This is a genomic window from Escherichia sp. E10V10 (assembly GCF_004211985.1).
Lineage (GTDB): Bacteria > Pseudomonadota > Gammaproteobacteria > Enterobacterales > Enterobacteriaceae > Escherichia.
The window spans coordinates 57,672-114,869 of sequence record NZ_RHJO01000001.1 but is presented as its reverse complement, the minus strand read 5'-3'; the positions used below and the strand labels follow the sequence as shown (position 1 = coordinate 114,869).

Here is a 57,198-nt window from a genome sequence, read left to right as displayed (position 1 = left end):
GTGGCTAAACAAACTGTTAACCGTTGGATCAGAGAAAAAGGCTGGAGAACGGAAAGATTTCCCGGCGTGAAAGGAGGTCGTGCCAGACTTATTCTGGTCGATTCGCAGGTTTGCGAGTTTATTCAGAACACGCCTGCGTTCCATAACACACCAATGTTGATGGAAGCTGAAGAGAGAATTGCTGAATACGCTCCTGGAGCACGCGCCCCGGCGTATCGACAAATCATCAACGCGATAGATAATATGACAGACATTGAGCAGGAAAAAGTCGCGCAATTTTTGTCACGTGAAGGAATTCGCAATTTCCTCGCCCGTCTCGATATTGACGAATCAGCATAAATAAAAAACGGCAGGATATTATCTCCTGCCGTTTATCTTTTTACACGCTAATTACTGCTGGTTTTCGCGTTCAGCAATAAAGGCCAGCGCTTTGTTGATACGCTCAATGCTACGTGTCTTACCGATCGCGTGAACGGTAACATCCAGTGCCGGGGACTGCCCTGCACCGGTTACGGCTACTCGCAGCGGCATCCCAACTTTACCCATTCCCACTTCCAGTTCATCCGCCGTTGCCTGAATTGCGTGGTGAACATTTTCCGCCGTCCAGTCAGTGATAGCAGACAGTTTATCGCGCACTACTTCCAGCGGCTGACGCGCTACCGGACGCAGATGTTTTTTCGCAGCATCGGCATCAAACTCAGCAAAATCTTCGTAGAAATAGCGGCAGCTTTGCGCCATCTCTTTGAGCGTCTTGCAGCGTTCACCGAGCAGTTTCACCAGCTCAGCAAGCTGCGGGCCGTTACGAGTATCAATATTTTCCTGCTCAATGTGCCACTGTAAGTGAGTAGCCACATACTCCGGCGGCAGCGCGTTAATATAGTGATGGTTCAACCACAGCAGTTTGTCAGTGTTGAACGCACTGGCAGATTTGCTGACGGCATTCAGGGTGAAGTACTTGATCATCTCTTCACGAGTGAAGATTTCCTGATCGCCGTGGGACCAGCCCAGACGCACCAGATAGTTCAGCAGTGCTTCTGGCAGATAGCCGTCGTCGCGGTACTGCATTACGCTGACTGCACCGTGACGTTTGGACAATTTTTTACCGTCATCACCGTTGATCATAGAAACGTGCGCGTAAACCGGCACCGGCGCTTTCAGGGCCTTAAGAATGTTGATCTGGCGTGGCGTGTTGTTGATATGGTCTTCACCACGGATGACGTGAGTAATTTCCATATCCCAGTCGTCGACAACCACACAGAAGTTATAGGTCGGAGAACCATCGGTACGGCGGATAATCAGATCATCCAGCTCCTGGTTGCTGAACTCGATCGGACCACGGATCTGATCGTCAAAAACAACGGAACCTTCCTGTGGGTTAGCAAAACGTACAACGCACGGTTCATCATCAGCGTGATGCTCATGGCTGTGGCGGCAACGGCCGTCATAACGCGGTTTCTCGCCTTTTGCCATCTGCTCTTCACGCAGCGCTTCGAGGCGCTCTTTAGAGCAGTAGCATTTATAGGCAGTACCCTCTTCCAGCATCTGATCGATAACCGCGTTATAACGATCGAAACGTTTGGTCTGGAAGTACGGACCTTCATCCCACTCCAGACTCAGCCAGTTCATGCCATCCATAATGGCTTCGATAGCTTCCGGCGTGGAACGCTCAAGATCGGTGTCTTCAATACGCAGCACGAACTCACCGCCGTGGTTACGTGCAAAAAGCCAGGAGTAAAGAGCAGTACGCGCGCCGCCAACGTGCAGATAGCCTGTTGGGCTTGGCGCGAAGCGAGTTTTGATTTTCATGAAATGGCCTTACGTTTAGAAAGATGCCGACAACCGGCAAATCCTGGAAAAATTGAGTGGGCGATATTCTATCACTCCCGCCTGATTCCTCAATGTAGTTCGGGTTGCTACCTTACGCATTATTGTTTTCGTTGACAAATTGCGCAACACGGTCTGTTTTGCGATCACCTTGCTTAAATTTACGACGAACGAACAATTTCTTTAGAAAATGCGTTGACTCATTTCCAACTCTCCCTATAATGCGACTCCACACAGCGGGGGTGATTAGCTCAGCTGGGAGAGCACCTCCCTTACAAGGAGGGGGTCGGCGGTTCGATCCCGTCATCACCCACCAACTACTTTATGTAGTCTCCGCCGTGTAGCAAGAAATTGAGAAGTGGGTGATTAGCTCAGCTGGGAGAGCACCTCCCTTACAAGGAGGGGGTCGGCGGTTCGATCCCGTCATCACCCACCACTTTCTCGCCAGCTAAATTTCTTGTAACAATGTGAAGTACCGAAGTGGGTGATTAGCTCAGCTGGGAGAGCACCTCCCTTACAAGGAGGGGGTCGGCGGTTCGATCCCGTCATCACCCACCACTTCGGGTCGTTAGCTCAGTTGGTAGAGCAGTTGACTTTTAATCAATTGGTCGCAGGTTCGAATCCTGCACGACCCACCAATGTAAAAAAGCGCCCTAAAGGCGCTTTTTTGCCATCTGCGATATTCCTTCACGCGATCAAAGCATTAACCAACCTCTCCAGCGCAGGCGTCGCGTGTTGCTGTTCATAGACAATATACAGATCTGCCGGAATACGTTCTTCCAGTGGACGAAATACCACACCGGGCCAACTCATCTGGGCATAGCTATCTGCCATTAATGTCACGCCCAATCCCATACTGATCATCGCCAGCACAGTTTGCGGCTCTACGGCCTCCCGGACGATCATCGGTGAAAAACCTGCCTGCTGACAAACGCGCTGTAAAAACGCCCAGTCAGAATGGACGGAAGGCAGCGTTACAAAGTATTCATTGCGTAATGCAGTTAGCGGGATAGCATCTCGCGATGCCAGATGATGGTCTTGCGGAATAGCAACCAGAAAAGAGGATTCATGTAAGCGTAAGCTGGTAAACCCCGTGGTTGGTTCAATCGCCATCCGCCAGATACCCGCATCCAGTTCCCGCCGCTCCAGCAACGCCATTTGCATGCCTGGTGATTTTTCACGAAATGAGACATGAACATTGGGGCATTCTTTCAGAAAGCACCGCATCGCCGGACGCATTCGCCCCCACATTGCTGTTCCCACCACGCCCAACTCAATCCGCCCTGCCTCACCGCGACCAATCTGCTCAACCCGTGCCATCGCCTGACTGGCATTCGCCAGTAACCGTCGTGATTCTTCCAGTAAAATTTTTCCCGCATGAGTGAGCGCCACACTGCGCGAATGACGAACGAACAGCAACGTGCCCAGTTGTTGTTCCAGATCTTTAATATGAATACTTAATGGCGGCTGCGACATATTGAGCCGCGCAGCCGCCCGCCCAAAGTGAAGTTCTTCTGCAACTGCAAGAAAATAGCGCAATAACTTGAGATCAATACGATGCGTACTTTCCATGATTATTGCGCTCCATAAGTTTGGTAAGGCTCCAAATCTAGCACATTGCAATAAAGGTCAACCCCGTTTACATCAGTGAGCTAATGATTTTTGTGCCATTTTTTCAGGTTCATGCTTATAACGGAAAAACAGGGCAAAGATCACTGCCAGGGCCAGCGCATACGCAGCAAATACCAACCAGATAGTTTGCCAGTCTTTCACACCATCAACCGTGAAATAGTCAACCGCCATACCACTCAGAAGAGAGCCGATCCACGCCCCAACGCCGTTGACCATCGTCATAAATAAGCCCTGAGCGCTGGCGCGAATACTGGAATCCACTTCCTGTTCGACAAACACTGAACCTGAGATATTAAAAAAGTCGAACGCACAGCCATACACAATCATCGATAACAACAATAATACAAAGCCACCTGGCGATGGGTCGCCAAAGGCAAAGAAGCCAAAGCGTAATGTCCACGCGACCATACTCATCAACATGACGGTTTTTATGCCAAAACGCTTCAGGAAGAAGGGAATAGTAAGAATGAAGCCGACTTCCGCCATTTGCGAAACAGAGAGCAGGATGGAAGGATATTTCACCACGAAGCTATCAGCAAATTCAGGGTTACGAGCAAAATCATGCAGGAACGGGTTACCAAAAACGTTAGTAATTTGTAGTACCGCACCTAATAACATGGCAAATAAAAAGAAAATCGCCATACGCGGATTTTTAAATAACACAAACGCATCCAGACCTAATTTACTGGAAAGCGTAGTGCTGATTTTATGCTCCGCCACTGGAATTTTCGGTAGCGTTAATGCATAGACCGCTAACACTAAAGATGCGCCAGAAGCAATATACAGTTGCACACTACTTAACTCCAGATGCAATAAACTCACCAGCCACATGGCGACAATAAATCCCACAGTGCCATAAACACGGATTGGCGGAAAACAGGTTACCGGATCTAATCCGGCCTGGGCCAGACACGAATAAGAAACACTATTGGATAATGCAATAGTGGGCATGAACGCCATTGCGTTAAGCAACATTATCCAGAACATCATATTCGGTTCAGTCACGGAGGCGGCATAAAAAAGTACCCCGGCGCAAATAAAGTGGCACAGCATATAGGTACGTTCAGCTCGTAACCATTTATCTGCAATAATACCCATAATGGCTGGCATGATAATAGCCGCAATGCCTTTAGAGCTGTATGCCATACCAACATCAGCCCCGGTAAAATGTAAGGTGTTTATCATGTAAGATCCGAGGGTAACTAACCAACTCCCCCAGATAAAATATTGCAGAAAAGACATAATCTTTAAACGCGTTGCGATATTCATTTTTGGTTTCCTTATCGCAGTGAGATGGCCCCATCCGCGAGGCCATTTTTTATTGCTTTCAGGCGATTTTGCGTAAGAATCCGCAAATCAGATTGATAAAGTTTTGCCGGGATAATTCCGCTGCAGCCAGCGTTTGGGCATGTGACAATTTCACATCGCTTAAACCTTCCGCCATATTAGTTATTGCAGACACAGCAACGACTTTCATTTCGCTATGACGTGCGGTAATCACTTCAGGCACTACAGACATACCCACAACGTCACCGCCAATCATCTGCATCATGCGAATTTCTGCCGCCGTTTCGAAGTTAGGCCCTGGATAAGAAACAAAAACGCCCTCTGTGAGCGGAAAACCTTCTTCCTGCGCGACGGACTGCAATACGGCCCGATAATCAGCATCATAAGCGTTCGCTAATGAGAAAAAGCGCTCGCCGAAGCGATCATCATTAAGGCCTGTCATCGGTGTGCCTGGCATCGTGTTGATGTGATCTTTCAGCGCAACCAAACTGCCCGCCCTCACTTCCGGGCGAAGCGAGCCTGCAGCATTAGTGCAGAACAACAACTCACAGCCCAGCAACTTGAACGTGCGAATCGCATCAGTCATGACTGTCATTCCACGGCCCTCATAAAAATGGCCACGACCTTTCATGCAAGCTACAGGCACACCAGAGAGCATGCCGAGGACCAACTCTCCTGCGTGACCATGTACGGTGCTCACCGGAAATCCCGGCAAATCGCTATAAGAAATAGCGACCGCGCCTTCAATCTGTTCAGCCAACGCACCCAGCCCCGAACCAAGAATAAACGCAACGCGTGGGGTAAAGTTTGGTTTGTGGCGACGAATGATATCTGCGCAATACCACGGGTTTTGTGAAAAATGAGATTGGGTCATGGAAAGTCCTTGTAATAAACATTATTCGTTAAATATGTGTCACTTCTTCTTATAACGAGAAAAAGTCGTGACTGACCAATACATTTGCCAGAGATATTCAATATATTTTTTAAATCGATCATACCGTCCCCCGGCAGAGAGATATAACGACGGTATAATTTATTTTGGTAGTTAATTTAAAAAGTTGATTATCAGGCAATCACTCACCTGATAATCAAAAAGAATAAACTATTACATTTCTTTGTTGTCAATCAATGCTTCAAGCTCGGCAAATGAATGTGCCACCGTTGATGACCAGGTTATCATTAAATTTAGATAATCGGTCGTCAGTGCAGACTGATACTTTTGTTGCTTACTACAATAAATAATCGATTGCTGCCCTAATGCATAGGCAATGCCATTCATAATACCGGTGTCAACATTCGGCTCAAAGGTATCAGAATAAAAAATGGCTTGTCTGGATTTTCTTAAATTATCAATATCAGTCGCAATATCATTCATGTTGTCACCAACGATAAATGTTTTACCCACACTAACGATCGCGTCTTTGATATTCTCCAGTAAGCCCCGAGATGGTTCTGTATACATAAAGTTAGGATCAAGATAATAATCATACTCAATGGGCAGTGGAGTAACGGGTATAGCTGGAGTAATCGTCGTGCCGAAGTCGGCAATTAAATTTTGCTGAAATATTTGCAATGCACGATTGATGATGTCTGATGTTTGTTCACGATAGTTGCTGATACTGGCATCAGAATCTGACACTGATACAACTTTTGCTACATAATTTATCAGCTTACTTATAGGGTAAAACTCTGAAGAATTACCTGCCGCCCATAAGAGAAAGTCGGTCGTAACCAGATGTACCGGCATTCCTGAAGCCCATGCATAGCCCACTTCCCACGCACAACCGGAATCATAGGTTCCGCCATCGAAATAACCGATAACCCCAACGCTGTTGTCCATATTCGCGACATCGTTAACAAAAATCTCCTCTTCACTGGAGGCACCGGCATCATCACGATAAGGAAGAAAAGTATGGATCAGGGGCGGTAACAGACCATCGTCAATCCATTGATCGATGATGTCATTTAAATTTAAAGCATCTAATCGCCAGGGTGCACAATAGACCCGACATTGGTTATACAATTGATTTGCCATAACATCCTCCTTTACGAATCCTGTAAAACATTATTAATTTTGATAAATACCGTATCAGGCGTAATGACTGGACGTCGTCGTGGCACCGTTGTGTTTATATTTAAACAACACCATAAATGCGAGAGCAAGAACCAGTGAATACCCAGCAAATACCAGCCAAATGGTTGCCCATTGCGGGTTACCATCCGTTGTTAAATAATCGACGACTTTGCCACTAATGAAACCGCCCAGAATACAACCAAAACCATTGGCCATCATCAGGAATACGCCCTGAGCACTATTACGGATCGAGGGATCAACTTCTTGTTCAACAAATACCGAGCCAGATATATTGAAGAAGTCAAAGGCACAGCCATAAACAATCATCGAAAGAATTAACAGAATAGTACCGCCGAATGAAGGATCGCCATAAGCGAATAAACCAAAGCGCAGCATCCAGGCAATCATGCTCATCAGCATGACATTTTTAATACCATATTTTTTCAGAAAAAAGGGAATAGCAAGAATGAAACAAACTTCGGATATCTGAGAAATCGATAACAAAATAGAAGCATGGGTGACAACAAAACTATTGGCAAACTCTGGAACACTCTCGAAGCTGTGGAGAAAAGTATTTCCAAACATTCCGGTAATCTGTAATTCTGCCCCAAGCAGCATGGCAAAGATAAAGAAAATAGCCATTTTGCTATTTTTGAACAGTGCAAATGCACGCAGCCCGAGAACGTCTATTATTCCTTGGGCCTGGTTAGATTTAGCCACCGGTACAACGGGTAATGTCAACGTAAACAGACTTAATCCTAATGAAGCCGCCGCTCCGATATACAATTGCATATGACTTAATTCAAACCCAGCCAGACTTACTGCCCACATCGCAACAATAAATCCGATCGTTCCCCAGATGCGTATTGGTGGAAACTCAGTCACAATATCCATACCCGCATTTTGTATACGGTAATAGGAAATCGTATTACTCAAGCCAAGCGTTGGCATATAAACGAGAGAGTTAAGTAAAATGACAATGAACATTGCCGAAGGTGTTGTAACAGATGCCGCGATAAATAATGTTACCGCGCCAAAAAAGTGACAAGCGGCATAAATCCATTTAGCGCTAATCCATTTATCTGCCACAATGCCAAATAGTGTTGACGTTATCACCGCTGCAATACCCAATGTACTGTAGACTGCACCAATATCTTCTCCTTTGAAGCGCAGCGTAATAAACATATAAGAACCAAATGTGTTTAGCCAACTTCCCCACAAAAAGAATTGCAGAAATGAAAGAACTTTTAACTGTAGTTTTAGATTCACCGTCGTCCCCTTCGATTTGAGCCTCCCCTTTAAATATCCTGAAACACATCAAATTTACCAATATCTTTTATTGTAATGATCAATTGCGATTTGATATCGATTCTGAAAACATTAAGAAAGCCACCCTAATATTGCGTAATGATCATGAGTTTTTAGATAAACCACTAACCCAGTAACAGCAACACTAAACAATCACATCAAAAATATATGAAGCAATCACATTCATGATATTTATTGTTCGCGTGAAATATACAATTAAAAGGCAGTTCCTGTTATTAAACCTGAGTCTGCCCTCATAGTTTTACCGCACCGTTAATAATAAAGTGAGTGAAACGCTCTCTCCGGGTGACATTCTTTATTCAATAAAATACCCGTTCTAAACCAGCGCTGATCATGCTAAAACTGCTATGTACATCAGTAGTAATAACCTTCTGTGATTTTTTCGGCTGTCACATAGTTCCCTCAGTTAACGGCCCCTATTTGCCAACCAGGCGAAGCTCCCCTCTGACTTCCCATTACCACGCACAAATTGATAAGCAATTCAGTTTTATTTATCAATCAGAACAACGCACAATGAAAGCATCGGTCATCTGGAGTCTTTATGAAACTTTTTCGTATCCTCGATCCTTTCACTTTAACCCTGATCACGGTGGTATTGCTGGCTTCTTTCTTTCCGGCCAGAGGCGGTTTTGTCCCCTTCTTTGAAAATCTGACCACGGCAGCTATTGCCCTGTTGTTCTTTATGCACGGCGCTAAGCTGTCGCGTGAGGCGATAATTGCTGGCGGTAGTCACTGGCGATTGCATTTGTGGGTAATGTGCAGCACCTTCGTACTGTTTCCGATTCTGGGCGTACTGTTTGCCTGGTGGAAACCGGTAAATGTCGATCCGATGCTCTATTCCGGTTTTCTCTATTTGTGCATTCTCCCGGCTACCGTGCAGTCTGCAATTGCCTTTACTTCAATGGCGGGCGGTAATGTCGCGGCAGCAGTTTGTTCTGCGTCGGCATCCAGCCTGCTGGGGATTTTCCTTTCGCCGTTGCTGGTCGGTCTGGTAATGAATATCCACGGTGCAGAAGGCAGTCTGGAACAGGTCGGTAAGATTATGTTGCAACTACTGCTGCCGTTCGTGCTGGGACATCTTTCTCGCCCGTGGATTGGTAACTGGGTAGCACGCAATAAAAAGTGGATAGCAAAAACCGACCAGACATCCATTCTTTTGGTCGTTTATACGGCATTCAGCGAAGCCGTCGTTAACGGCATCTGGCACAAAGTCGGTTGGGGTTCGCTGCTGTTTATTGTGGTAGTTAGCTGCGTATTGCTGGCTATTGTGATTGTGATTAACGTCTTTATGGCGCGTCGACTGGGTTTCAATAAGGCGGATGAAATCACTATCGTCTTCTGTGGCTCGAAAAAGAGTCTGGCGAATGGTATTCCGATGGCGAACATTCTGTTCCCCACATCGGTGATCGGTATGATGGTACTGCCGTTGATGATTTTCCATCAGATCCAACTGATGGTTTGCGCGGTACTGGCGCGTCGTTATAAGCGCCAGACCGAGCAACTGCAGGCGCAGCAGGAAAGCAGCGCCGGAAAAGTTTAAAGCGGACGTTTCAGGGGCTGGACCAGTTGCGTCAGCCCCTCGGTTTTAATCAGCAACGTGATTTGCATTAACTCACCAAGTTTGCCTGCCGGAAACTCATCTTTGCGGGCAAACCACAGTAGATACTCTTCCGGCAGGTCAATTAAGCGACGCCCTTTGTACTTGCCAAACGGCATCACCGTATTGGCAATTTCAATCAGCTGCTCTTTCTCCACCTCAGCTCCCCAGCAAACGCAGCATTTCAGCTTCGTCGATAACTTCAATACCCAGTTCCTGCGCCTTCGCCAGTTTAGAGCCTGCAGCTTCTCCGGCAATCACCAGATCGGTTTTCTTCGACACGCTGCCCGCCACTTTCGCGCCCAGTTCGACCAGTCGAGCTTTAGCGTCATCACGCGACATCTGACTTAAGCTACCGGTGAGCACCACAGTTTTACCGGCAAACGGGCTGTCGATCTCTTCCGCGTTAATCACCACCGGCGCAGGCCAGTGAACGCCTTCCGCCAACAGCTCGCTGATGACATTGCGGTTGCTTTCTTCGGCAAAGAAGTTGTGAACATGAGATGCCACCACGATCCCGACGTCTGGCACTTTTTGCAGCTCTTCAATCGAGGCTGATTCCAGCGCTTCCAGCGTGCCAAAATATGCCGCCAGACCGGCTGCGGTAGCCTCACCGACTTCACGGATGCCAAGGGCATAGAGGAAGCGGGCAAAGGTGGTTTCTTTCGCTTTTTCCAGCGCGTTAACCACATTTTGTGCCGATTTAGGCCCCATTCGCTCCAGTCCGGTAAGTTTGCCTGCGGTGAGTTTGAACAGGTCCGCCGGAGTGTGAACGTATTCTTTTTCAACCAGCTGGTCGATAATTTTGTCACCCATGCCATCAACGTCCATCGCACGACGGGAAACAAAGTGTTTCAGCGATTCTTTACGTTGAGCACCGCAAATCAGGCCACCAGTACAGCGAGCAACCGCTTCACCTTCCACACGTTCCACGTCAGAACCACATACCGGGCAATGCGTCGGGAATACAACCTCACGGGTATCTTCCGGGCGTTCAGAAAGCACGACGTTAACCACTTGTGGGATCACGTCACCTGCGCGGCGAATCACCACTTTATCGCCAATGCGTAAACCGAGACGTTCAATTTCGTCGGCATTATGCAGTGTGGCGTTGCTCACCAGCACGCCTGCAACATGGACAGGTTCCAGACGCGCAACGGGCGTAATCGCACCTGTACGCCCAACCTGAAACTCTACATCACGCACAAAAGTCATTTGTTCCTGCGCAGGGAATTTAAACGCAACAGCCCAGCGCGGGGCGCGGGAAACAAAGCCAAGTTGCTCCTGCTGCGCCAGCGAGTTGACCTTAATGACTACACCGTCAATATCAAAGCCCAGCGTCGGGCGGTCTTCTTCCACTTTGTGGTAAAACGCCAACACATCTTCTGCTGATTCGCAAAGCGTTACCCGATCGCTGACTGGTAATCCCCACGCTTTAAACTGCATTAAGCGGCCCAGATGAGTGTCCGGCAATTCGCCACCTTCCAGTACGCCAACGCCATAGCAGAAGAAAGTAAGCGGTCGCTTCGCAGTGATACGCGGATCAAGCTGGCGCAGAGAACCTGCCGCCGCATTACGTGGGTTAGCAAACACTTTTCCGCCCGTGCGTCGCGCCTCTTCGTTAATCTTCTCAAAACCCGCCTGCGGCAGGAACACTTCACCACGCACTTCCAGACGTGCTGGAATATTCTCACCATGCAGTTTCAGCGGAATAGCGCGAATGGTACGCACGTTAGACGTGATGTCTTCCCCGGTGGTGCCATCGCCACGGGTCGCCGCGCTTACCAGTACACCATTCTCATACAGAATGCTGACGGCAAGCCCATCGAGCTTTAACTCGCAGCACCAGGTCACTTTTTCGTTGCTTTTCAGACGATCCTGTACGCGTTTGTTGAAAGCGAGAAAACTCTCTTCATCAAATACGTTATCCAGGGACAGCATTGGCACTTCATGACGGATCTGGCTAAAGGCTGCCAGCGGCGCAGCACCTACACGTTGGGTAGGTGAATCAGGGGTAATCAGCTCTGGATGCTTGGCTTCCAACTCACGCAACTCGCGCATCAGCCTGTCGTATTCAGCGTCGGGAATTTCCGGCGCATCCATCACATGATAAAGATATTCATGGTGGCGAAGCGTCGTTCGCAGTTCTGTCAGTTGTTGTTCGATTGATTCCATATCGCACCATCAATGCTAAAAACCCCCGACAAGCGGGGGTTCGAAAAGAAGTTAATTTGCCCTAAGTGTATCAGGCGTTGGCGTCTTTGACTTCGCGGATGATGTCCTGATACTCGCGCAGTTTCTGCGGAGTCATCATACGGCGCTGATCGTCAAGCACTACGCCGCCTACTTCATCGGCAATATGCTGCGCGGATTGCAGCATCAGCTTGAAGTTTTGCAGTTCATCACCGTAAGACGGCACCTGCATGAAGATAGTGACACCCGGCGTTGTGAAATCCTTCATTTCAGGATCAAAGGTTCCCGGTTTCACCATATTCGCCAGGCTGAATAACGCCGGGCCGCTGCCATCCGGGCTAAGATGGCGATGATAAATATTCATATCGCCAAAGATAAAGCCCGCCTGTTGAATGCTATTAAGAAGCAGTTCGCCGTTCAGCTCGCTACCGTGATGCGCAGCGACGTTCATGATGATCACCGCTTCTTTGCGCTTCGGCTTATCCATCACAGGCGCTGGTTCAGCTACAGGTTCAGGCTGCGATGCCGCTACAGGTTCCGCGGTCTGGAAAGTAGGCTGCGGAGCTGGAGGCACCTGCGAAGCAACCGGCTGTTCAGGCTGCGGCGGGTAAGCCGGCTGCTGTACTGGCTGCGGTTGTTGCACTGGCTGCGGTTGCTGAACAGGCTGCGCTGAATGCGGAGCATGTTGCGGCGGTACCTGCGCTTCAGGCGGCGGCTGAACCGGTTGACGCGGTTGCGCAGACGCATAAGGCGGTTGGTACTGGTGTTGCGGCGACGGACGAGCAGCCTCATGCTCCTGGGCGTTAGCCGGGGCATGATTTACGCGGTGAACACGAACCTCACCAACGCCCTCATCATCTTCGACATCCTCGTCATAAGAATCGTCGTCACGTTTTGACTTCATTCGTTTTAGTGGCCGATCGCGAAACATAGAAGATCGTTCTTTACGGCTGGTCCAGAAACCATGTACCAGTAAAGCGATTATGGCGATCGCGCCAACAATGATTAATATCAGACGCAAATCCTGCATCATTATATTCTCTGTTGTTCTAACACCTTGCCACCACGGCAAACATTTACTCACTAAGAGTATTTGTCGATTACCTCAAGTGCAAGTGCACTATTAACTTTCACAGCACAAAGATAGATGAAATCGTGCTTTTTGCTGGTTTTTCGAACATATCCTAACTGTCCATTGCGCAAATACCCGGTAAAATACGCAGAACTTTCCTGGGATTGGTCAAAAGGAGCATATCCTGATTATGGTTTCAACATTCACATCTGCCTCACGCAGCGGTTTTTACTATTTTGCGCAAGGCTGGAAGCTCGTCTCGCAACCTGGGATTCGCCGTTTTGTCATCTTACCGCTGTTGATCAATATCTTGTTGATGGGAGGCGCGTTCTGGTGGCTCTTTAGCCAGCTGGATGTTTGGATCCCGTCGTTAATGAGTCACGTACCTGACTGGCTGCAATGGTTGAGCTATTTGCTGTGGCCTGTAGCGGTTATCTCCGTGCTACTGGTTTTTGGCTATTTTTTCTCCACCATCGCCAACTGGATTGCCGCACCATTTAACGGTTTGTTGGCTGAACAACTGGAAGCAAGACTGACTGGCGCTACGCCACCGGATACCGGCATTTTCGGCATCATGAAAGATGTGCCGCGGATTATGAAACGTGAATGGCAAAAGTTTGCCTGGTATCTGCCGCGCGCGATTGTATTGCTGATCCTTTACTTCATCCCTGGCATTGGGCAAACCGTCGCACCGGTGCTGTGGTTCCTGTTCAGTGCCTGGATGTTAGCCATCCAGTACTGCGACTATCCGTTCGATAACCACAAAGTGCCATTCAAAGAGATGCGCACTGCCCTGCGCACGCGCAAAATCACTAATATGCAGTTTGGTGCTTTAACCAGCTTGTTCACGATGATCCCGGTACTCAACCTGTTCATCATGCCGGTGGCCGTTTGTGGCGCTACGGCGATGTGGGTCGATTGCTACCGCGCTAAACATGCATTATGGCGGTAACAATTTACCGATTATTTTGTAAACATTATGTGTGGGACAGGGGTGGCTTATGCCGCCCCTTATTCCATCTTGCGAGCCATTATTTCCCTTCTGCATATAGATATGCTAAATCCTTACTTCCGCATATTCTCTGAGCGGGTATGCTACCTGTTGTATCCCAATTTCATACAGTTAAGGACAGGCCATGAGTAAGATTTTTGAAGATAACTCGCTGACTATCGGTCACACACCGCTGGTTCGCCTGAATCGCATCGGTAACGGACGTATTCTGGCGAAGGTGGAATCCCGAAACCCCAGCTTCAGCGTTAAGTGCCGTATCGGTGCCAATATGATTTGGGATGCCGAAAAGCGCGGCGTACTGAAGCCGGGCGTTGAGTTGGTGGAGCCAACCAGCGGCAATACCGGGATTGCACTGGCGTATGTGGCTGCCGCTCGCGGTTATAAACTCACCCTGACCATGCCGGAAACCATGAGTATTGAACGCCGCAAACTGCTGAAAGCGTTAGGTGCAAACCTGGTGCTGACCGAAGGTGCTAAAGGCATGAAAGGCGCAATTCAAAAAGCAGAGGAAATTGTTGCCAGCAACCCAGAAAAATATCTGCTGCTGCAACAATTCAGCAACCCGGCGAATCCGGAAATTCATGAAAAAACCACCGGCCCGGAGATCTGGGAAGATACTGACGGTCAGGTCGATGTGTTTATTGCTGGTGTCGGCACTGGCGGTACGCTGACCGGCGTCAGCCGCTACATTAAAGGCACCAAAGGCAAGACTGACCTCATCTCTGTCGCCGTTGAACCAACCGACTCTCCCGTTATCGCCCAGGCGCTGGCAGGTGAAGAAATCAAACCCGGGCCGCATAAAATCCAGGGCATCGGTGCTGGCTTTATCCCGGCTAACCTTGATCTCAAACTGGTCGACAAAGTTATTGGCATCACCAATGAAGAAGCCATCTCTACTGCGCGTCGCCTGATGGAAGAAGAAGGCATTCTTGCCGGGATCTCTTCCGGCGCGGCTGTTGCTGCGGCGTTGAAACTACAAGAAGATGAAAGCTTTACCAATAAGAATATTGTGGTTATTCTACCATCATCGGGTGAGCGTTATTTAAGCACTGCACTGTTTGCCGATCTCTTTACCGAGAAAGAACTGCAACAGTAATGCCAGCTTGTTAAAAATGCGTAAAAAAGCACCTTTTCAGGTGCTTTTTTGTGGCCTGCTTCAAACTTTCACCCCTCCTGGCATTGATTCAACTTGTCGGAACTGGTATTTAACCTGACTAATTATTTTGATGCGCGAAATTAATCGTTACAGGAAAAGCCTTAGCTGAATCGATTTTATGATTTGGTTCAAGTCTTCCTTTAGCGGCATAATGTTTAATGATGAACGAAACGTCAGCGGCCAACATCCGCCAGCAATGGACTGTATAGAGCACTTCGTGCGTCGCGTCTGTTAAAACTGGCGCTAACAATACAGGCTAAAGTCGAACCGCCAGGCTAGACTTTAGTTCCACAACACTAAACCTATAAGTTGGGGAAATACAATGTTCCAGCAAGAAGTTACCATTACCGCTCCGAACGGTCTGCACACCCGCCCTGCTGCCCAGTTTGTAAAAGAAGCTAAGGGCTTCACTTCTGAAATTACTGTGACTTCTAACGGCAAAAGCGCCAGCGCCAAAAGCCTGTTCAAACTGCAGACTCTGGGCCTGACTCAAGGCACTGTTGTGACTATCTCTGCAGAAGGCGAAGACGAGCAAAAAGCGGTTGAACATCTGGTTAAACTGATGGCGGAACTCGAGTAATTTTCCGGGTTCTTTTAAAAATCAGTCACAAGTAAGGTAGGGTTATGATTTCAGGCATTTTAGCATCCCCGGGTATCGCTTTCGGTAAAGCTCTGCTTTTGAAAGAAGACGAAATCGTCATTGACCGGAAAAAAATTTCTGCCGACCAGGTTGATCAGGAAGTTGAACGTTTTCTGAGCGGTCGTGCCAAGGCATCTGCCCAGCTGGAAACGATCAAAACGAAAGCTGGTGAAACGTTCGGTGAAGAAAAAGAAGCCATCTTCGAAGGGCATATTATGTTGCTCGAAGATGAGGAGCTGGAGCAGGAAATCATAGCCCTGATTAAAGATAAGCACATGACCGCTGATGCAGCTGCTCATGAAGTTATCGAAGGTCAGGCTTCTGCCCTGGAAGAACTGGATGACGAATACCTGAAAGAGCGTGCGGCTGACGTACGTGATATCGGTAAGCGCCTGCTGCGCAACATCCTTGGGCTGAAGATCATCGACCTGAGCGCCATTCAGGATGAAGTAATCCTGGTTGCCGCTGACCTGACGCCGTCTGAAACCGCACAGCTAAACCTGAAGAAGGTGCTGGGTTTCATCACCGACGCGGGTGGCCGGACTTCCCACACCTCTATCATGGCGCGTTCTCTGGAACTGCCAGCCATCGTGGGTACCGGTAGCGTCACCTCTCAGGTGAAAAACGACGACTATCTGATTCTGGATGCCGTAAACAATCAGGTTTACGTCAATCCAACCAATGAAGTTATTGATAAACTGCGCGCCGTTCAGGAGCAAGTTGCTTCTGAAAAAGCAGAGCTTGCTAAACTGAAAGATCTGCCAGCAATTACGCTGGACGGTCACCAGGTCGAAGTGTGCGCTAACATCGGTACTGTTCGTGACGTTGAAGGTGCAGAGCGTAACGGCGCTGAAGGCGTTGGTCTGTATCGTACCGAATTCCTGTTCATGGACCGTGACGCGCTGCCAACCGAAGAAGAACAGTTTGCTGCTTACAAAGCGGTGGCTGAAGCGTGTGGCTCACAGGCAGTTATTGTTCGTACCATGGACATTGGCGGCGATAAAGAGCTGCCGTATATGAACTTCCCGAAAGAAGAGAACCCGTTCCTCGGCTGGCGTGCTATCCGTATCGCGATGGATCGTAAAGAGATCCTGCGCGATCAGCTTCGCGCTATCCTGCGTGCCTCTGCTTTCGGTAAATTGCGCATCATGTTCCCGATGATCATCTCTGTTGAAGAAGTGCGAGCACTGCGCAAAGAGATCGAAATCTACAAACAGGAACTGCGCGACGAAGGTAAAGCGTTTGACGAGTCAATTGAAATTGGCGTGATGGTGGAAACACCGGCTGCCGCGACAATTGCGCGTCATTTAGCCAAAGAAGTTGATTTCTTTAGTATCGGCACCAATGATTTAACGCAGTACACTCTGGCAGTTGACCGTGGTAATGATATGATTTCACACCTTTACCAGCCAATGTCACCGTCCGTGCTGAACTTGATCAAGCAAGTTATTGATGCTTCTCATGCTGAAGGCAAATGGACAGGTATGTGTGGTGAGCTTGCTGGCGATGAACGTGCTACACTTCTGTTGCTGGGGATGGGTCTGGACGAATTCTCTATGAGCGCCATTTCTATCCCGCGCATTAAGAAGATTATCCGTAACACGAACTTCGAAGATGCGAAGGTGTTAGCAGAGCAGGCTCTTGCTCAACCGACAACGGACGAGTTAATGACGCTGGTTAACAAGTTCATTGAAGAAAAAACAATCTGCTAATCCACGAGATGCGGCCCAATTTACTGCTTAGGAGAAGATCATGGGTTTGTTCGATAAACTGAAATCTCTGGTTTCCGACGACAAGAAGGATACTGGAACTATTGAGATCATTGCTCCGCTCTCTGGCGAGATCGTCAATATCGAAGACGTGCCGGATGTCGTTTTTGCGGAAAAAATCGTTGGTGATGGTATTGCTATCAAACCAACTGGTAACAAAATGGTCGCTCCGGTTGACGGCACCATTGGTAAAATCTTTGAAACCAACCACGCGTTCTCCATCGAATCTGATAGCGGCGTTGAGTTGTTCGTTCACTTCGGTATCGACACTGTTGAACTGAAAGGCGAAGGCTTCAAGCGTATTGCTGAAGAAGGTCAGCGCGTGAAAGTTGGCGATACTGTGATTGAATTCGATCTCCCGCTGCTGGAAGAGAAAGCCAAGTCTACCCTGACTCCGGTTGTTATCTCCAACATGGACGAAATCAAAGAACTGATCAAACTGTCCGGTAGCGTGACTGTGGGTGAAACCCCGGTTATTCGCATCAAGAAGTAATTCTTGCCGCAGTGAAAAATGGCGCCAATCGGCGCCATTTTTTATGCTTCCGCCAACGGCGGCAAAATCAATTCATCGCTCTCATGTTGCTGGGTGTAGCGCATCACCTCCAGCACGCGTAAGCCTGCGCTATGTACCGCGTCAGTTAATTCCTTACCTTTCAACAAGCCACTGATGAGCTGGGCGCAAAACAGATCGCCTGTACCTTTCAGATCGGTTTTTACCCGAGAATGGGAAATGACATTCACGCTGTCGGCACTGACCACCACCACCTGCATCTCCTGATTTTCTTCATTACCGGAGGCGCTGGTAATAACCACCCATTTTAATGTGTCTGAAAGCAAACTTTTTGCTGCGGCAATGGCGCTGTCGAGATCGCGGCAGTTTTTACCGGTCAGGATTTCCAGCTCAAAGATATTTGGCGTAATTCCCTGCGCCAGTGGCAACAAATATTGCCGATACGCCTCCGGAAGATCAGGTTTGACGTAGATACCGCTATCAATATCGCCAATCACCGGATCGACCATAATCAATAAGTCAGGATGGTTTTCGCGTAATACAGTCAGCCACTCGGCAAGTATTTTGATTTGCGACGCGGTTCCCATATAACCGGTGGTGACAGCGCGCAGCTGGCGCAGCGCATCGCGCTCCTGTAGTGCACGTAAATAACCGCTAAACCATTCGTCCGGAATCGCACCACCGTAGAACGTATCATAATGTGGCGTATTGCTTAGCAACACGGTCGGCACGGCAAAGACATTCAGGCCGTTCTGTTTAATAGCAGGCACGGCAATGCTGTTGCCTACGCTGCCATACACCACCTGCGACTGCACAGCGACAATATCCGCCTGCAACGCTCTGCTCTTATCGTTAAACAACAACAAACTACTCATTTAATTTTTCTCCTTGCCGATGATCCTCATCGCATCCCAACCGAAACTTTACCTGATTTTGGCAGTCAAATCGGCTATCACAAAACAAGGATATGGTAATTCAGTGAAGAAAATCATTTGTCTGGTCATTACGCTGTTGATGACTCTCCCCGCTTACGCGAAGTTAACTGCCCACGAAGAAGCCCGCATCAACGCCATGCCGGAGGGATTAGCACAGAAAAAGGATTTGATATTTGTGCGCAACGGTGATGAACATACCTGCGATGAAGCAGTTTCGCATCTGAAGTTGAAGCTCGGCAACACGCGCAACCGCATTGATACCGCCGAGCAGTTTATTGATAAGGTGGCTTCGTCGTCATCGATTACCGGTAAGCCTTACATCGTGAAGATGCCCGGTAAGAGCGATGAAAATGCGCAACCTTTTTTACATGCGCTGATTGCGCAGACGGATAAAACAGTGCCTGCGCAATAATCTTAAATCCCCGCCCCCTGGCTAAAATGCTCTTCCCCGAATACCCCGGTAGAAAGGTAACGATCGCCGCGATCGCAGATGATCGCCACCACTACCGCGCCGGGGTTAGCTCTTGCCACGCGTATCGCGCCAGCAACCGCACCGCCTGAACTCACCCCGCAGAAAATCCCTTCCCGCACCGCCAGTTCGCGCATGGTGTTTTCCGCATCGCGCTGATGAATATCCAGTACCTCATCCACCAGCGATGCGTTAAAGATGCCTGGCAGATATTCCGCAGGCCAGCGGCGGATGCCGGGAATGCTGCTGCCCTCTTCCGGTTGCAGGCCAACAATGGTCACCGGTTTGGATTGCTCGCGCATAAAGCGTGAAACGCCGGTGATAGTGCCGGTCGTCCCCATGCTGGAGACAAAATGAGTGATGCGCCCGCCGGTTTGCTGCCAGATTTCCGGCCCGGTGGTGGTGTAATGGGCGTAGGGATTATCAGGATTATTGAACTGATCGAGCAGCTTGCCTTCACCACGATTCGCCATTTCAAGCGCCAGATCGCGCGCACCTTCCATGCCCTGCTCTTTGGTGACAAGAATCAGTTCCGCACCATAAGCACGCATCGCCGCACGGCGTTCCTGGCTCATGTTGTCCGGCATCAGCAATTTCATGCGATAGCCTTTTAGCGCGGCAATCATCGCCAGCGCAATGCCAGTATTGCCACTGGTGGCTTCAATCAGCACGTCGCCCGGTTTAATTTCCCCGCGCTTTTCCGCCTCGGCGATCATCGATAGCGCCGCACGATCTTTCACCGAGCCTGCCGGGTTATTGCCTTCCAGTTTTAACCACACTTCACTGCCGTTATCCGGCCCCATTCGCTGCAACTTCACCAGAGGCGTATTGCCAATTGTTTGTTCTAATGTACTCACGATCTCTGTCCATACGTGGTGTTGCCTGATGCGACGCTTGCGCGTCTTATCAGGCCTACAGGTTACAAACCTTGCCATTAAAAAGCCCGGATCGCGGGAAGCGCCTCCGGGCGTTTAACATTCACTCAACCTATCAGGCGCTTTGTGCGAGAGCAAGTTCCTCATCGCGGGTTTCAATACGCTCGTCACCGTTATACAGCCGCGCATGTTGCAGCCCGACGAACAAACGATCGCCGCGCACTGGCGCATCATCGCCACGCATTACCACGGTGAGCGGATCTTCATACCACCCCAGCGGCTGCACAACTAATTGGGTGTAGTGGCCTTTCGGGCTGGCTTCCAGCACCTGGACCGGCAGTGGCGATTCAAGGCTGGTGCGGCGGCTGATATCCACTTCCCACGGGCGCAGGAAGAGATCCACCGGCCCCTGATACGCAGGCGTATACCCCAGCGGCCAGCGATGTGCACCAACGTGGAACTGCCCGCCGCGAATGGTTCCCTGCAGGCGGTTTACTTCGCCCATAAATTCGAGCACAAAACGGGTCGCCGGTTCGCGCCATACCTGATCCGGTTTATCGGCCTGTTCGATATTGCCCTGACTCATCACCACCACGCGGTTGGCGACTTCCATCGCTTCTTCCTGGTCGTGGGTAACGAACACGCTGGTGAATTTCAGTTCTTCATGCAGTTGACGCAGCCAGCGACGCAGCTCTTTACGCACCTGCGCATCCAGCGCGCCAAACGGTTCATCGAGCAGCAGAATTTGCGGTTCCACAGCCAGCGCGCGCGCCAGTGCCACACGCTGTTTCTGCCCGCCGGAAAGCTGCGCCGGATAACGATCCGCCAGATGGGCAAGCTGCACCATCTCCAGCAATTTTGTCACTTTCGCTTTGATAGCTGCGGCATTCGGGCGCTCGCGACGCGGCAGCACCGTCAGGCCAAAGGCGATATTGTCGAACACCGTCATATGGCGGAACAGCGCGTAATGCTGAAACACGAAACCGACTTTACGATCGCGCGCGTGCAGGCGGCTGACGTCGGTGCCATGGAAGCGAATATGCCCACTGGTTTGATGCTCCAGCCCGGCAATAATGCGCAGCAGCGTGGTTTTTCCGGAACCGGACGGCCCCAGCAACGCGACCATCTGACCAGAAGGAATATCCAGTGAGATATCGTTCAGCACCTGGGTGCGACCAAAAGACTTCTTAATATTGGCAATCTCAATGCTCATGATGTTCCTCCTGCTGCGCGCGTTTTTCCTGATTTTCCAGGCGCCACTGCAACATACTCTTTAAAAACAGGGTGATAATCGCCATCAGCGTCAACAGCGCAGCAGCGGTAAAGGAGCCGACGGTGTTGTAGTCCTGCTCCAACAATTCAATCTGTAACGGCAGCGAAAGTGTTTCGCCGCGAATCGAACCGGAAACCACCGATACCGCGCCAAACTCGCCAATCGCGCGGGCGTTGGTCAACACCACGCCATAAAGCAGCGCCCAGCGAATATTCGGCAATGTGACGCGGCGGAACATTTGCCAGCCAGACGCGCCAAGCAAAATCGCCGCTTCGTCTTCCTGGCTGCCCTGGCTTAACATCACCGGCACCAGTTCGCGCACCACAAACGGACAGGTGACGAAGATGGTGACCAGCACCATTCCCGGCCAGGAGAACATAATTTGCAGGTTATGCTCGTCGAGCCAACCGCCCAGCGGGCCGTTAGAGCCGTAGAACAGCAGATACACCAGGCCTGCGACCACCGGAGAGACGGCAAACGGGATATCCAGCAGCGTCAGCAGCAACTGACGCCCAGGAAAATCAAAACGTGTCACCAGCCAGGCCAGCAGGATGCCGAACACCAGGTTCACCGGCACGGCAATCAGCGCAATCATCACCGTTAGCCAGATGGCGTGCAGCATGTCTGGATCGGCCAGATTCTGTAAAACCGGCATCAACCCTTTGCTGAATGCCTGTACGAAGATGTAAATCATCGGCACCAGCAGGATGAACGCCGAAACCAGCATCCCGGTGCCAATCAGAAACCATTTGCCCCAGTTAATCGGGCGCGCGTCATAACGCTTCAATTGGGTAACTTCCGCCATTAATGACCTACCACACGCCGACCAAAGCGACTTTGCAGAGTGTTAATTGAGAACAACAGCAGGAGGGATGCCGCGAGGATCACCGAAGCAATCGCGCTCGCCGCCGGGTAATCAAACTCCTGTAAGCGAACGAAAATCATCAGCGACGTCACTTCTGTTTTCCAGGCGATGTTCCCGGCGATAAATATCACCGCGCCAAATTCACCGAGGCTACGGGTAAACGACAGCGCCACGCCCGCCACCAGCGCCGGAGAAAGCTCCGGCAGCACCACTTTACAGAAACTCTGCCAGCGCGTTGCACCGAGCGTTTCCGCCGCTTCTTCATATTCCGGGCCTAACTCTTCCAGCACCGGCTGTACGGTACGCACCACAAACGGAATGCTGGTAAAGGCCATCGCCACCGCAATCCCCAGCCAGGTGTAGGTGACTTTGATATCAAACTTCGCCAGCCATTCGCCGTAAAAACCGTTCACGGAAAAGAGCGAGGCCAGCGTCAAACCTGCGACCGCCGTTGGCAGCGCAAAGGGTAAATCCATCAGCGCATCAAGCAGCGTGCGGCCAGGGAAGCGATAGCGGGTTAAGATCCACGCCATCAGCAGGCCGAAAACGCCGTTAAAAATCGATGCCACAAACGCCGACAGCAGCGTCACTTTGTAGGCCGCGACCACCTGCGGGTTGGTGATCACTTCCCAGTACTGCGCCCAGCTCATCTCAGAAAGCTGCATCACCAGCGCGGAGAGCGGCAGCAGCAAAATCAGGCACACAAACAGCAGACTGGTGCCGAGGCTTAAGGTAAAGCCCGGCAGCACGCGTCTTGATGAAACTGCCAACATCAGTTACGCCCCGCCGCTAACAGCTTGTCTAACTCGCCGCCGCTGGTGAAGTGGGTTTTCATCACTTCCGGCCATGAGCCAAACTTGTCTTCCACGCGGAACAGTTCGGTCTGCGGGAATTTGTCTTTCAGTTTGTCCATGACTTCCGGGTTATTCACGCGGTAGTAATAATCGGTGATGATGGTTTGTGCCTGCGGGCTGTAGAGCCAGTTCAGGTAGGCTTTGGCGGCTTTTTCCGTACCGTTGGCCTGCACGTTCTTATCGACCCACGCCACCGGGAATTCCGCCAGAATGTTGGTTTTCGGAATCACCACTTCAAAGCCCTGCGCTTCATACTGTTTACGGATGTTGTTCACTTCCGACTCGAAGCTGATCAGCACATCGCCCAGGCCACGCTCGGCAAAAGTGGTGGTTGCGCCACGACCGCCGGTATCGAACACTTCAACGTTTTTCAGGAACTGAGTCATAAACTGTTCGGTTTTGGCTTTATCGCCACCGTCGGCTTTATCCGCTGCACCCCATGCCGCAAGGTAGGTGTAACGCGCGTTACCGGAGGTTTTCGGGTTCGGGAAAATCAGCTTCACGTCGGAGCGCACCAGGTCGTTCCAGTCGTGGATATTCTTCGGGTTGCCCTTACGCACCAGGAAACCCATGGTGGAGTAGAACGGTGAGCTATTATTCGGCAGGCGCGACTGCCAGTCCGCCGGGATCAGCTTGCCTTTGTCGTGCAGGATTTGTACGTCGGTCACCTGGTTATAAGTGACAACATCGGCTTTTAAGCCCTGTAAAATCGCCAGCGCCTGTTTTGATGACCCGGCATGAGATTGTTTTATCGTCAGTTTGTCGCCGCCGTTATCTTTGGCCCATTGCTGTTCAAACGGCGGGTTCAGGGCGGCAAACAGCTCGCGGGAGACGTCATAAGAACTGTTCAGCAGTTCTGTTGCCTGTACATGGCCTGCCAGCAGCAGAGAAGCAACCAGCGCGAGATATTTCTTTTTCAGTAAGTTAACGGCCATTGCGCACCCTTATATATTTAATGACTTTCTAATAGCCATCATATTTATAACGGGCATGAAAGGAGTAACGGTTTTATATACCGTTTGGTGATTTGGAAGTTGAAAAGGGAATAAGACGAAATCCTCCCCACACATGCAGGGAGGAAACAGAGGTGAATCAGATACCGACGCTAACCGTCTCCGGCAACGTGCTGCCGCCATCGATCACATTCTGTGTACCGGTTAAATAGCTGGATTCATCGGATGCGAGAAAGGCCGCGAGTTCGCCGACTTCCAGCGGATCGGCGAGGCGACGCATCGGGATTGCTTTTGCCATTTCAGTCAGCACCGATTCTGGATCTTCCGGGTTCGACTGGCGGGCAATACTTTCCGCCATTGGCGTGCGCACGTAGCCCGGACAAATCGCATTTACGCGAATACCAGACTGCGCGTACTCCACCGCCAGCGATTTAGTCAGGCCAACAATCGCCGCTTTCGTTAAGGCATACGCCGTTTCGCCAGGATCGGCCACCATATCGCCAGTGACTGAAGACATCATCACAATGCGGCCATCTTTGCGGGCAATCATCTCCGGCAGCACCGCCTTTGTGACGTTCCATACGCCTTTAATATTGATATCAATATGGAAATCGCGATCGTCATCGCTCATATCGAGGAAACTGCCCAGGCGACAAACGCCTGCGTTATTCACCAGGATATCAATGCGCCCTTCTTTTTCCTTCGCGCGCTTGATAGCAGCGGCTACCGACGCCGGGTCACGCACATCGGCGACAACCGCCGTACAGCGATGACCACGACCACACAGTTCGTCCGCCAGCTTTTCGATCTCAGGGGAGATATCCAGCAAGATTAGGTTCGCGCCATGACGTGCAAAAGTTCTGGCAATTCCTTCGCCAATTCCCTGCAATGCGCCTGTAATCAGTGCTGTCTTGCCCGTGAGTTTACCCATTTCAAGTTTCTCCTTTTGAATACAGAGCATTACGCTCTATTGTCCTTACCATACCTGAATGACAGATCAATGCTGAGTAGTGGATCTAAATTCAGGAAAATCTTAAGTAAAATCTTCCATAACCACAACGCTGTCATTGTACACATTCACTGCTGTACATAATCAGGCAGGGAGATATGATTCACTCCAGATGAAATTATTCGAAGGCAAATATTTAAGGTGATTGTATATGCAACTTGAAAAGATGATTACCGAAGGCTCGAACGCCGCCTCGGCTGAAATTGACCGCGTTTCGACGCTGGAAATGTGCCGGATTATCAACGATGAAGATAAAACCGTACCACTCGCCGTTGAGCGCGTATTGCCGGATATTGCAGCGGCGATCGATGTTATTCACGCCCAGGTGAGCGGCGGCGGCCGTCTGATTTACATCGGTGCGGGGACCTCTGGTCGTCTGGGTATTCTTGATGCCAGTGAATGTCCGCCAACCTACGGCGTGAAACCGGGCCTGGTGGTTGGTTTGATTGCTGGCGGCGAATATGCCATTCAGCACGCGGTGGAAGGCGCGGAAGATAGCCGGGAAGGCGGCGTTAACGATCTGAAAAATATTAATTTAACGGCACAGGATGTGGTGGTCGGTATTGCCGCCAGCGGTCGTACGCCGTATGTGATTGCCGGACTGGAATACGCCCGCCAGCTCGGTTGCCGCACAGTGGGAATTTCCTGTAATCCGGGGAGCGCCGTTTCAACTACCGCAGAGTTTGCTATTACGCCGATTGTTGGGGCCGAAGTGGTCACGGGTTCTTCGCGAATGAAAGCAGGCACGGCGCAGAAACTGGTGCTCAACATGCTCTCCACCGGGCTGATGATTAAGTCAGGCAAAGTGTTCGGTAACCTGATGGTTGATGTGGTCGCTACCAATGAAAAACTGCATGTGCGCCAGGTCAATATCGTCAAAAACGCCACCGGATGTAGCGCTGAGCAAGCGGAAGCGGCATTGGTTGCCTGCGACCGCCACTGTAAAACGGCTATTGTGATGGTGCTGAAAAATCTCGATGCCGCAGAAGCTAAAAAACGCCTGGATCAACACGGCGGCTTTATTCGCAAAGCTCTGGAAAAGGAATAACCCATGGCTAAAGAGATCAGCAGTGAGCTTCTGAACACCATTCTTACCCGGGTCGGTGGCCCGGGAAACATCGCCAGCTGTGGTAACTGTATGACGCGTCTGCGTCTGGGTGTACATAACAGTTCACTGGTTGATCCCGATATCAAAACCCTGGAAGGCGTAAAGGGCGTCATTTTGACCAGCGATCAGGTGCAGGTCGTTTTTGGGCCGGGTAAAGCGCATCGTGCCGCAAAAGCCATGAGCGAGTTGCTGGGCGAAGCACCCGTGCAGGATGCCGCGGAGATCACCGCCCAGAATAAACGCCAGTTAAAAGCCAGACAAACTTCCGGCGTGCAACAATTTCTCGCCAAATTCGCCACCATCTTTACGCCGCTGATCCCCGGTTTTATTGCTGCAGGTCTGTTGCTGGGGATAGCGACGCTAATCGCCACGGTGATGCACGTTCCGGCAGATGCTCAGGGAACGCTGCCCGATGCGCTGAATTTTATGAAGGTGTTCAGCAAAGGCTTGTTCACCTTCCTGGTAATTCTGGTGGGCTATAACGCGGCCCAGGCGTTCGGCGGCACAGGCGTAAATGGCGCAATTATCGCCGCGCTCTTTTTGCTCGGTTATAACCCTGCTGCCACCACTGGTTACTACGCCGGATTTCACGATTTCTTCGGTCTGCCCATCGATCCGCGCGGCAATATTATCGGCGTGTTGATTGCCGCCTGGGCCTGCGCCCGCATTGAAGGCATGGTGCGCCGCTTTATGCCGGACGATCTCGACATGCTGCTGACCTCGTTAATCACTCTGTTGATCACCGCTACGCTTGCGTACCTGATCATTATGCCGCTGGGCGGCTGGCTGTTTGAAGGCATGTCGTGGTTGTTTATGCACCTGAACAGTAATCCGCTCGGTTGTGCGGTTTTAGCCGGGCTGTTCCTGATCGCCGTGGTGTTTGGCGTGCATCAGGGCTTCATTCCTGTTTACCTCGCGTTAATGGACAGTCAGGGGTTCAACAGCTTATTTCCCATCCTTTCGATGGCGGGCGCGGGCCAGGTGGGCGCGGCGTTGGCGCTCTACTGGCGGGCGCAACCGCATAGCGCATTACGCAGTCAGGTACGCGGGGCGATTATTCCCGGCCTGCTGGGCGTTGGTGAACCGCTGATTTACGGTGTCACCCTGCCCCGCATGAAACCGTTTGTTACCGCCTGTTTAGGCGGCGCGGCGGGCGGTTTGTTTATCGGGCTGATAGCCTGGTGGGGTCTGCCGATGGGCTTAAACAGCGCTTTCGGGCCGTCTGGCCTGGTGGCGCTGCCGCTGATGACCTCCGCTCAAGGTATCCTTCCGGCAATGGCGGTATATGCAGGTGGGATTCTGGTGGCATGGGTTAGTGGGTTTATTTTCACCACGCTCTTTGGCTGCCGTAACGTCAATCTGGACTGATCATGAAACGGACAATGCTCTATCTTTCTCTGCTGGCTGTCAGCTGTAGCGTCAGCGCCGCAAAATACCCTGTTCTGACAGAAAGTTCGCCAGAGAAAGCAGGGTTCAATGTCGAACGGCTTAACCAGATGGATCGCTGGATTAGCCAGCAAGTTGATGCCGGTTATCCCGGTGTAAACCTACTGATTATTAAAGATAATCAGATTGTGTATCGCAAAGCCTGGGGGATGGCGAAAAAGTACGATGGCAGCGTGTTGATGGCGCAGCCTGTAAAAGCCACCACCGAGACGCTGTATGACCTGGCCTCAAACACCAAGATGTACGCCACAAACTTCGCTCTGCAAAAGCTGATGAGCGAAGGCAAACTGCATCCCGACGATCTGATTGCGAAATATATTCCAGGGTTTGCCGACAGTACAAATGACACCATCAAAGGCAAAAACACGTTGCGGATTTCTGATCTGCTGCATCACAGCGGCGGTTTCCCAGCGGACCCACAATATCCGAATAAAGCGGTCGCGGGCGCGTTATATTCGCAGGATAAAGGCCAGACGCTGGAGATGATCAAGCGCACGCCGCTAGAGTATCAGCCCGGCAGCAAGCATATTTACAGTGATGTCGATTATATGCTGCTTGGATTTATCGTCGAGTCAGTTACTGGCCAGCCGCTTGACCGCTATGTTGAAGAGTCGATTTATCGGCCACTCGGCCTGACGCATACGGTATTTAACCCGCTGCTGAAAGGCTTTAAACCGCAGCAAATTGCCGCGACGGAACTGAACGGCAATACCCGCGATGGCGTGATCCACTTTCCGAATATCCGCACCTCCACTCTCTGGGGTCAGGTGCACGATGAAAAAGCGTTCTATTCGATGGGCGGCGTTTCCGGACACGCAGGCTTGTTTTCCAATACCGGCGATATTGCGGTGTTAATGCAAACGATGCTGAACGGCGGTGGCTATGGCGATGTGAAGCTGTTCAGTGCGGAAACGGTGAAGATGTTCACCACCAGCTCAAAGGAAGACGCCACTTTTGGCCTTGGCTGGCGAGTCAATGGTAATGCCACCATGACGCCGACGTTTGGCACGCTGGCAAGCCCGCAAACCTACGGTCACACTGGCTGGACCGGGACGGTGACCGTTATCGATCCGGTGAATCACATGGCGATTGTGATGTTAAGCAACAAGCCCCATTCGCCAGTTGCCGATCCACAAAAAAATCCCAATATGTTCGAAAGCGGTCAGTTACCGATTGCAACTTATGGTTGGGTAGTTGATCAGGTGTATGCGGCATTAAAGCAGAAGTAATAAAAAGGCCAGTCAGTTTTGTTACTGGCTGGCCTGAGACTGCTGACAAACGCAATACTGCCTGATGCGCTACGCTTATCAGGCCTACGCGGCCCCTGCAATGTATTGAATTCGCACGATTTGTAGGCCGGATAAGGCGTTCACGCCGCATCCGGCGTGTACAACGCGCACTTTATCAACAATCTGAGGCCAGTCAGTTGTGTTACTGGCTGACCTGCGACTGCTGACAAACGAAAACTGCCTGATGCGCTACGCTTATCAGGCCTACGCGGAGCCTGCAATATATTGAATTAGCACGATTTGTAGGCCGGATAAGGCGTTCACGCCGCATCCGGCGTGTACAACGCGCACTTTATCAACAATCTGAGGCCAGTCAGTAATGCTATTGGCTGGCCTTTAATCATCGAATCAGAAACGCTTACAGCGCCATCAGCTTGTCCAGCGACGGCGCGAAGTAATAGCCGCCGGTTACCGGTTTGGTGAAACGCAACATCGCATCACGCTTACCATCGGTATCGCCAAACATGCTCAGCAATTGCTGCTCAATGTTATGCAGACGCGCACAGTAGGCGCAGAAGTACAGACCGTGAGTGCCACTGGCGGTGCCGTACGGCAGGCTCTGGCGAACAATCTTCAGTCCTTTGCCATCTTCTTTCAGATCAACACGGGTCAGGTGAGAGGTTTCCGGACGTTCGTCGCCATCAATCTCTTCGTTGGCTTCTTTGGTACGGCCGATCATCATCTCCTGATCGTGAACGCTCATACGGTTGAGTTGCTTCAGGTTGTGCTCCCAACGCTGCACAAACACATAGCTGCCGCCTGCATCCACGCCGTCTTTGATAACCGCCACTTCGCGACGCGTCTCTTCACCCGCCGGGTTTTCTGTGCCGTCAACAAAGCCGCTCAGGTCACGCTCTTCAACCCAACGGAAGCCGTGGATCTCTTCTTTCACTTCAATGCAGTCACCAAAGGCTTCCATCGCCGCCTGGGCGACAGAAAAGTTTACATCATGACGCAGAGAAAGAATGTGGATTAACACATCGAACTGAGTGGTCGGCGCAAGACCTTTGCCGTAGCCCGGAAAATCTTTCAGCTCTTCGGCACCAACGCCGCCGCTCAGAGCACGCCAGGTGTTGTTACCAAAGGCAACGACTGCACCAAGATGTGCGTCCGGGAATTTCGCTTCAAAAGTCGCCAGTTTGTCGGCAAATGTTTTACTGGCCGCACGCAGGGCATCAACTTCCCCTTTTACGTTGGCTTCGATCCAAATCGCCGCGCGGCAATGTTCTGGCAAAATGCCACTCTGAACCTGAGACATTGTTCCTCCTGAAAATAATAATGCCACGCAATCCGTGGCATTGTTGGGCGCTATTTTACGTGTTTTTTGTGATTAGCGGTTTGTTCAGACGCAAATTAACGTCGCCAGATAATTTTACTGACTTTCCAGTTTTTCAAGGTATCGTCCGAAGGCATTAACCCTTCAGGACCACTCCATTCACCGCTGAACTGGTAGCTAATATGTTGACTGCCTTCAGCTTTACATTCGACAGCACGATCATCACCATCGGCTTTTTGGCAATTGCCAAATGCTTTGCTGTAAAGGTCGCTAAACGGTGTACCGATTTTAACACCGGTGTCCGCAGGAATATCGCTATCTGAAACGTCAATGCGGCTGATTGTGCCTTGATCACCATTGATGACCATCGCCACGCTGTCGCCTTTCATCACTTCAAAAAAGCGCACTACATTACCGTTAGCGGTTTTCATTCCGCTGCGCAGGCGATAATCACCATCAAGCGCATCGGCAATAGCTTGTTCTTGTAATGGTGTGGACGCCGTTAATTCACCCACGCCCTGCTCGCTCACTTTGGTAGATGAACCAAACCAGTTCCACGGATTCGCGGCAGACCAGTTAACTGACGACATCGTGGAACAGCCGGTCAGCATCAACGGCATAGCGCATAACATTAAACGCAGCGATTTCATCTCACTTCCTTTGGTTATTCAATAACGTTGCTTGGAGTGCGAATTTGCAAAAAAGTGCCGTTATTCTTTCTCAACCACAAAACAAGCGCGTAAACGTCGATTGGTCAGCAGCCAGATTAACGCCACAATATCCGCCACTACCAGCGCCAGACTGATTCCGCTAACCGATTCGCCGTTCAGCCACAGCCACGGTTGCCAGCAAAGTAAAACAACTTGCGCCAACAGCAACAGAAAATAGAGCCCATGCCAGATACGGGGAAACGTAACCCGCCGACCACTCAGCAAAAACGCCAGCACTGCTGGAATGCCGGGAATTAACCCCAGCCAGAAATTATCGTGATCGGGATAAAACAGATTCAGCAGCGCAGTACCCTGCTCACGCGACGCACCGGCAATCACAAACAGCACCCAGGTTCGCGCCTGAAGCAGTAGCACAAGCCAGAAGAGAAAAGGTAAACGCAGGCGTCCGTGCGCATCATAATGGACAGGATGAAACTCAGTACTCTTCATCTTCAATCAAACGCTTACCCAGACTCAGCACATCAGCGTGTTCATATCCCAGGCGTTCGTACATTCCGAGCACCATGTCGTTGTCTTCCGGCACGTTGATCTGAATTTTCGGGCAACCGCGGGCAATGAGCTTTTTCTCCAGTCGATTAAGCAACGCGTTAGCAATTCCGCGCCCGCGAAACTCCGGATGCACGCCAAGATAATAAGCAGACCCACGATGCCCGTCATAACCGCCCATCACCGTTCCCACCACTTCACCATTCACTTCCGCGACCAGGAACAAACTGACGTCATGGTTCATCTTGCGCTCGATGTCCATTTCCGGATCGTTCCATGGACGCAGCAAGTCGCAACGCTCCCAAAGGGTGATGACCTCTTCGAAATCTTCCTGGCGAAATACGCGTATCTCCATGGTATGAGTTACCTTTTTGGGGGTTAAAAGGGTGATTATGGCGTGAACGACCGAATTAGCCAATATCTGACGAAAATCGGTTGAAAAAGTGGCATAATGACGCGTTGTCATTTATTGAAATGAAAAGTAAAACAATTCTCACCAGCAAACCGTCGTAACGGATTACGCGATACGATATAACATCTGGAACTTCATTATTACAACTCAGGCCGTATGAGCACTTTTAAACCACTAAAAACACTCACTTCGCGCCGCCAGGTGCTGAAAGCCGGATTGGCTGCCCTGACGTTGTCAGGAATGTCACAAGCCATCGCCAAAGAAGAACCTTTAAAAACCAGCAACGGACACACTAAGCCGAAAGCCAAAAAAGCCGGGGGCAAGCGGATAGTCGTTCTCGATCCAGGCCACGGCGGGATTGATACCGGTGCGATTGGCCGCAACGGGTCAAAAGAAAAACACGTGGTGCTGGCGATTGCCAAAAACGTCCGTTCAATTTTGCGCAATCATGGCATTGATGCGCGGCTGACGCGTTCTGGCGATACCTTTATTCCACTGTACGATCGCGTTGAAATCGCCCATAAACATGGCGCAGACCTGTTTATGTCAATTCACGCCGACGGCTTTACCAACCCGAAAGCTGCCGGTGCATCGGTCTTTGCCCTCTCTAACCGTGGCGCAAGTAGCGCGATGGCAAAATATTTGTCCGAACGCGAAAACCGTGCTGATGAAGTTGCCGGAAAAAAGGCGACCGACAGGGATCACCTATTGCAACAAGTGCTGTTTGATCTGGTGCAAACAGATACCATTAAAAATAGTCTGACGCTCGGTTCGCATATTCTGAAGAAGATTAAGCCGGTGCATAAACTGCACAGCCGCAACACCGAACAAGCGGCATTTGTGGTGTTGAAATCACCGTCGGTTCCTTCGGTGCTGGTGGAAACTTCGTTTATCACCAACCCGGAAGAAGAACGGCTATTAGGCACGGCGGCGTTTCGTCAGAAAATCGCCACAGCGATTGCTGAAGGCGTGATCAGTTATTTCCACTGGTTTGATAACCAGAAAGCACACTCGAAAAAGCGGTAAGTTATGAAACCCGACGCACACCTGGTTAGACAGTTCCTCCTCGACCTTCAGGATACAATTTGCCAGCAACTGGCCGCCGTAGATGGCGCAGAGTTTGTCGAAGATAGCTGGCAACGTGAAGCTGGTGGCGGCGGACGTAGTCGGGGGTTGCGTAATGGTGGTGTTTTCGAACAGGCGGGCGTCAACTTTTCTCACGTCCACGGCAACGCGATGCCCGCTTCCGCGACCGCTCATCGCCCGGAACTTGCCGGACGCAGTTTCGAGGCGATGGGCGTATCGCTGGTAGTGCATCCGCATAATCCGTACATTCCCACCAGCCACGCGAATGTGCGGTTTTTTATTGCCGAAAAACCGGGTGCCGATCCCGTCTGGTGGTTTGGCGGCGGCTTCGACTTAACCCCTTTCTATGGCTTTGAAGAGGATGCTATTCACTGGCACCGCACCGCCCGTGACCTGTGCCTGCCATTTGGCGAAGACGTTTATCCCCGTTACAAAAAGTGGTGCGACGAATACTTCTACCTCAAACATCGCAACGAACAGCGCGGTATTGGCGGGCTGTTCTTTGATGACCTGAACACGCCAGATTTCGACCACTGTTTCGCCTTTATGCAGGCGGTAGGCAAAGGCTACACCGACGCTTATTTACCGATTGTTGAACGGCGTAAAGCAATGGAATACGGCGAACGCGAGCGCAATTTCCAGTTGTACCGCCGCGGGCGCTATGTCGAATTCAACCTGGTATGGGATCGCGGGACGCTGTTTGGTTTACAAACCGGCGGGCGCACCGAGTCTATTTTGATGTCAATGCCGCCACTGGTACGCTGGGAGTACGATTATCAGCCGGAAGCAGGCTCTCCGGAAGCGGCGTTGAGTGAGTTTATTAAGGTCAGGGATTGGGTGTAACTCCCTCACTCCAACTCCTGCATCCGCTGATGCAGTGTCAGTGACGGCTTCTCGGCAAACAGTTGCTGATAATCCGTGGCAAATTGCCCCAGATGCCAGAATCCCCACTGCATGGCGGCGTCTTTTACCGTCATACTTTGCGACCACGGGCTTATCAGTTCGCGGCGTACGGCATTCAGGCGAATGCGTTTTAGCCACGCATTCGGGCCAATGCCCAAAATAGCGTGAAATGCGTTTTGTAAGGTGCGGCGACTGACGTGCAGTTGATTACACAAGTCCAGTACGGTTACCGGTTCGGACATGTTTTCCAGCACATATTCACGGGCGCGGGAAAGCAAACGTCGGTAACTCTGATGACTGATGCTTTCCGCTGTCACCATTGGTTGCGCTTCTTCCAGCATCGCCCCCATCGCCATCAGCAAATTATCCCCCAGCACTTTACGCACCGCAGGCTGATGAAGATTCTCCGGGTTCTCGCAAAATGTCGCCAACGCCTGTTGGACAAAGCCCCACAGCGCGGCTTTATGCTGCTCTTTCACTTCCAGCGCCGACTGGTTACGTAACATATGCAGCACCCTTTCCGGGTTATGCAAAAAGTTAGCCTGCCGGGTAATGACATCTTCAGAAAGCACTACGCCAAGGATCGTATAATCATCCGGTGTACTCAGTTCAAACTCGGTGCCGCCAGGGCGCGTGGCAATTTCCGCGCTTCCCAGGCATTGTGAGCCGATAAATCCCTGTTCGCCGCGTGTCGCCGGAATACCAAACCAGAAAGAGTTCGGCCAGACCAGGCACGACTGACGCAGTGCCAGACCGGTGTATTCACGGAAAACCTGAATATCATCAAGCAGAATTTCCGTAAATTCACCATGAAACTTGCCCGGATGCAGCTGATCGTAAATCTGCTGCCAGGCGGTAATCGTCAAAGCATGTTCATAGACATCCGTTGTCTGTCGTTGATGAACATTATCCACTTCGACCTTCGGCGTAAGCTTCAGGTTTTCGGATAAGGGGTCATGATAAAGATGGTGCAAATTAGCTGTACGGGGCTTTTTCATGATGTTAATGCCGGGTGTTATATGACACCCGGCACCTCCGACAGATTAATGGGGCTTGAGACGATAACGACTACTGCGTTTACGTAACGTCCCGGCAGAAAAGAGCTGTTCGAGCGCATTTCTGGCTTTTTCCAACGGCCAGCCAAAGTGGGCAGCCACTTCTCCTGCCGTCATTCCCTGACGTACTGATGTTAACAGCGCCAACAACTCGTCAGCAGATTCCGCAACGATAGCTGGCACGCAGGGTTCCTTTACAGCTTGCTTTGGCTGGCGGTTAAAGCCAGTAACCAGCCACTGGGTGTCATCGTCTGGCCGACCGATCTCCTTGCGGCTGATGACGCGCCCGGTACGCATCGCAGCAGCACAACCTGCATCCAGCGCCGCACGACACGCCGCCAGATCGCCTTCCACCACCAGCGTCAACCTACCTGGGTCAAGTACTTCATGACTGAGCAGGCGCACGTTGGCCGCTTTCAGCATCGCATCCGCCGCATCGATTGCGGCGACCATGCCGTCCACTTCCAGCAATCCCAGTGCATTGATCATCGGCAACCTCCGTTACGCACGCTGGATTGGATTCCGCGCGATTTCCAGCACTGCATCGGTAAAGGCATTACAGGCCGCTTTACACGCCGCCTGGCTTCCCGTTAAGAATGCGGCGGAATAGTTGGTTTCTGACGGCGGCGGGACATAAGTCACCAGCTGTACGTCGGCAGATTTTAACGCTGCATCAATGCCATAAGTCGCTTCCAGCGGCGGCGCCACCAGATACGCCATCGGATCGCCAAGCGTAATACCCGCAGTGGAAGAGAGATAAGAGCCAGTACGCGAAACCACATGTGCAAGGAATGCCGTATCTTGCGCATCGTTGGCCCACTGGAAGGCCGCACCGTTTTCAATATGCGCAACCATTGCATCCAGACCAGCACGCACTTCCGCCGGGTTTGGTCCGCCCAGCATAATCAGCACTTCACCGGCAGTCGGTGACGGGCCGTGTGCTGCTCCCGCATACAGCGAGCGGCCATACACCACTTCCACCATCGCCTGTTTGGTCGCTTCATCAGCCGCAATGTAGGTGACGTCATCGGAGTCGGCGGAAATCAGCCCAAGGCTACGAATATGCGGCGGCAATTTCAGCTCACGCGCAAAATCGGCGTTAACGGAGGCAATCACCCGCATGGCGGTAACCGACGGTCGAATCAAATCTAAAGCTGGCATGATGCCTCCTTATCGGGTCATGTTGATGCCGGATGCTTTCTGCTCCAGCATACGTTTCGCCAAATCCACAATAACTGCTGCGGCTTCAACTGGCGGCGTGCCGCCCTGGTGAATGTTAGAGATACAGGTGCGATCGGCCTCAACGGTGGTCGCCATACGCGGTGAGTAAACGGCGTAGCAGGAAAGGCTTTCTGACTGCCCTAACCCCGGGCGTTCGCCCACCAGCAGAATCACCACTTTCGCGCCAAGAAGTTCGCCAATCTGATCTTCAATCTTCACGCGACCGTAACGCACAAAGAACGGCGTGCCGACTTTCAAACCAGCCTGTTTCAGGCCCGCCATCAGCGGCGGTAGGATCTCTTCGTAGTTCACGGTGATGGCATCAGTTGACAGGCCATCAGAAATAACGACCTGTACGTCCGGATTAGCAACACACTGTGCTTTCAGCGCTTCAACAGCTTCTGCACACAGGCGGCGGCCCATATCCGGGCGAGTCAGGTAGAGATTTTTGTCGCTAATTTCGGAGCGTACTTCCAGCAAGCCCTGCGCTTTCACCCACTCTTCCGGCACTTCTTTCAGTACGGTGTCTTTCGAACGAGAGTGATCGGCCAGGAAACGCAGCAGCGCCTGGGTACGCGGACGCGGACCCGCACGACCGGTACAAACGCGGGCCACGGTGCTGCGACGCAGTTCTGTTAATACGTCTGCGCGATGCGGGTTTTCAACACCAATCCACGCTTTTGCTTCAGTGGAACCTAAATCCAGCGCGCAGCTTTCAGAGGTCACGGGTGTCGCACAGGTGGTGGTGGCGCACTTTGCTTCTGACGGCGCGGGGGCCGCTTGTCCCATTGACGCCATCACGCTGCGTACAATTTCTTCAATCTGTTTTTGATCCATGATGTGTTATCTCCGCGTCATCAGAATAACAGTGACGGATCGCCCGCCCGTTTGGTCAGGCGACCGTTTGCCATAATGCCCATGTTTTCCAGCCAGCGTTCAAACTCCGGTGACGGGCGCAGGTTGAGTAACTGACGCACAGTGGCGGTGTCGTGGAAGGCCGTGGTCTGGTAGTTGAGCATGATGTCATCGCCCAGCGGCATCCCCATGATGTAGTTGCAGCCTGCGGTGGCGAGCAGGATCATCAGGTTTTCGTTGAGGTTCTGGTCAGCGTCAGCGTGGTTGGTGTAGCAGCAGTCACAGCCCATAGAGATGCCGCTCAGCTTGCCCATAAAGTGATCTTCTAAGCCCGCGCGGATAATCTGGCGGTCGTTGTAGAGATACTCCGGCCCAATAAAACCGACCACGGTGTTGACGATAAACGGATCGTAATGACGCGCCAGCCCATAGTTACGCGCTTCCATCGTCACCTGGTCTGCGCCGAAGTTAGCGCCAGCGGACAGCGCCGAACCTTGCCCGGTTTCGAAGTAGAGGCAGTTTTCCCCGGCGATACGGTTGAACTCCGCGCCCACTGCGCGCGCTTCGTCGAGCATCGCCAGTTCCACGCCAAACTCTTTCAGCCCTTTTTCGCTGCCGCAGATACTCTGGAAGATCAGCCCGCCAGGCGCGCCGCGACGAATTGCTTCAATCTGGGTGGTGACGTGCGCCAGCACGCAGCCCTGGGTCGGAATGTTGTATTTGTCGATCACGCCATAGATGGTGTCCAACACGCGGCTTAAATTTTCCACGTCGTCCGTTACCGGGTTGACGCCGATCACCGCATCACCTACCCCGAAGGAAAGCCCTTCGTAGATTTGCGCGGCGATACTTTGCACGTCGTCACGGGTATCGTTCGGCTGCAAACGGGCGCTAAAGGTGCCAGGAATACCGATGGTGGTATTGGCCTTTTTGATAACCGGCATTTTCTTCGCGCCATAGATCAGGTCCGCGTTGGAGCAAATCTTCGCTACCGCCGCCACCACTTCCGAGGTCAGCCCTTTGCGGGTAAAGGCAATGTCATCAACGCTGGTTTCGTCGCTCAGCACATACTCACGCAGCTCGCTGATGCTCCAGTTTTTAATCTGGTTGTAGGCCGTTTCGTTGACGTCGTCCTGAATCAGCCGCGTGACGCAGTCATCTTCATAGGCAATCGCCGGATTATTGCGGATGTCCGCTACGGTCATTTCCGACAACACCTGCTTTGCCGCCACGCGCTCCTGTGAGCTTGCCGCTGCAACGCCCGCCAGCACATCCCCCGAACGCAGTTCGTTGGCTTTAGCCAGCACCTCTTTTACATCCTTAAACTGATATACATTGCCGAACAATGTGGTCTTTAGTTTCATAAGTCGTTCCCTCAGGAAGGAAATGCGAGTGATTTCACCGTCACCGGCACAACCGATCCGCCAAAAAGAGGCGTACCAATGTCGATATAGTCCCCCGCGCGGACAATCACTTCGTCAATGACTGCCAACGGGAGTTGTTGTAGCTGTGGGCGCAACAACATGCCCAGAGCTTTACCAAAGTCCTGCCCGGCCACCACCAGCAGGGGATGCGGATTCGGAAAACGCGCGACGAAATCGACCAGCGCGTTGATGACCGTCAGTACCGCGGCGTAACGCACAGGCAGCGAGGCGGGAAGCGCCAGCACGTACGCATCAGTTTTGGGGCAAAGATCCAGCTGAATCAGCGCCTGTTGCCAGGCACTCACCAGATCCGTTTCATCAATTGGGATCGCCACCGGCAAATTGCGCAGCGGCAGTTGTACGCCCTCCAGCCAGATTGTGCTGCCAGAGAGCGAAAGGGTATGTGCGCCCGCGCCAATCACCGTGGCGCGCACGGTTTGCGCCGGAAACTGCACGTTCATCTCACGCAGGCGCGGATGGTCATGCAGCGCCGTTGCCAGAAACGGGCCGATATCGGCAAAAAAGAACGGATCGGCGGGCTGGTGGCGATAACATTCACCCACGCCGCCAGAAAGCGTAATGATTTCGGGCGTAACGCCTGCGGGCAGTAAACCGGTTTGCATCAATGCCTGCGCGAGCGGCGAGAGCGTTCCGTCAATCACTTCGACAATCAGTTCTGCCATCCGCCGGGTAACCTGCACCAGCTGCGCGCCGGTCAGCGAACGGGCGTCGGTGCCTGCACCGAAGCACTCATCCACAATCATCTGCCCCGGTTTATGAGCGTAAACCACGCGCCCCTGGCTGTCGGTTTCCAGCAGGCGACCGCCAACGTTCAGGCAGGCAGTCCCGCTGATTTTTCCGGCTTCGAACAGGGCGTAGTTAGCCGTGCCGCCGCCGATGTCGATATTCAGTACCCGACACAGCCGTTGTTCTGAAAGGGTTTGCGCCCCGGCTCCGTGACCCGCAATGACGGATTCCAGATGCGGCCCGGCGCTGGCGACCACAAAATCGCCCAGCGACTGGGAGAGCGTCATCACCGCCGGGCGCGCATTGCGGGTTTTCGCGCTTTCGCCAGTAATGATGATGGCCCCGGAATCAACGCTTTCCGGCGCAATGCCCGCAGCCTGATATTGTTCGAGGATTAAGGTTTTCAGTTCCGCTTCTTTTAAACCGCCCTGTTTATCGACAGGGGTAAAGAACACTGGGCTTTGCCAGCTAATTTCGCGTTTGATAAATTCGTAGCGCGGCACCTGCGACACCGCCGCACGGTTAACCAGCTCCAGGTGGGAGAAAATCACCTGGGTGGTGGTGGTGCCGATATCGATACCGACGCTCAGTAGCTGGCGAATGTTCACGATTGTGCCTCCACTTCGGCTTTAGCCGCAGTCGCGTTTTCTTTTGGCACCAGCATCATCGCCACGCCAATCGCCGTGACGCCGCCGATCAACTTGCCGACAATCATCGGGAAGATCATGGCGTTCATGTTGGCCGCGGCGAAGCCTAAGTGGTCGCCCAGAGCGAAGGCTGCGGAAACGGCGAAGGCGCAGTTGATGACTTTGCCGCGGGTATCCATCTGCTTCATCATGCCAAACATCGGGATGTTGTTGGCAAGCGTTGCCACCATGCCGGCTGCCGCGATGTTGTTCATATTCAGCACTTTACCGACGCTCATCAGCGGTTTTTCAAACCAGCGGGTCAGCAACAGCACCATCGGATATGCCCCTAACAACACGCAGGAGATAGAACCGATAACTTCAATGGCGCGCATCACCTCACCTGGTTTATCGCCAGGGGCCATGAAGATCGGATCAAGGCCCGGGATCAGTTCCCAGCCAAGCAGGAATTTCACCACCGCGGCAGCAAGACCGAGGGTGATCAATGCGACGAGGAATTTGGCGAAGATCTGGAAGCCGTTGATCATTTTTTCCGGGATGAATTTCAGCCCCAGCGCCACCAGTACCGCGACGATAAGTACCGGGATCATGTTCATCAGGATTAGCGCAAAGGTGAATTCCACCGGCTGACCGTTGATTTGCACGCCGGAATACATAGCCACCAGACCACCAGCGATACAGCCAATCGGAATGGTCACAATGCCCGCCAGCACGCCGAGCGCCAGATAACGACGGTCAGAAGGTTCGATAATGCCGAGCGCCACCGGAATGGAAAACACAATCGTTGGCCCCATCATCGACCCGAGAATTAACCCAGAGTATAGCCACGCTGCTACGTCGCCGCCCGCCAGCTCTTTGGCGAGGAAGAAGCCGCCCATATCGCACGCCAGCAGCGTTCCGGCGAACATTGACGGGTTTGCGCCGAGCATTTCGTAAACCGGGATAATCACCGGCCCGAGTACGTGGGCCAGTACCGGTGCCAGCGCGGTCATACCGACCATCGCCAGGCCCAGTGCGCCCATTGCCATAAAACCTTCTTCGAACTGGCCGCCCGATCCTTCGATACTTTTACCGAACTTACCGAGGAAACGAGCAGAACCGCCGAACTGCGACAGGATCCTGTCTACGGCAGCTATCAGCATAAAGAACATCATGATGTACATGATGATTTCGTTAATTCCCATCGCCTTTACTCCCTGTTAGTTGTTATTTATTGGCGGATGCGGCGTGAACGCTTTATCCGCCCTACATGTGCAATCCCGTAGGCCGGATAAGACGCGACAAGCGTCGCATCCGGCACTTGCACCGCGCCACTGGCGGATGCGGCGTGAACGCCTTATCCGCCCTACATGTGCAATTCCCCAGGCCGGATAAGACGCGACAAGCGTCGCATCCGGCACTTGCACCGCGCCATTGCCGGATACGGCGTAAACGCCTTATCCGCCCTACATGTGCAATCCCCCAGGCCGGATAAGACGCGGCAAGCGTCGCATCCGGCACTTGCACCGCGCCATTGGCGGATGCGGCGTGAACGCCTTATCCGCCCTACATGTGCAATCCTGTAGGCCGGATAAGACGCGGCAAGCGTCGCATCCGGCAATTACACCGCGCCATTGGCGGATGCGGCGTAAACGCCTTATCCGCCCTACATGTGCAATTCCCCAGGCCGGATAAGACGCGACAAGCGTCGCATCCGGCATTTATTGCGCCGCTGCGTACAGGCCGACAATCTGCTCCAGGCTGGCGGTACGCGGGTTGCTGCGCAGACAAATATCTTCCTGCGCGGCCTGCGCCCATGCACCGTAATGCCCGGTTGTTGCCCCCACATCAGCCAGCCGGTTGTTGCCCCCACATCAGCCAGCCGCTTGTTGATCCCAACTTCCGCTATCAGCTCACTTACCGCATTAATAGCGTCACGATCGTCGGATTTTTTAGTTCGCAGCGCCCGACCAACCTGGCTAAAGCGTTCACGACAAACCATCCGGTTGAACTCCATCACAGTTGGCAGCAATATGGCGTTCGCCAGACCGTGCGGAATATGCAGCGCCGCCCCTGGCTGATGCGCCATCGCGTGGCATAACCCAAGACCCGCACTGGAAAACGCCATTCCCGCCATGCACGAGGCGAGCAACATGCTCTCGCGGGCGGCAAGGTCGTGACCGTAGCCCACCGCTTTCGGCAGAGATTTGCCAATCATCGCAATAGCGCCAATCGCCAGGCTGTCAGTAAACGGTGTAGCGTTCAGCGCGCTATACGCCTCAATGGCATGAGTTAACGCGTCGATACCGGTCATCGCCGTCACATGCGACGGCACGCCTTCGGTCAGCGCGGCGTCGAGGATCGCCACATCCGGCATCAGCGAGGCATGTGCTAACACCTGCTTACGCCCGCTCACCGCGTCGATAATCACCGTTACGTTGGTGGTTTCAGAGCCGGTTCCGGCGGTCGTTGGCATGGTAATCAGCGGCAAGCGTGGTTGCAGAACGCTGGTTTCTGACATCTCTGCCAGCGTGCTCGCGGGGTTCGTCACCAACAGCGCCACGGCTTTCGCCGCATCCAGCACCGAGCCGCCGCCAAACGCGATCACCCCATCACAGCCTGATTCACGCAACTGCGCCACGGCAGCACACACGTCGGTGATGCACGGTTCGCCCACCGGACATGGCCAGAGCGTCATGGCGATGCCTTTAACGGCCAGGCTACGCGTCAGCCCGGCGGTCATCCCTGCCTGATGCAAAAAGCTGTCTGCCATCACGAACAGATGTTTCAGCCCACGCATTTGCGCTTGCTGCCCGCAACTGCTCACCGCGCCCAGACCGCAGAGTGTGACAGGCGGGACGCTAAATATTTTTACCCGTTGCAGATTCAGGGTATCGAACGCCTGAAAGAGCGCGGTTTGCAATTCATTTTGCATAGATCCCTTCCGCTTTCTCTCGCCCACTACTGGCGATCGCCAGCGGGGTCATAAACAAACTGTGCTGCGGTAGATGCACCTGTAACGCCGGGAATTGTTTGCGAAACAGTTCCGCCACGCCCGGTTGCATACAGGAGCCGCCCGCCAGCCATAAATCAGTAATGCCCTGCCCTTCAATATGCCGGGCGACAATGTCCGCCATTTTTTCGTACACCGGTTTCACCGCGGGCCAAATCTCTTCACCATGTCCGCGCTTGTACTGCTCTGCCTCTTCCACCGAAATACGGCGATTTCCGGCGAGAGTCAGAGAGATGTGATGTCCGCCGGTGGCTTCATCCGCCGAGTACGTCACTTTGCCTTGCTTAACGATGGCAATGCCGGTAGTGCCGCCGCCGATATCCACTACTCCTGCGTTATCCAGTTGCAGCAGATCCGCGACTGCGGTTGGCTCATCTAGCACATGGCTCACTTCCAGCCCGGCGGATTCCAGCACGTTGATGGATATACGCGGGTCCGTACCAGGAGGAAATGAGGTCGCCGCATGGCTAAAACGGCGACCGAATTGCTGCTCAAGCGTGTCGAGATGGCGACGAACAATGGTGACAGCGCCGAAGAAATCCCAGACGATGCCGTCGCGGACCACATCGGCCCAGTCGAGGCATACCGCCATCGGCTGACCGTCACGGTCGACAACCATCGACACCACATCGCAGGTGCCCAGATCCACCCCCAGCCACAGCGGAGATTCCGTCGCGGCAGGCGTCTGGTTACACAGCGTTGCCGCCGTTTGCAGACGTGGGGTGAGCCATTGTTCGTCGTGCGCCATCGGTTACTCCTTAAACAATGCGAAACGCATCGACTAATACACAGCGACGCAGACGGACAAACGTCCGCGCGCTGGTTACCCCTTCACCGGTTGGCGTGGTGATGGTCATGGTGGTCCAGCCTTCCCCGCCCAGCCCCAGCCCGGCAATGCACGGTCCGTTCTTAACGAAAATGCTGGTATCAATGGCGTTCGCCATCTGGTTCATGTTCTCAATATTGCGCGAGTGCATTGCCGCCGTGTGGTGGCAACCGCCTTCCAGTTTCACCGCCAGCGCAATGGCATCCGCCACGTTGGCGACGCGCACGACGGGCAGCACCGGCATCATCAGTTCGGTCACCGCAAACGGATGTTCTGCGGTGGTTTCTACAAACAGCAATCGCGTTTGTTCCGGAACTTTAAGGCCGATTGCCGCCGCGATTTTCGCCGCATCGCGACCTACCCAGTCACGGCTGACAGTACCTTTTCCGCGCTCGTCGATATTTTTCAGCAACACCGGTTGCAGCTGCTGCGCCTGCTCTGCGGTCAGTTTCACCGCGTGCTGGCCTTCCATCAGACGCATCAGTTCATCGGCTACGCTATCAACAACAATCAGCACCTTTTCATCGGCACAGATGATGTTGTTATCGAAAGAAGCGCCTTTGACGATGGACTGAGCGGCACGGGCTAGGTCGGCAGTTTCATCCACCACCACTGGCGGGTTACCGGCACCTGCGGCAATCAGGCGTTTATTGGTGTGTTTGCGCGCCGCTTCCACTACCGCTTCGCCGCCCGTCACCACCAGCAGGCCGATGCCCGGAAACTTGAACAAGCGTTGCGCGGTTTCGATATCCGGATTGGCCACGGTAACCAGTAAGTTTTCCGGCCCGCCTGCGGCAACAATCGCCTGGTTGAGCAGCGTAATCGCCCGCTGGGAGACTTTTTTCGCCGCCGGATGCGGGGCAAAAATGACGCTGTTGCCCGCGGCAATCAGGCTGATGGCGTTGTTAATTACGGTTGCCGCCGGGTTAGTGGAAGGCGTCACCGAAGCCACCACGCCCCAGGGCGCGTTTTCAATTAAGGTCAGGCCGTTGTCGCCCGTCAGCACCTGCGGAGAGAGACACTCAACGCCTGGTGTGCCGCGCGCCTGGGCGACGTTTTTGGCAAATTTATCTTCGACGCGACCCATGCCGGTTTCACTGACGGCAAGTTCCGCTAAATCTCTGGCGTGTTTTTCGCCTGCTTCACGAATGGCTGTTATCGCCAACTGGCGCATTGCCACGCTCTTTAACCCTTGCTGGGCAATTTTGGCTGCCGCAACGGCGTCATCCAGGGAAGCGAAAACGCCCATCTCATGAACGGCGGCGGGCGGCGTGTCACTGCTTTGCATTTTCAGCAGTACCGCTTTCACCACCTGTTCAATATCCTGTTGATTCATGATGTTCTGCCTTATTTGTGGAAAATAACCTGACCGCCAGACACCACCTCATCGACGATGCCAATCACGCACAGATCGACCGGTGACGTTTCGCTTTTATGCGCCTGGCGGGCGGAACTGCCACTCACCAGCAACACCCACTCCCCGGTTCCCGCGCCAATATTGTCGATGGCGACAGCACATTGCCCGTCAGGATTACCTTGTGGATCAATCATTTCCACCATCAGCAATTTGTCATGCGCCAGTCCGTGATGGCGTACGGTACAAACAATTTGTCCAGTGACGACTGCCAGTTTCATACCCGCCTCCGTGGCGTATTTCAGGTAAAAGCTCCCCCTACCCTCCGCGGAAGGTAAAATGAAAAAGGAGAGTGCGTGACGCCCGAATCGACGTCACACAGGGTGATTACAGGTTGCTGCTATCGCCTTTCAGGCCGATCGGGAAGACTTCTTCCAGGTCGCCGTGCGGACGCGGGATAACGTGTACGGATACCAGCTCGCCAATACGCTGTGCCGCTGCGGCACCGGCATCGGTCGCGGCTTTACAGGCTGCAACATCACCGCGAACCATCGCAGTACACAGGCCGCCGCCAATCTGCTTCACGCCGACCAGCTTGACGCGCGCAGCTTTCACCATCGCGTCAGAAGCCTCAATCAGTGCAACCAGGCCCCGGGTTTCGATCATTCCTAATGCTTCCATTGTGTTTTCCTCTTTATAGGGGTCCAGAACGGGACCGTTCATTCAACCAGTGTTTGTAAACTGCTTTCGCGGTTCACTTCTGTCTGACGCGGTACGGCTGCCACCAGCGCCAGCTCGATAATTTCCTGCACGCTACAACCACGAGAGAGATCGTGCATCGGCGCGGCAAGTCCTTGTATCAATGGCCCGACGGCACGATATCCGCCAAGCCGTTGTGCGATTTTGTAGCCAATATTTCCGGCTTCCAGCGACGGAAAAACCATCACATTGGCTTTGCCCTGTAGCGGGCTGGCAGGCGCTTTTTGCGCCGCGACATCCGGCACGAAGGCGGCGTCAAACTGTAATTCTCCATCCACCACCAGCTGCGGTGCGCGTTCACGGACGATGTCTGTCGCCTGCTGCACGTTGGCAACGCAGGGGTGACGGGCGCTACCGTTGCTGGAAAACGACAGCATCGCCACGCGCGGCTCTTCTCCGGTGATGGCCTGCCAGGTTTCGGCGCTGGCAAGCGCGATATCCGCCAGTTGTGCCGCCGTCGGCTGCGGCACCACGCTGCAATCGGCAAAGCCCAACGCCGGACCGCTGTACTGTGGCAGCATCAGGAAAATGGATGAGAGCGTTTTACAGCCCGGCTGCAAACCGATAATGCGTAATCCGGCACGCAGCACATTTGCCGTGGAAGAGAGATTGCCCGCGATACAGACATCAGCTTTATCAGCGCTGACCATTGCGGCGGCGAACATCAGCGGATCGGTGAGTTTTTCCAGCGCATCCGGCGGCGTTTTTTCACCCGCACGGGCCAGCCAGCGACGGGCAAATTCCTCCCGCATTGCGAGGTTGCCATGCGGATCTATCACCTGTAGCCCATCCATCGCCACGCCGTGACTGAGCGCAAACTGGCGAAGTTCAAACGGATTGGCGACCAGAATGGGCGTCGCCAGACCTTGTTGATGCAGGTACTGCGCGGCTTTCAGTACGCGTTGGTCTAACGCATCCGGAAAAACCACTCTGGCGGGCGCTCGCAACGCCAGTTCACGACAACGTTCAATAATCATTGCGTTTCCCCCAGTCGTTGTTGGATCTGCTTCACCGTTAGCGGCTGCTTCGTTACGCTCAGGATCATCATCACGTAAACCGTGCTCGAAAGGCGGTTCAGCGCCTGCAAGATGTCCGGGCGTAATACTTCAAAACTGCGGGTGATAAACACCTGCGCCGCTACGGTTTCGGTTTCACGCACTTTGGTGCGTAGCAGATTCAGCAACGCCGCATCGCGCCCGTGGCTGGCTTCCGGCACCAGATGATCGTGGTCGAGATAGCGCAGCGGCTGGTGAGAAAGCCGATGCAGATCTTCGTCAGAAAGCCCGACAATCGCCTGGCAGCCCAGCGGTTCCCCCAGCGCATCGGCGCGCATAATGTTGCCAAGACGCGAACGGATGTCGGCCAGCCACGGCTGCCACGGTTCCGCCAGTTCAATTTGCAGCCACACTGTCAGCGCAATGGTGCTATCGAGAACAGCGCGAAAAGCCAGGCGCGGATCGCTTTTGGCAACTATTTTTTCCGCCGACAGATGAGTCAGCGTATCCGGCTTTTTTGCCACCGGCTGGCGGCACAGTTCGCAGCACGCCTGCGGATGTTCATCGCTACTGGTCAGCCCGTGAACGGGCTGCGGCTGCTGCTGTTCATCATCAACAAACAGGCTACCCTGCTCGTCAATAAACTTGATGCGCAGATGGCGGCTTTCCAGCAACTCCCGGGCAGAGGGCGTCAGGCGACTGTCCGCAGGGAGATGGATCTCTGCGCCTTCGCTGAGCGTATGGTTCGCTCTTAGCCATGCTTCGGTGATGAAATCTTTCATAGGGATTGCCAGTTAGCCGGCCAGGCGACATACAGGAATTTCACGCTGGATGTCGTACCAAATTCGATGCTGGATCCTTTCGGGATAAACATCACGTCGCCCGCTTTGGCGATCATGGTTTCGCCTTCGTGGCGAACATGCAGTTCCCCTTCCAGTACCATGTCGATTTCGTCGTAGTTCAGGGTCCACGGGAAGAAGGCGTTGTCCCACTGCATGAAACCAGCGGCCATACTGCTGCCGTCGTCTCCGGTCACAAGATCAGTTAAGCCCACGCAGTGCGGTTCAGCGCCATCGAAACGACCAAACTTGACGCTGCTGCCATCAATCACTTTGATGCCGCCTTTGCCGGTCACCGATTTGAAGCTCGGCTGCATCGCCCCCTGCTCCAGTGACTGTTTTTCCTTCATCACTTTTTCCATCAGCTGCGCGACCAGGCTTTCGGTAAACAGGCCTTCCGGCAGCTGGGCAATGATGGTTTCGCGGATGCGCTGGCTTTCGGTTTTATCGGCTGATGCACTGGCGGGAACGGATGCCGTTACAGGCGTCGATTCATCGCACTCGGTGATGGTAAAACCCAGTAGATCCGCTACTTCGCGCGCTTCAGGGGTAATAATGCTGGCGCGCAGAACCACGGACATTGCCTGTTCGCCGCGCGCGTGTGCTTCACGAATATCATTCGCTGTGATGAGTTTTTTCACCTGCTTCCTCCTGTTCGGTGAGAGATGCCAGATAATCCACCAGTTGCTGCACGCTTTGCGGGTCATGGTTGTTTAGCGCGAAAATTGGCTCTTCAAAGCCAGTCTCAAGCAATAACTGTCGCGTTGCGGTGACGTCAGCATCCGGCATGTCCGTTTTACTGATGACGGCGATTTGCCGTTTACTGGCGCCAATATCCAGCAGCCCGGCAGGTAATCGGCTTTCTGGATCATTTGCGCCGTGGACATATATCAGCATGTCCACATCCTGTAGCGTGGTTATTAAGGCGTGATACCAACGGGGATGGCTAAAATATTCACCCGGAGTATCAATATCGCCATTATCATTAAATTCCACGGCCTGTGTTTTTCTGGCGAGGGTATAATCTCCCTGCAACGCATTAAATAACGTTGTTTTTCCTGCCCCGACGCTACCCACAAACGCAATTCGCTTCATGAATGCCTCGTATTAACTTTTGGTCATTTCACACAGCGTATAATTTAATAAACGCCCTAAACCGCTGACGGTTTGTGATAACGCTTCTTCGACTGCGCCCACCGAGCCATAAATCACCAATGCGCCGCTGAAGCGGTCGAGAAAACCGATGTGTACATCGGCAGCTTTTAATGCTAAATCACCGGCAATCATCGCTGTTTCTCCGGGAGTTAGCGTCATAATGCCAATTGCGCCAGCATCCGGAACGCCGATTTTCTTCGCCAGTTCTTCACCCGGATGCGCAATCAGATGCGCCAGCGTGACCTGTTTCCCGGGTACAAATTCCTGAATGATGCGTTCTTTGTCCATGAGTCGCCGCCTGTAAAAAACGTGCGTGTATCGTGACAATTTTTCGTCAGAGTAAATAACAAAATTCGGCAAACGCGTTTAAAAGGTGAGGTAGATCACTAAGAATGGAGAGATATTTACCGTGATAGATAAACTTTCATATGCAGAGCATGAATAAATATAAAGATATTGCTTTATTTTATGTCGGGTAATTTATTTGCTATTAGTAAAAGCAGTAAGACGTATTAATAATATAAAAATCGCTTACCCCGAATTACTCAGGGTAAGCGTGATAGTTAAGGAAGAATTACAGCGGTTGGGTTTGCGCTTCAACCACAGCGAGCGCCACCATGTTGACGATACGACGTACTGACGCGATCGGCGTTAACACGTGAACCGGTTTCGCTACGCCCATCAGTACCGGGCCGACGGTGACACCTTCCGAGCTGGAAACGCGCAGTAAGTTGTAACTAATGCGAGCAGCTTCCATGTTCGGCATCACCAGAATATTGGCGGAACCTTTCAGGGTACTGTCCGGCATACGGTCGTTGCGAATCGCTTCTACCAGCGCCGCATCACCGTGCATTTCGCCATCAATCATCAGCTCAGGCGCACGTTCCCTGACCAGCTCCAGCGCTTTACGCATTTTGCTCGACGACGGGCAGTTAGAAGAACCGAAGTTAGAGTGCGACAGTAAGGCAACGCGCGGCTCAATACCGAAACGACGGACAGTTTCTGCCGCCATCAGCGTGATCTCCGCCAGCTCTTCTGCGTCTGGGTCATCATTAACATAGGTATCAGCAATAAAGGTGTTACCACTCGGCAGCAACAGCGCGTTCATTGCGCCTGCGGTGTGAACGCCATCGCGATAACCAAAGACATTTTTCACTACGCTAAAGTGTTCGTGATAATCGCCCACCGTTCCGCAGATCATCGCATCGGCTTCACCACGCTGAACCATGATCGCACCGATCACCGTCGGGTTGCTGATCAGCGCACGTTGTGCCTGTTCCTGAGTAACACCACGGCGCTTCATGATCTGGAAGTATTCGCTCCAGTACTCTTTAAAGCGTGGATCGGATTCGTTATTGACGATCTCAAAATCAACGCCCGCTTTGATCTGCAAGCCCAGTTTCTGAATACGCATTTCGATCACGTTCGGACGGCCAATCAGGATCGGTTTTGCCAGTCCCAGGGTTACCAGTTCCTGCGTCGCATGCAGAACGCGCGCCTCTTCCCCTTCCGGCAGAACAACGCGCTTCGGCGCTTTGCGAGCCTGGGAGAATATCGGCTTCATAAACAGGTTGGTTTTGTAAACGAACTCGGTCAGCTTGTCGATGTAGACGTCAAAATCGGCAATCGGACGCGTCGCCACGCCGGACTCCATTGCCGCTTTGGCGACCGCAGGGGCGATCTTAACGATCAAGCGCGGATCAAACGGTTTTGGAATGATGTATTCGGGGCCAAAGCTCAGATCCTGATCACCATACGCAGAAGCCACCACTTCGCTCTGTTCGGCATGGGCCAGTTCCGCAATAGCGCGGACTGCCGCCAGTTTCATCTCTTCATTGATAGCCGTTGCGCCAACATCCAGCGCGCCTCGGAAGATGAACGGGAAGCAAAGCACGTTGTTAACCTGGTTCGGATAGTCGGAACGACCGGTACAGATGATGGCATCCGGACGCACTTCTTTCGCCAGCGGCGGCAGAATTTCTGGTTCCGGGTTCGCCAACGCCAGGATCATCGGCGCGCGGGCCATTTTCTTCACCATTTCCTGAGTCAGTACTTTCGGGCCGGAACAACCAAGGAAAATATCCGCGCCTTCAATCACATCGTCGAGGGTACGTTTGCCGTCATCCACCACCGCGTAAGCCGCTTTGGTTTCCGCCATGTTCGGCTCACGACCCTGATAAATAACGCCTTTTGAGTCGCATACCACGATGTTATGTTTTTGCAGACCCAGCGCCACCAGCAGGTTCATACAGGCAATTGCCGCTGCGCCCGCACCAGAAACTACCATCCGTACGTCGGAGATATTTTTCTCTACTACGCGTAAGCCGTTGAGAATGGCGGCGGTGCTGATGATTGCCGTCCCGTGTTGGTCGTCATGGAATACCGGAATGTTCATCCGCTGGCGCAGTTTCTGTTCAATATAGAAACATTCTGGCGCTTTAATATCTTCGAGGTTGATACCGCCGAAGGTCGGTTCAAGTGCGGCGACCACTTCGATAAATTTGTCCGGGTCCAGTTCATCAACTTCGATGTCAAACACATCTATCCCGGCGAATTTCTTAAACAGAACGCCCTTACCTTCCATCACCGGTTTACCTGCCAGCGCGCCAATATTACCCAACCCCAGCACGGCAGTACCGTTAGAGATAACTGCCACCAGGTTACCGCGCGCGGTATATTTGTAGGCGTTTAACGGATCTTTTTCGATTTCAAGACAAGGCGCGGCGACACCCGGTGAATAGGCCAGCGCCAGATCGCGCTGTGTTGCCAGAGGTTTGGTCGGAGAAACCTGGATTTTTCCTGGTACAGGAAATTCATGGAAATCAAGTGCACTTTGTTTTAACTGCTCATCCATTTGGTTGTTCCTTTCACGTAACGTTCACAAAAATAGGTGTGGGCAACTGCCTCAGCCCACAACGTGGCGCACATTATTACCTTGCCGGAGCGTCGAGACTCTGAGCAAGCCCAAACTCTCCCCCATCAAATAATGTTTTGGTAATAATCCCATAACACTGATGTTACCTGCTTCATCCAGCAATACCATGCCTGTCTGCTATGCTTTTTTGATGCGTTTAGCGAAATTTCTCAGAAGTGTGAATTAACGCACTCATCTAACACTTTACTTTTCAAGGAGTATTTCCTATGAACGAGTTAGACGGCATCAAACAGTTCACCACTGTCGTGGCAGACAGCGGTGATATTGAGTCCATTCGCCATTATCATCCCCAGGATGCCACCACCAATCCTTCGCTGTTACTCAAGGCTGCCGGTTTATCACAATATGAACATTTAATAGACGATGCTATTGCCTGGGGTAAAAAAAATGGCAAGACCCAGGAACAACAAGTCGTCGCGGCCTGCGACAAACTGGCAGTCAATTTCGGTACAGAAATTCTCAAAATCGTACCCGGTCGCGTGTCGACAGAAGTTGACGCACGCCTCTCTTTTGACAAAGAAAAGAGTATCGAAAAAGCGCGCCACCTGGTGGACTTGTATCAACAACAAGGCGTTGATAAATCACGAATTCTGATAAAACTGGCCTCAACCTGGGAAGGAATTCGCGCAGCAGAAGAACTGGAAAAAGAAGGCATTAATTGCAACCTGACGCTGCTGTTTTCCTTTGCTCAGGCACGGGCCTGTGCAGAAGCTGGCGTTTTTCTGATTTCACCGTTTGTAGGTCGTATTTATGACTGGTATCAGGCGCGCAAACCGATGGATCCGTATGTGGTAGAGGAAGATCCGGGTGTCAAATCTGTGCGCAACATCTACGACTACTATAAGCAGCATCACTACGAAACCATTGTGATGGGAGCCAGCTTCCGTCGTACCGAACAAATCCTCGCGTTAACCGGATGTGACCGTCTGACCATCGCGCCGAATTTGCTGAAGGAGTTGCAGGAAAAGGTTTCGCCAGTGGTTCGCAAACTGATCCCGGCATCGCAATCCTTCCCTCGCCCCTCCCCGATGAGCGAAGCGGAATTTCGTTGGGAGCATAATCAGGATCCGATGGCGGTAGAAAAACTGTCTGAAGGCATCCGCCTGTTCGCCGTTGATCAACGCAAACTGGAAGATCTTCTTGCCGCCAAATTCTAAAACCAGCCACGGAGTGTTTTATGTCCCGAAAAGACCTTGCCAATGCGATTCGCGCGCTCAGTATGGATGCGGTGCAAAAAGCCAATTCTGGTCATCCCGGCGCGCCGATGGGCATGGCCGATATTGCCGAAGTGCTGTGGAACGACTTTCTTAAACATAACCCCACCGATCCGACCTGGTATGACCGCGACCGCTTTATTCTTTCCAACGGTCACGCCTCGATGTTGCTCTATAGTTTGCTACATCTGACTGGTTATGACCTGCCGCTGGAAGAGCTGAAGAACTTCCGTCAGTTGCATTCGAAAACCCCAGGTCACCCGGAGATTGGCTATACGCCAGGTGTTGAAACCACCACTGGTCCACTTGGACAAGGTTTGGCGAACGCGGTTGGACTGGCGATAGCGGAGCGCACGCTGGCAGCGCAGTTTAACCAGCCGGATCATGAGATTGTCGATCACTTCACCTACGTGTTTATGGGCGACGGCTGTCTGATGGAAGGCATCTCTCATGAAGTCTGTTCGCTGGCAGGAACGCTGGGACTCGGCAAGCTGATCGGCTTTTACGATCACAACGGTATTTCGATTGATGGTGAAACCGAAGGCTGGTTTACTGACGATACGGCAAAACGGTTTGAAGCCTACCACTGGCATGTTGTCCACGAGATCGACGGCCACGATCCGCAGGCGGTTAAGGAAGCGATCCTTGAAGCACAAAGCGTGAAAGATAAACCATCGCTGATTATCTGCCGTACGGTGATTGGCTTTGGTTCGCCTAATAAAGCGGGTAAGGAAGAGGCGCACGGTGCTCCGCTGGGCGAAGAAGAAGTAGCGCTGGCACGGCAAAAACTGGGCTGGCATCATCCACCCTTTGAGATCCCCAAAGAGATTTATCACGCCTGGGATGCCCGCGAAAAAGGTGAAAAAGCCCAGCAGAGCTGGAATGAGAAGTTTGCCGCTTATAAAAAAGCCCATCCACAACTGGCTGAAGAGTTTACCCGTCGGATGAGCGGTGGTTTACCGAAGGACTGGGAGAAAACGACTCAGAAATATATCAATGAGTTGCAGGCGAATCCGGCGAAAATCGCTACCCGTAAAGCGTCGCAAAATACGCTTAACGCCTACGGCCCTATGCTGCCGGAGCTGCTCGGTGGTTCGGCGGATCTGGCCCCAAGTAACCTCACCATCTGGAAAGGGTCTGTGTCGCTGAAGGAAGATCCCGCAGGGAATTATATTCACTACGGGGTACGCGAATTTGGTATGACTGCTATTGCCAACGGCATTGCACACCACGGTGGCTTTGTACCGTATACCGCAACGTTTCTGATGTTTGTTGAATACGCCCGTAATGCCGCGCGGATGGCTGCACTGATGAAAGCGCGGCAGATTATGGTTTACACCCACGACTCGATTGGCCTGGGCGAAGATGGTCCGACGCACCAGGCGGTGGAGCAGCTGGCCAGTCTGCGCTTAACGCCGAATTTCAGCACCTGGCGACCGTGCGATCAGGTGGAAGCGGCGGTGGGCTGGAAGCTGGCGGTCGAGCGTCACAACGGGCCGACAGCGCTGATCCTCTCAAGGCAGAATCTGGCGCAGGTGGAACGTACGCCGGATCAGGTAAAAGAGATTGCTCGTGGTGGTTATGTGTTGAAAGACAGCGGCGGCAAGCCGGATATCATTTTGATTGCCACAGGATCAGAGATGGAAATTACCCTGCAAGCGGCAGAGAAACTGGCGGGTGAAGGGCGTAATGTTCGCGTGGTTTCCCTGCCCTCGACCGATATTTTCGACGCCCAGGATGAGGAATATCGCGAGTCGGTGTTGCCTTCTAACGTTGCGGCCCGCGTGGCGGTAGAAGCGGGTATAGCCGATTACTGGTACAAATATGTTGGTTTGAAAGGGGCGATTGTCGGGATGACGGGTTACGGGGAGTCTGCTCCGGCGGATAAGCTGTTCCCGTTCTTTGGCTTTACCGCCGAGAATATTGTGGCAAAAGCCCATAAGGTGCTGGGAGTGAAAGGTGCCTGATGCTGATTGCCGGATGCGACGCTGACGCGTCTTATCCGGCCTACATGTCCACGCCATGATGTTTAACGGGTGATCCACAACGTGGGCCAGCCGTCTGGCCCATGCCAGTTATCGCAGGTCGGTTCTGCGGCGTAACGCACCAGGCGAAAACGCTGGCCGTCAAAACGCCAGCGCGCCTGAATGCCACAATCGCTTAATCCGCGACCTTTCGCTAAGGTCACCAGTTCACGCGTTTTTTCATCGAATGTTGCGTTCATCAGTTCCAGTTCATTCGTCTCCTGACCGTTGTTGAACGGCAAACGTAACCGCACCGGGCGCGAGGCAAGCGGCTTTTTACGCGACACAATCCATGCCAAATCAATGGTGTTATAAGCACCTGCCTCACAGCTAATCATCATCAGCGCTTTATCATCAGTCAGTGCCGTAACGCTCACCTCACGCCGCAATGGATCAAGCGAGCAGCGCAGACCATTCATTCGCCAGTTTCCATAATCCAGCAAATCGTTACGTTCTTCGAGTGAGAGTGGCGTCGGCGTTGGGTTAACCACCGCGACCTCTTTTAACGCAGGCGCGGGCGGTACGCTGAGCGGCGGCTCGTCCCCTTTCTTTATCCACGCGGTTTCACTGCCAACGCGCTTTTGCTGGGCATCAATAAACAACAACGCCGCTTTTAAGCCATTCAAAGAAATGGTCTGATCGCCATCGCGTAAGGTGATTGCCTTCCCTTCCTGAATCATCTGCAAAAACGCGGTGATGGTTGCCGTATCATCGGTTACTAATAACCATGGTGAAACCCGCCATTTGTCACCACTTAACGCCAACGGCTCACCATCTAACAGCAGCCGTGGCGCTATTTCCCCTTCCGACACATCCGGTGATTTCAACCCGCCGCGCTCAATACGTAAAACGGCGTCGGTATGCGCCCCGGCGCTGCGGCTCAGGGTCATCACCAGTCCATTATGATCGCCAGTATTGCGCGCCACGCAGAAGTTTTGGTTATTACAGGTGACCTGCCAGTCGGAAAACGCCCGTTGCGCTGGTGCCGCCCACGCCAAAGACGTCGGCAACAAAGCGAAAAAAAAGAGAAGGAAAATGCGATAGCGCATGGACGGTACGACCCCAGAAGTTCAAACAAACAGCACAAGTCGTATCTTCGTTGCGCAGGTAGCGCGGCTCAATCGGATTTATCGGATTGAGCCAATAATAAACTACGAAATATTATTGTTATTTTTCAGTCCATTAAATGTGACGTTTGCAAATAGTTAAGCAATAACACCGTCTTACCGTCTCGTATCTCACCGGTTTTGATCATCTCCAGCGCCTGGCTGAACGGCAGCTCAAGCACTTCAATATCTTCATCTTCGACACCGCCACCGGCGTTAGCGCGCTGATTGTCACTGTATTCGGCGATAAAAAAGTGGATTAGCTCAGTCACACCGCCTGGCGACATATACAGTTCAAATAATTTGCGCACTTCGCCCACTTCATAACCCGTCTCTTCAATCGCTTCTTTGCGAATGCACACTTCCGGTTCGTCGTTATCCAGCAACCCGGCGCAGGTTTCAATCAGCTGCCCGCTTTCATTGCCATTAACCCAGGTAGCGACGCGGAACTGACGAATCAGAACTACAGTCTTTTTCTTCGCGTTGTACAGGAGGATCGTCGCACCATTGCCGCGATCGTACACTTCACGTTTATGGCGGATAACTTCGCCATCTTTGCGGGTAAGATCGTAGGTAATGTTGTGCAGGGTGAAATAGTTATCGGAGAGAATTTTGTCTTTAACGAGGGTGATTTGTTGCGTCATACCGACTCCACAGCGCGAAATGAACAATTATCTTACGCTGTGAAGTCGGGTTTGTCTGCGCAGGCTATCAGTGAGATTTGACTGATTTTACGCCTAGCCAGTCAATGATCCCCTGTGCCGCATGACGTCCTTCTGCCATTGCAGTAACCACCAGATCCGCGCCACGCACGGCGTCGCCACCGGCGAAGATTTTCGGATTGGTGGTCTGGTAACGGTACTGGCTTTCCACATCCGCGATGATGCGGCCCCATTTGTCTACCGTTACACCGTGCGACTCCAGCCACGGCATCCCGTGCGGGTTGAAGCCAAACGCCATGATCACCGCGTCGGCTGGCATCAC

The 57,198-nt window shown here is 52.5% G+C and carries 55 protein-coding genes, 4 tRNA genes and 1 pseudogene (2 of these 60 running past the window's edge); 19 read left to right on the top strand and 41 right to left on the bottom strand.

Annotated elements, in window-relative coordinates; genetic code table 11:
- Window positions 1-339, top strand: the 3' portion of a protein-coding gene (locus D9736_RS00485) for a YfeC-like transcriptional regulator (protein ID WP_130257433.1). 54 nt of this gene lie to the left of the window's left edge; 339 of the gene's 393 nt are visible here — the last part of the coding sequence; its start codon lies off the left edge, out of view; it ends in the stop codon at window positions 337-339.
- A 51-nt stretch (window positions 340-390) separates the two neighbouring features.
- On the opposite strand, the gene gltX is transcribed toward D9736_RS00485, so the two are convergent.
- Window positions 391-1,806 carry a glutamate--tRNA ligase gene (gltX, locus tag D9736_RS00480; RefSeq protein WP_130207364.1) on the bottom strand — a complete coding sequence of 472 codons (1,416 nt, stop codon included), beginning with the start codon at window positions 1,804-1,806 and terminating at the stop codon, window positions 391-393.
- Between the two features lie 258 nt (window positions 1,807-2,064).
- On the opposite strand from gltX, the gene D9736_RS00475 reads away from it, so the two are divergent.
- From D9736_RS00475 to D9736_RS00460, 4 genes are all read left to right on the top strand, one after another.
- Window positions 2,065-2,140, top strand: a tRNA-Val gene (locus tag D9736_RS00475).
- 44 nt (window positions 2,141-2,184) lie between these two features.
- Window positions 2,185-2,260, top strand: a tRNA-Val gene (locus tag D9736_RS00470).
- A gap of 46 nt (window positions 2,261-2,306) precedes the next feature.
- A tRNA-Val gene (locus D9736_RS00465) sits at window positions 2,307-2,382 on the top strand.
- A 4-nt stretch (window positions 2,383-2,386) separates the two neighbouring features.
- Window positions 2,387-2,462 (top strand) — tRNA-Lys (locus D9736_RS00460).
- Between the two features lie 49 nt (window positions 2,463-2,511).
- Here the strand turns inward: D9736_RS00460 and D9736_RS00455 are convergent.
- The 5 genes from D9736_RS00455 to D9736_RS00435 all read right to left on the bottom strand — a co-directional run bounded on the left by D9736_RS00455 (window position 2,512) and on the right by D9736_RS00435 (window position 8,086).
- Complete coding sequence (locus D9736_RS00455) at window positions 2,512-3,396, bottom strand: LysR family transcriptional regulator (protein ID WP_130216870.1); 885 nt, start codon at window positions 3,394-3,396, stop codon at window positions 2,512-2,514.
- Window positions 3,397-3,468: 72 nt separating this feature from the next.
- Complete coding sequence (locus D9736_RS00450) at window positions 3,469-4,725, bottom strand: nucleoside permease (RefSeq protein WP_130257432.1); 1,257 nt, start codon at window positions 4,723-4,725, stop codon at window positions 3,469-3,471.
- 58 nt (window positions 4,726-4,783) lie between these two features.
- Complete coding sequence (xapA, locus tag D9736_RS00445; protein ID WP_130216866.1) at window positions 4,784-5,617, bottom strand: xanthosine phosphorylase; 834 nt, start codon at window positions 5,615-5,617, stop codon at window positions 4,784-4,786.
- Between the two features lie 231 nt (window positions 5,618-5,848).
- Entirely contained in the window at window positions 5,849-6,778 is a 930-nt protein-coding gene (locus tag D9736_RS00440; RefSeq protein ID WP_130221979.1) for a nucleoside 2-deoxyribosyltransferase, read from the bottom strand.
- A 54-nt stretch (window positions 6,779-6,832) separates the two neighbouring features.
- Window positions 6,833-8,086, bottom strand: coding sequence for a nucleoside permease (locus tag D9736_RS00435; protein ID WP_130257431.1), 1,254 nt, complete (start codon window positions 8,084-8,086; stop codon window positions 6,833-6,835).
- 601 nt (window positions 8,087-8,687) lie between these two features.
- Here D9736_RS00435 and D9736_RS00430 point away from each other — a divergent pair.
- Window positions 8,688-9,686, top strand: a complete 999-nt coding sequence (locus tag D9736_RS00430) for a bile acid:sodium symporter family protein (RefSeq protein WP_130207366.1) — start codon at window positions 8,688-8,690, stop codon at window positions 9,684-9,686.
- On the opposite strand, the gene D9736_RS00425 is transcribed toward D9736_RS00430, so the two are convergent.
- The 3 genes from D9736_RS00425 to zipA all read right to left on the bottom strand — a co-directional run bounded on the left by D9736_RS00425 (window position 9,683) and on the right by zipA (window position 12,969).
- Complete coding sequence (locus D9736_RS00425) at window positions 9,683-9,901, bottom strand: DUF3820 family protein (RefSeq protein ID WP_111948453.1); 219 nt, start codon at window positions 9,899-9,901, stop codon at window positions 9,683-9,685. The two genes, D9736_RS00430 and D9736_RS00425, sit on opposite strands and share 4 nt — an antisense overlap.
- 1 nt (window position 9,902) lies before the next feature.
- Window positions 9,903-11,918 carry an NAD-dependent DNA ligase LigA gene (gene ligA / locus D9736_RS00420; RefSeq protein WP_130257430.1) on the bottom strand — a complete coding sequence of 672 codons (2,016 nt, stop codon included), beginning with the start codon at window positions 11,916-11,918 and terminating at the stop codon, window positions 9,903-9,905.
- 70 nt (window positions 11,919-11,988) lie between these two features.
- On the bottom strand, window positions 11,989-12,969 hold the full coding sequence (gene zipA, locus D9736_RS00415; protein ID WP_130257429.1) for a cell division protein ZipA: 981 nt from the start codon (window positions 12,967-12,969) through the stop codon (window positions 11,989-11,991).
- 229 nt (window positions 12,970-13,198) lie between these two features.
- On the opposite strand from zipA, the gene cysZ reads away from it, so the two are divergent.
- The 5 genes from cysZ (at window position 13,199) to crr (ending at window position 18,078) form a co-directional block, all read left to right on the top strand.
- Window positions 13,199-13,960, top strand: coding sequence for a sulfate transporter CysZ (gene cysZ, locus D9736_RS00410; protein WP_130207372.1), 762 nt, complete (start codon window positions 13,199-13,201; stop codon window positions 13,958-13,960).
- A 184-nt stretch (window positions 13,961-14,144) separates the two neighbouring features.
- Entirely contained in the window at window positions 14,145-15,116 is a 972-nt protein-coding gene (gene cysK, locus D9736_RS00405) for a cysteine synthase A (protein ID WP_000034402.1), read from the top strand.
- A 382-nt stretch (window positions 15,117-15,498) separates the two neighbouring features.
- Window positions 15,499-15,756, top strand: a complete 258-nt coding sequence (gene ptsH / locus D9736_RS00395) for a phosphocarrier protein Hpr (RefSeq protein WP_000487600.1) — start codon at window positions 15,499-15,501, stop codon at window positions 15,754-15,756.
- 44 nt (window positions 15,757-15,800) lie between these two features.
- Window positions 15,801-17,528, top strand: coding sequence for a phosphoenolpyruvate-protein phosphotransferase PtsI (ptsI, locus tag D9736_RS00390; RefSeq protein ID WP_000623129.1), 1,728 nt, complete (start codon window positions 15,801-15,803; stop codon window positions 17,526-17,528).
- 40 nt (window positions 17,529-17,568) lie between these two features.
- A complete protein-coding gene (gene crr / locus D9736_RS00385; protein ID WP_000522247.1) occupies window positions 17,569-18,078 on the top strand; it encodes a PTS glucose transporter subunit IIA in 510 nt (169 codons plus the stop codon).
- A gap of 41 nt (window positions 18,079-18,119) precedes the next feature.
- Here crr and pdxK read toward each other — a convergent pair whose 3' ends face one another.
- Window positions 18,120-18,971: a pyridoxine/pyridoxal/pyridoxamine kinase gene (gene pdxK, locus D9736_RS00380; protein WP_130257428.1), complete on the bottom strand. Its 852-nt coding sequence runs from the start codon at window positions 18,969-18,971 to the stop codon at window positions 18,120-18,122.
- Window positions 18,972-19,074: 103 nt separating this feature from the next.
- Here pdxK and D9736_RS00375 point away from each other — a divergent pair, with 103 nt between their 5' ends.
- Window positions 19,075-19,443, top strand: coding sequence for a YfeK family protein (locus tag D9736_RS00375; RefSeq protein WP_130257427.1), 369 nt, complete (start codon window positions 19,075-19,077; stop codon window positions 19,441-19,443).
- A 2-nt stretch (window positions 19,444-19,445) separates the two neighbouring features.
- Here the strand turns inward: D9736_RS00375 and cysM are convergent, their stop codons facing one another.
- The 6 genes from cysM to ucpA form a co-directional block, all read right to left on the bottom strand.
- Window positions 19,446-20,357, bottom strand: coding sequence for a cysteine synthase B (cysM, locus tag D9736_RS00370; RefSeq protein ID WP_130257426.1), 912 nt, complete (start codon window positions 20,355-20,357; stop codon window positions 19,446-19,448).
- Window positions 20,358-20,490: 133 nt separating this feature from the next.
- Complete coding sequence (gene cysA / locus D9736_RS00365; protein ID WP_130257425.1) at window positions 20,491-21,588, bottom strand: sulfate/thiosulfate ABC transporter ATP-binding protein CysA; 1,098 nt, start codon at window positions 21,586-21,588, stop codon at window positions 20,491-20,493.
- The gene (gene cysW / locus D9736_RS00360; RefSeq protein ID WP_000852695.1) at window positions 21,578-22,453 is read right to left on the bottom strand and encodes a sulfate/thiosulfate ABC transporter permease CysW; all 876 of its coding nucleotides are present in this window, start codon (window positions 22,451-22,453) and stop codon (window positions 21,578-21,580) included. Before cysW ends, cysA begins: the two co-directional genes overlap by 11 nt.
- Entirely contained in the window at window positions 22,453-23,286 is an 834-nt protein-coding gene (gene cysT / locus D9736_RS00355; RefSeq protein WP_130257424.1) for a sulfate/thiosulfate ABC transporter permease CysT, read from the bottom strand. The genes cysW and cysT overlap by 1 nt, the downstream gene beginning before the upstream one ends.
- Window positions 23,286-24,302 (bottom strand): thiosulfate/sulfate ABC transporter substrate-binding protein CysP, encoded by a 1,017-nt coding sequence (gene cysP / locus D9736_RS00350; RefSeq protein WP_130221987.1) that lies wholly within the window; start codon window positions 24,300-24,302, stop codon window positions 23,286-23,288. Before cysP ends, cysT begins: the two co-directional genes overlap by 1 nt.
- 157 nt (window positions 24,303-24,459) lie before the next feature.
- A complete protein-coding gene (ucpA, locus tag D9736_RS00345) occupies window positions 24,460-25,251 on the bottom strand; it encodes an SDR family oxidoreductase UcpA (RefSeq protein WP_000517431.1) in 792 nt (263 codons plus the stop codon).
- A 229-nt stretch (window positions 25,252-25,480) separates the two neighbouring features.
- Here ucpA and murQ point away from each other — a divergent pair, with 229 nt between their 5' ends.
- From murQ to pbp4b, 3 genes are read left to right on the top strand one after another with little or no spacing between them, the layout of a single operon-like run.
- On the top strand, window positions 25,481-26,377 hold the full coding sequence (gene murQ / locus D9736_RS00340) for an N-acetylmuramic acid 6-phosphate etherase (protein WP_001175602.1): 897 nt from the start codon (window positions 25,481-25,483) through the stop codon (window positions 26,375-26,377).
- Window positions 26,378-26,380: 3 nt separating this feature from the next.
- On the top strand, window positions 26,381-27,805 hold the full coding sequence (gene murP, locus D9736_RS00335; protein WP_130257423.1) for a PTS N-acetylmuramic acid transporter subunit IIBC: 1,425 nt from the start codon (window positions 26,381-26,383) through the stop codon (window positions 27,803-27,805).
- A gap of 2 nt (window positions 27,806-27,807) precedes the next feature.
- Window positions 27,808-29,112 (top strand): penicillin binding protein PBP4B, encoded by a 1,305-nt coding sequence (gene pbp4b, locus D9736_RS00330; RefSeq protein ID WP_130257422.1) that lies wholly within the window; start codon window positions 27,808-27,810, stop codon window positions 29,110-29,112.
- 418 nt (window positions 29,113-29,530) lie between these two features.
- Here pbp4b and yfeX read toward each other — a convergent pair whose 3' ends face one another.
- From yfeX to D9736_RS00310, 4 genes are all read right to left on the bottom strand, one after another.
- A complete protein-coding gene (gene yfeX, locus D9736_RS00325) occupies window positions 29,531-30,430 on the bottom strand; it encodes a porphyrinogen peroxidase (RefSeq protein ID WP_000084590.1) in 900 nt (299 codons plus the stop codon).
- Between the two features lie 95 nt (window positions 30,431-30,525).
- Window positions 30,526-31,098: an RpoE-regulated lipoprotein gene (locus D9736_RS00320; RefSeq protein ID WP_130216836.1), complete on the bottom strand. Its 573-nt coding sequence runs from the start codon at window positions 31,096-31,098 to the stop codon at window positions 30,526-30,528.
- Between the two features lie 60 nt (window positions 31,099-31,158).
- Complete coding sequence (locus D9736_RS00315) at window positions 31,159-31,608, bottom strand: DUF2919 domain-containing protein (RefSeq protein ID WP_130257421.1); 450 nt, start codon at window positions 31,606-31,608, stop codon at window positions 31,159-31,161.
- Complete coding sequence (locus D9736_RS00310; protein WP_000406000.1) at window positions 31,595-32,020, bottom strand: GNAT family acetyltransferase; 426 nt, start codon at window positions 32,018-32,020, stop codon at window positions 31,595-31,597. The genes D9736_RS00315 and D9736_RS00310 overlap by 14 nt, the downstream gene beginning before the upstream one ends.
- Window positions 32,021-32,233: 213 nt before the next feature.
- Between D9736_RS00310 and amiA the strand changes: the two genes are divergently transcribed.
- Entirely contained in the window at window positions 32,234-33,103 is an 870-nt protein-coding gene (gene amiA / locus D9736_RS00305; RefSeq protein ID WP_130207396.1) for an N-acetylmuramoyl-L-alanine amidase AmiA, read from the top strand.
- A gap of 3 nt (window positions 33,104-33,106) precedes the next feature.
- Window positions 33,107-34,006: an oxygen-dependent coproporphyrinogen oxidase gene (gene hemF, locus D9736_RS00300; RefSeq protein WP_130257420.1), complete on the top strand. Its 900-nt coding sequence runs from the start codon at window positions 33,107-33,109 to the stop codon at window positions 34,004-34,006.
- A 5-nt stretch (window positions 34,007-34,011) separates the two neighbouring features.
- Here the strand turns inward: hemF and eutR are convergent, their stop codons facing one another.
- The 18 genes and pseudogenes from eutR to maeB all read right to left on the bottom strand — a co-directional run bounded on the left by eutR (window position 34,012) and on the right by maeB (window position 51,789).
- On the bottom strand, window positions 34,012-35,064 hold the full coding sequence (gene eutR / locus D9736_RS00295) for an HTH-type transcriptional regulator EutR (RefSeq protein WP_130221994.1): 1,053 nt from the start codon (window positions 35,062-35,064) through the stop codon (window positions 34,012-34,014).
- Window positions 35,065-35,109: 45 nt separating this feature from the next.
- The gene (eutK, locus tag D9736_RS00290; protein WP_130207402.1) at window positions 35,110-35,610 is read right to left on the bottom strand and encodes an ethanolamine utilization microcompartment protein EutK; all 501 of its coding nucleotides are present in this window, start codon (window positions 35,608-35,610) and stop codon (window positions 35,110-35,112) included.
- 12 nt (window positions 35,611-35,622) lie between these two features.
- Window positions 35,623-36,282, bottom strand: a complete 660-nt coding sequence (gene eutL, locus D9736_RS00285) for an ethanolamine utilization microcompartment protein EutL (protein WP_001111027.1) — start codon at window positions 36,280-36,282, stop codon at window positions 35,623-35,625.
- Window positions 36,283-36,291: 9 nt separating this feature from the next.
- Window positions 36,292-37,179, bottom strand: coding sequence for an ethanolamine ammonia-lyase subunit beta (gene eutC / locus D9736_RS00280; RefSeq protein WP_130257419.1), 888 nt, complete (start codon window positions 37,177-37,179; stop codon window positions 36,292-36,294).
- Window positions 37,180-37,199: 20 nt separating this feature from the next.
- On the bottom strand, window positions 37,200-38,561 hold the full coding sequence (gene eutB, locus D9736_RS00275; protein ID WP_130257418.1) for an ethanolamine ammonia-lyase subunit alpha: 1,362 nt from the start codon (window positions 38,559-38,561) through the stop codon (window positions 37,200-37,202).
- A gap of 11 nt (window positions 38,562-38,572) precedes the next feature.
- Window positions 38,573-39,976: an ethanolamine ammonia-lyase reactivating factor EutA gene (eutA, locus tag D9736_RS00270; protein WP_130257417.1), complete on the bottom strand. Its 1,404-nt coding sequence runs from the start codon at window positions 39,974-39,976 to the stop codon at window positions 38,573-38,575.
- Window positions 39,973-41,199 carry an ethanolamine utilization protein EutH gene (gene eutH / locus D9736_RS00265; RefSeq protein WP_130257416.1) on the bottom strand — a complete coding sequence of 409 codons (1,227 nt, stop codon included), beginning with the start codon at window positions 41,197-41,199 and terminating at the stop codon, window positions 39,973-39,975. The genes eutA and eutH overlap by 4 nt, the downstream gene beginning before the upstream one ends.
- A gap of 516 nt (window positions 41,200-41,715) precedes the next feature.
- A pseudogene (gene eutG, locus D9736_RS00260) lies at window positions 41,716-42,929 on the bottom strand (ethanolamine utilization ethanol dehydrogenase EutG).
- Window positions 42,919-43,755, bottom strand: coding sequence for an ethanolamine utilization protein EutJ (gene eutJ / locus D9736_RS00255; RefSeq protein ID WP_130257415.1), 837 nt, complete (start codon window positions 43,753-43,755; stop codon window positions 42,919-42,921). The pseudogene eutG and the gene eutJ overlap by 11 nt, the downstream one beginning before the upstream one ends.
- Window positions 43,756-43,765: 10 nt before the next feature.
- Window positions 43,766-45,169, bottom strand: a complete 1,404-nt coding sequence (locus tag D9736_RS00250) for an aldehyde dehydrogenase family protein (protein WP_130216818.1) — start codon at window positions 45,167-45,169, stop codon at window positions 43,766-43,768.
- An 11-nt stretch (window positions 45,170-45,180) separates the two neighbouring features.
- Entirely contained in the window at window positions 45,181-45,468 is a 288-nt protein-coding gene (gene eutN, locus D9736_RS00245; protein WP_000762196.1) for an ethanolamine utilization microcompartment protein EutN, read from the bottom strand.
- 106 nt (window positions 45,469-45,574) lie between these two features.
- The gene (gene eutM / locus D9736_RS00240; protein WP_000387713.1) at window positions 45,575-45,868 is read right to left on the bottom strand and encodes an ethanolamine utilization microcompartment protein EutM; all 294 of its coding nucleotides are present in this window, start codon (window positions 45,866-45,868) and stop codon (window positions 45,575-45,577) included.
- A gap of 38 nt (window positions 45,869-45,906) precedes the next feature.
- Window positions 45,907-46,923 (bottom strand): phosphate acetyltransferase, encoded by a 1,017-nt coding sequence (gene pta / locus D9736_RS00235; protein WP_130257414.1) that lies wholly within the window; start codon window positions 46,921-46,923, stop codon window positions 45,907-45,909.
- Window positions 46,920-47,723 (bottom strand): ethanolamine utilization cob(I)yrinic acid a,c-diamide adenosyltransferase EutT, encoded by an 804-nt coding sequence (gene eutT, locus D9736_RS00230; protein WP_130257413.1) that lies wholly within the window; start codon window positions 47,721-47,723, stop codon window positions 46,920-46,922. The genes pta and eutT overlap by 4 nt, the downstream gene beginning before the upstream one ends.
- Window positions 47,720-48,421 (bottom strand): ethanolamine utilization acetate kinase EutQ, encoded by a 702-nt coding sequence (gene eutQ / locus D9736_RS00225; RefSeq protein WP_130257412.1) that lies wholly within the window; start codon window positions 48,419-48,421, stop codon window positions 47,720-47,722. Before eutQ ends, eutT begins: the two co-directional genes overlap by 4 nt.
- Window positions 48,396-48,875, bottom strand: coding sequence for an ethanolamine utilization acetate kinase EutP (gene eutP, locus D9736_RS00220; RefSeq protein WP_000820758.1), 480 nt, complete (start codon window positions 48,873-48,875; stop codon window positions 48,396-48,398). The genes eutQ and eutP overlap by 26 nt, the downstream gene beginning before the upstream one ends.
- A 12-nt stretch (window positions 48,876-48,887) precedes the next feature.
- On the bottom strand, window positions 48,888-49,223 hold the full coding sequence (gene eutS, locus D9736_RS00215; protein WP_000356956.1) for an ethanolamine utilization microcompartment protein EutS: 336 nt from the start codon (window positions 49,221-49,223) through the stop codon (window positions 48,888-48,890).
- 286 nt (window positions 49,224-49,509) lie between these two features.
- Complete coding sequence (maeB, locus tag D9736_RS00210) at window positions 49,510-51,789, bottom strand: NADP-dependent oxaloacetate-decarboxylating malate dehydrogenase (protein WP_130207423.1); 2,280 nt, start codon at window positions 51,787-51,789, stop codon at window positions 49,510-49,512.
- A 287-nt stretch (window positions 51,790-52,076) separates the two neighbouring features.
- Between maeB and tal the strand changes: the two genes are divergently transcribed.
- A complete protein-coding gene (gene tal, locus D9736_RS00205; RefSeq protein WP_130216806.1) occupies window positions 52,077-53,027 on the top strand; it encodes a transaldolase in 951 nt (316 codons plus the stop codon).
- A 20-nt stretch (window positions 53,028-53,047) separates the two neighbouring features.
- Window positions 53,048-55,051: a transketolase gene (gene tkt / locus D9736_RS00200; protein WP_130222005.1), complete on the top strand. Its 2,004-nt coding sequence runs from the start codon at window positions 53,048-53,050 to the stop codon at window positions 55,049-55,051.
- A 62-nt stretch (window positions 55,052-55,113) separates the two neighbouring features.
- Here the strand turns inward: tkt and D9736_RS00195 are convergent, their stop codons facing one another.
- The 3 genes from D9736_RS00195 to aegA all read right to left on the bottom strand — a co-directional run.
- On the bottom strand, window positions 55,114-56,157 hold the full coding sequence (locus D9736_RS00195; protein WP_130257411.1) for a DUF1176 domain-containing protein: 1,044 nt from the start codon (window positions 56,155-56,157) through the stop codon (window positions 55,114-55,116).
- Between the two features lie 125 nt (window positions 56,158-56,282).
- Complete coding sequence (gene nudK / locus D9736_RS00190; RefSeq protein ID WP_130216800.1) at window positions 56,283-56,858, bottom strand: GDP-mannose pyrophosphatase NudK; 576 nt, start codon at window positions 56,856-56,858, stop codon at window positions 56,283-56,285.
- A gap of 67 nt (window positions 56,859-56,925) precedes the next feature.
- On the bottom strand, window positions 56,926-57,198 hold the 3' end of the coding sequence (gene aegA / locus D9736_RS00185; RefSeq protein ID WP_130257410.1) for a formate-dependent uric acid utilization protein AegA. The gene runs 1,707 nt beyond the window's last position; the window shows 273 of its 1,980 coding nt (coding positions 1,708-1,980); its start codon lies off the right edge, out of view; the stop codon is at window positions 56,926-56,928.

Bases quoted from the DNA above. Each gene is read 5' to 3' on its own strand.
- gltX (WP_130207364.1), bottom strand. From the start codon at position 1,806: ATGAAAATCAAAACTCGCTTCGCGCCAAGCCCAACAGGCTATCTGCAC.
- D9736_RS00455 (WP_130216870.1), bottom strand. From the start codon at position 3,396: ATGGAAAGTACGCATCGTATTGATCTCAAGTTATTGCGCTATTTTCTT.
- D9736_RS00450 (WP_130257432.1), bottom strand. From the start codon at position 4,725: ATGAATATCGCAACGCGTTTAAAGATTATGTCTTTTCTGCAATATTTT.
- xapA (WP_130216866.1), bottom strand. From the start codon at position 5,617: ATGACCCAATCTCATTTTTCACAAAACCCGTGGTATTGCGCAGATATC.
- D9736_RS00440 (WP_130221979.1), bottom strand. From the start codon at position 6,778: ATGGCAAATCAATTGTATAACCAATGTCGGGTCTATTGTGCACCCTGG.
- D9736_RS00430 (WP_130207366.1), top strand. From the start codon at position 8,688: ATGAAACTTTTTCGTATCCTCGATCCTTTCACTTTAACCCTGATCACG.
- ligA (WP_130257430.1), bottom strand. From the start codon at position 11,918: ATGGAATCAATCGAACAACAACTGACAGAACTGCGAACGACGCTTCGC.
- zipA (WP_130257429.1), bottom strand. From the start codon at position 12,969: ATGATGCAGGATTTGCGTCTGATATTAATCATTGTTGGCGCGATCGCC.
- cysZ (WP_130207372.1), top strand. From the start codon at position 13,199: ATGGTTTCAACATTCACATCTGCCTCACGCAGCGGTTTTTACTATTTT.
- cysK (WP_000034402.1), top strand. From the start codon at position 14,145: ATGAGTAAGATTTTTGAAGATAACTCGCTGACTATCGGTCACACACCG.
- ptsH (WP_000487600.1), top strand. From the start codon at position 15,499: ATGTTCCAGCAAGAAGTTACCATTACCGCTCCGAACGGTCTGCACACC.
- ptsI (WP_000623129.1), top strand. From the start codon at position 15,801: ATGATTTCAGGCATTTTAGCATCCCCGGGTATCGCTTTCGGTAAAGCT.
- crr (WP_000522247.1), top strand. From the start codon at position 17,569: ATGGGTTTGTTCGATAAACTGAAATCTCTGGTTTCCGACGACAAGAAG.
- pdxK (WP_130257428.1), bottom strand. From the start codon at position 18,971: ATGAGTAGTTTGTTGTTGTTTAACGATAAGAGCAGAGCGTTGCAGGCG.
- cysA (WP_130257425.1), bottom strand. From the start codon at position 21,588: ATGAGCATTGAGATTGCCAATATTAAGAAGTCTTTTGGTCGCACCCAG.
- cysW (WP_000852695.1), bottom strand. From the start codon at position 22,453: ATGGCGGAAGTTACCCAATTGAAGCGTTATGACGCGCGCCCGATTAAC.
- cysT (WP_130257424.1), bottom strand. From the start codon at position 23,286: ATGTTGGCAGTTTCATCAAGACGCGTGCTGCCGGGCTTTACCTTAAGC.
- cysP (WP_130221987.1), bottom strand. From the start codon at position 24,302: ATGGCCGTTAACTTACTGAAAAAGAAATATCTCGCGCTGGTTGCTTCT.
- ucpA (WP_000517431.1), bottom strand. From the start codon at position 25,251: ATGGGTAAACTCACGGGCAAGACAGCACTGATTACAGGCGCATTGCAG.
- murQ (WP_001175602.1), top strand. From the start codon at position 25,481: ATGCAACTTGAAAAGATGATTACCGAAGGCTCGAACGCCGCCTCGGCT.
- murP (WP_130257423.1), top strand. From the start codon at position 26,381: ATGGCTAAAGAGATCAGCAGTGAGCTTCTGAACACCATTCTTACCCGG.
- pbp4b (WP_130257422.1), top strand. From the start codon at position 27,808: ATGAAACGGACAATGCTCTATCTTTCTCTGCTGGCTGTCAGCTGTAGC.
- yfeX (WP_000084590.1), bottom strand. From the start codon at position 30,430: ATGTCTCAGGTTCAGAGTGGCATTTTGCCAGAACATTGCCGCGCGGCG.
- D9736_RS00320 (WP_130216836.1), bottom strand. From the start codon at position 31,098: ATGAAATCGCTGCGTTTAATGTTATGCGCTATGCCGTTGATGCTGACC.
- D9736_RS00315 (WP_130257421.1), bottom strand. From the start codon at position 31,608: ATGAAGAGTACTGAGTTTCATCCTGTCCATTATGATGCGCACGGACGC.
- D9736_RS00310 (WP_000406000.1), bottom strand. From the start codon at position 32,020: ATGGAGATACGCGTATTTCGCCAGGAAGATTTCGAAGAGGTCATCACC.
- amiA (WP_130207396.1), top strand. From the start codon at position 32,234: ATGAGCACTTTTAAACCACTAAAAACACTCACTTCGCGCCGCCAGGTG.
- hemF (WP_130257420.1), top strand. From the start codon at position 33,107: ATGAAACCCGACGCACACCTGGTTAGACAGTTCCTCCTCGACCTTCAG.
- eutR (WP_130221994.1), bottom strand. From the start codon at position 35,064: ATGAAAAAGCCCCGTACAGCTAATTTGCACCATCTTTATCATGACCCC.
- eutK (WP_130207402.1), bottom strand. From the start codon at position 35,610: ATGATCAATGCACTGGGATTGCTGGAAGTGGACGGCATGGTCGCCGCA.
- eutL (WP_001111027.1), bottom strand. From the start codon at position 36,282: ATGCCAGCTTTAGATTTGATTCGACCGTCGGTTACCGCCATGCGGGTG.
- eutC (WP_130257419.1), bottom strand. From the start codon at position 37,179: ATGGATCAAAAACAGATTGAAGAAATTGTACGCAGCGTGATGGCGTCA.
- eutB (WP_130257418.1), bottom strand. From the start codon at position 38,561: ATGAAACTAAAGACCACATTGTTCGGCAATGTATATCAGTTTAAGGAT.
- eutH (WP_130257416.1), bottom strand. From the start codon at position 41,199: ATGGGAATTAACGAAATCATCATGTACATCATGATGTTCTTTATGCTG.
- eutJ (WP_130257415.1), bottom strand. From the start codon at position 43,755: ATGGCGCACGACGAACAATGGCTCACCCCACGTCTGCAAACGGCGGCA.
- D9736_RS00250 (WP_130216818.1), bottom strand. From the start codon at position 45,169: ATGAATCAACAGGATATTGAACAGGTGGTGAAAGCGGTACTGCTGAAA.
- eutN (WP_000762196.1), bottom strand. From the start codon at position 45,468: ATGAAACTGGCAGTCGTCACTGGACAAATTGTTTGTACCGTACGCCAT.
- eutM (WP_000387713.1), bottom strand. From the start codon at position 45,868: ATGGAAGCATTAGGAATGATCGAAACCCGGGGCCTGGTTGCACTGATT.
- pta (WP_130257414.1), bottom strand. From the start codon at position 46,923: ATGATTATTGAACGTTGTCGTGAACTGGCGTTGCGAGCGCCCGCCAGA.
- eutT (WP_130257413.1), bottom strand. From the start codon at position 47,723: ATGAAAGATTTCATCACCGAAGCATGGCTAAGAGCGAACCATACGCTC.
- eutP (WP_000820758.1), bottom strand. From the start codon at position 48,875: ATGAAGCGAATTGCGTTTGTGGGTAGCGTCGGGGCAGGAAAAACAACG.
- eutS (WP_000356956.1), bottom strand. From the start codon at position 49,223: ATGGACAAAGAACGCATCATTCAGGAATTTGTACCCGGGAAACAGGTC.
- maeB (WP_130207423.1), bottom strand. From the start codon at position 51,789: ATGGATGAGCAGTTAAAACAAAGTGCACTTGATTTCCATGAATTTCCT.
- tal (WP_130216806.1), top strand. From the start codon at position 52,077: ATGAACGAGTTAGACGGCATCAAACAGTTCACCACTGTCGTGGCAGAC.
- tkt (WP_130222005.1), top strand. From the start codon at position 53,048: ATGTCCCGAAAAGACCTTGCCAATGCGATTCGCGCGCTCAGTATGGAT.
- D9736_RS00195 (WP_130257411.1), bottom strand. From the start codon at position 56,157: ATGCGCTATCGCATTTTCCTTCTCTTTTTTTTCGCTTTGTTGCCGACG.
- nudK (WP_130216800.1), bottom strand. From the start codon at position 56,858: ATGACGCAACAAATCACCCTCGTTAAAGACAAAATTCTCTCCGATAAC.